Origin of the sequence: Granulicella sp. S190, from assembly GCF_009766095.1 — a bacterium.
Lineage (GTDB): Bacteria > Acidobacteriota > Terriglobia > Terriglobales > Acidobacteriaceae > Edaphobacter.
Genome location: NZ_LMUD01000016.1, coordinates 192,029 through 237,418, shown reverse-complemented (window position 1 = coordinate 237,418; position 45,390 = coordinate 192,029). Strand labels below are relative to the sequence as shown.

Here is a 45,390-nt window from a genome sequence, read left to right as displayed (position 1 = left end):
CCTCGCTCCCGAATGCGACAGCTACCTGGGCCTGGACTTTTCAGAGCAGGTCGTCGCGCAGCTTAGCGCGCTGGCGGCAAAGAAAGCGGAGCTCGCACGAGTACAACTTCGTCAAGGTTTCGCTCACGAACTACAGTTCCGTCCGGATAACAGTGCGGATCTGGTCATCCTGAACTCCGTCGTCCAGTACTTCCCGGATGTTGCCTATCTCGTAAGCGTCCTGAAAGAGGCGGCCCGTATCGTCAGGCCCGGCGGCCACATCTTCCTGGGAGATTTACGCAGCAAGCCTCTGCTCGAAGCCTTTCATCTATCCGTCGAGCTGCACCGGGCAACAGAGTCGATGAGCCTCTCTGAGCTCCGCGAAAAAATCTCGCTGGCCATGCAGCACGAAAAAGAATTGTTGCTCGATGCAGCCTTGTTCGAGCAACTGGATCTCGGTCGCGTGGAGCTCTGGCTGAAGGAAGGTTCGTATGACAACGAGCTGAGCCGCTTCCGGTATGACGTTACCATCCTCGTAGATCAGAAGGAAACACTGGCCTCTCCTAACCATCATGTCGTCTGGGATGCCGAAGGCTCCTGGCGTCATACCTTGCTGGAAATTCTGGAAACTCGACCGGGCTCATCCGTCGCCGTAACCCGCATTCGCGATCGGAGAACTGCACACGCCGTGACCGCGGTCGAACGGTTGCATCAAGTCGACTCCGGTCTGGAAAGCACAGCGGACCTTTGGGCCGCGAGCCAACAGGAAGGGGAAGATACTGACACCGTCGTAGCCCTGGCGCAGAAGGCAGGTGCCACCTTCCAATGGAGAGGCTTCGGCCCGGATGGTCTCTATCAAGCGATCTTTAATCCTAAGTGGATTCCCTCTGCGCCTCTCCCGGTACCTACACCGACTTCCCTGGCCCGTTTCGCTAATAATCCTGCACTCGGGTCGCGTGACTCAGGATTGGCCTCCGAGCTTCTGGATCACCTGCAGAGCATGCTGCCGAAGTACATGCTGCCCGCCATGATCCTGCCTCTACCTGTGTGGCCGCTCACAGCCAATGGAAAGATAGACCGTCGGGCCCTCCCGCTGCCTGGCAAGGCAGGCGGCCCTTCTTCCTCAGCCGCTGGGCCGCGCAATCTGGATGAAAGTCTCCTTTGCAGGCTGTTTGCAGAAGTCCTCTCCCTTCCCCGTGTCGGCATTGATGACAACTTTTTCGAGTTGGGCGGTCATTCGCTCCTGGTCATGCAACTATGCGCGCGCGTGAGAAAAACCTTCGGCATCAAGCTGACGATCCGCACGGTCTTCGAAGCTCCCACCGTGGCAGAGCTGATTCATCACCTTTCCACGGAACGCCCCGCAACCACCGGCTTTGAGCAGGTACTTCCGTTGCGATCGCAAGGCAGCCTGCCGCCTCTCTTCTGTCTACCTCCAGGAGGAGGCCTCAGTTGGCCCTATGCGGGACTCATGTTCGAGCTCGACCCTGAGCGTCCCATCTACGGCCTGCAGACGCCCGGCATTGTGGACGATATCCCGTTATCCAACAGCATCGAGCAACTCGCCCAGGGATTCCTCGCCTCTATTCGCGAGATTCAGCCGCATGGCCCATATCACTTACTGGGTTGGTCGCTCGGCGGACAGCTCGCACACTGTATAGCCACCATGCTCCGTGAGGAAGGAGAGTGTGTCGATATGCTGGCTATCCTGGACAGCTTCCCCTTTACAAAAACGTCCGACATGACTCTGCCCAGCGACGAAGAAGTTCTGGAACGCCTCGTCGAACAGAACGGCATCGACGACACAACTCTTCCACGTCCGTTGACCATGTCCATAGTCTATGAAGCCATGCGCGGTTCAGGACACGTCATCACGGCGCTAGAGGTGGATCAGGCTGAGCGCATGTTAAAGCTGATGAAACATCACGGCATATTGTGCAGCCGTTTTCGGCCATCACCATTCGATGGCGACCTGTTGCTGTTCGTCGCGGCAGAGGGCCGTGGCGACGGTCCGCCATTCCCCGAAGAGTGGGAACCTTATATCACCGGACATATTGAAAGCCATCCCATCCAATGCCGCCACGAATGCATGGACCAACCGATCCCACTCCGCACGATCGGCCGCATCCTGGAACGGCGTCTACAATCACTGAAAGGATCAGCAACATGCGTGGCAGCAGTTATGTAATTGGCATCTCCGCTTTCTTTCACGATTCCTCCTGTTGTCTTCTGCGCGACGGCGTACTCGTGGCTGCCGCCTCCGAAGAACGCTTCACTCGCATCAAGCATGACGGCTCGCTACCGGTGAATGCCTTCCGCTATTGCCTACGCGAAGGAGACATCAACATCAACGATCTTTCCTGCATCGGATACTACGAGGAGCCGGTGAAGAAGCTGGGCCGTCAGTTATGGATGGGCCTTCCCGGCATCCCCGCATCGCGGTTACACGACACCTCCTGGTTCGATGTTCACCGTCCTGAGCGCGAGATCATCAACCAACTTGGGATCGAGTGCCCGCTCCACTTTTTCGGACACCACGCGTCTCACGCAGCCAGTGCCTTTTTCTTCTCAGGCTTTCCCGAAGCTGCCATCATGACGGTAGACGGAGTAGGAGAATGGAGCACCACGGCTTACTGGAAGGGGGGCGGCAGCACGATGTCACTCCTGGAAGAAGTCGATTTTCCCGACTCTCTCGGCCTGCTCTATAGCGCTGTCACGGGTTATCTCGGCTTCGAAGTCAACGAAGGCGAGTACAAAGTTATGGGACTCGCGCCCTACGGACAGCCTCGTTACATGGACAAAATCAGCAGCCTCATCGCCAACGGAAAAGACGGTTCCTTCCAGCTGGATATGAAGTACTTCGACTTCCTGCGTGGCGATCGCATGCATTCCGATGCAATGGACGAACTGTTCGGCCAACCGGCGCGTCTCCGCGACTCGGAAATCGATTCATTCCACTATGACGTTGCGGCCAGCTTGCAAAAGACCCTGGAAGAAATTCTGCTGCAGAAGGTCCAATATCTCTTCGAGCGCTCCCCCTCCGAGAACCTTTGCATGGCAGGTGGAGTGGCGCTGAACTGCGTCGCAAACTCGCGTCTGCTGAAGGAAGGTCCCTTCCAACGTCTCTTCGTCCAACCCGCATCCAGCGACGCGGGCGGAGCTCTCGGAGCCGCGGCGCTCGCCCACATCGCCAATGGTGGAACGATGCCTGTCCAATCCCTTCCCCACGTCTATCTCGGACGCTCTTCGCCGGTTGCGGAAATCCACAACGCACTGAGCGAATCAGCAATACCCTATCTCAACTTCGAAGGAAAAACCACCGAGTTGATCGAGGCCGTCGTTGACCGGCTCGCCGCCGGAAAAGTCATCGGATGGTTTCAGGGACGCGATGAATTCGGTCCTCGCGCTCTTGGCTCGCGATCGATTCTCGCCGATCCACGCCCCGAGCACATGCGCGATCACGTAAACGCCTTGGTGAAGCTGCGCGAAGGATTCCGTCCCTTCGCACCGGCGGTTCCCGAGTCCAGCGCTGCCGATCATTTCGACATCGATCATCCCTCACGCTTCATGTTGGAGACCTGCCAGGTAACCTCCTCACTCAGCATGCCAGCCATCACACACGTCGATGGTTCAGCTCGCGTCCAGACGGTCGACCCGCAAATATCCCCGCGCTTCCACGCACTGCTGGAAGCATTCGGTCGCCGGACAGGTTGCCCGGTTCTGCTCAACACCTCCTTTAATGTTCGCGGAGAGCCCATCGTCAGTACATTCATGGAGGCCCTGCGCTGCCTTATCCGCACTGAAATTGATTCCCTCGTACTAGAAGATTTTCTGTTGGATCGAGAAAGTATTCCCACAGACTGGTTCTGTATCCGGGAAGTCACCGCGCCTTCGGTGCGCGGTGTAGGCGAATATGCTTACACGTTTTTTTAATGCGGAGATCTGGAATGGATTCGAAACAGAAAGCAGCTCAACTGGCAACACTACTCGCCAAGGGTGAAGGCAAGCAGATCCTTAGTCTCATGTTCGACCTGAAGTTGCTCGATGTCGATACGACCCAGGCGATACACACTCTACCCGAGAGCCAGCCCACCATCGGCATCTGGGAGGCACAACAACGTCCCGATGGAGTTCACTTCGTGCGCTCGCAAAAACTCCGGCACGAGTGGTCTGGATGGGCAGATATCGAAGAGTTCCATCCGAAGTCCGGCAAACGGCGCGTAGTTGTCATCGGGGAATCGGTCGCTCACGGATGGTTCTTGGCCCCAGCCTTCACCCCCTGCAAGGTGCTCGCGCAGATGCTTGGAGAAGATACGGAAGTCCTCGACCTGAGCCGCATCAACATGGCTCTCCCGCAGGCGATGCAGCTCAACTCGCTGGCGCTCGAGCATCTCGCCCCGGACGTCATCGTTCATTTCTCCGGAAACAATTGGGGACCGCTCGGCCTGATTCAGAGCCTCAGCCGTGAGGACTACGTAGAGTTCACCCTCGAAAAGCTGGTAGAGAGTCGCAAAGCCGAGCTCTCCACCCTCATTCGTACGCTTCTTGAAAACATCGCCGCCACCGCAAAGGCAAAAAACGTTCCCCTGCTGTTCGTCATCCCGGAGTTCAACTTCGGCGAATGGAAAGACACCTGGTACGGACCATGGCTCGGCGCGGGAAAGACCAGCCAATGGTATGAAAAACGCACCGCCGCGGAAGCTGCATTCGAAGCTGGCGACCTGCATCGATGCATCGGTCTCGCGAACGATATGCTCGTGTTGGATGGCGGGGCCCTGGGCGGGGCCGCCTATGATCTCCTTGCACGATGCAGCAGAGCGAAGAGCAACCTTCGCGAAGCCAGAGAGCTCTTCGAGAGATCATGGGATGCCATCTTCCTTAACAGCTCCATCCCTCTCGCCCGCTGCCTGCCATCGAACCGGGAAGCCATCGCTTCCGTAGCGGCGGCCTCAGGTTGCCAATGCATCGATCTGCGTGACGTCTTCGATCAAGCAGAAAGCCAATCTCCCTTATTTGCGGACTACTGCCATCTGAGCGTGGAAGGCATTCGCCTCGCCATGTCCGCCGTAGCAAAAACGCTTGCGAAGCCAGGTCGCGATTGCACTCCCGTGAGTGCTCCTCCACACGCGGTCGAAATCGCCAACAGCTTTGGATTAGCCCTGCAAAACTCCGCCCTGCCGGACGAGATTCTTGCGCGACACCTGAGAGTTCTGGCCGACGATTCCCCGGAATGGATCCCTTTATTTCTGGAGCTCGCAGCAGCCTCCGGCCCGCTTTGGATGAATCGGAAGCTACGCTGCCTCTTCGAACAGGAAAAAGCATTCAGCTATCTGCGCAACTTTGCCTACGGCAGCGACTGGAACATCGCCTTATCGCAAAACCTGATTGGCGTAGCCAAACAAATTCTCGGTCCAGACAACCAGGAGGCTACCGGAACAGCCACGATGCTTCTGCATCGCAATCATGAGCCACGCGACCAGCCGCTGGATCTACTTTCCTCGCGCTACAGCTTCCTCTCGCTTCAGGAGCGCGAGTTTCTCTGGACAATGCCGGAGCCCGTGCGGAACCTGTTACTTCCCTCCAGCAACTTCTATCGCTCCTACAAGCCGGAATCTCCCTTCGCCTTTGCCGGCAGCAAGCCGCTGTGTCTTTCCCTTACCTACAGAACGCCGCACACTGCACCGGGAGATACGTGGGTTGAAGTCTCCATCAACCAAGACAAGCAAGCCTGTCTCCCGCCCTCAACGTCCTGGCGCACATGCACTATTTCCATACCGGCAGATGTCCTGAATGTTGGACAAAATTGGTTACGGATCGGCTGGCCCAAACTCACTGCGGAAGAAGACACGGTCCTTAAACTCAGAGCCGACCGCATGCAGTGCGGGCTTACCCCTGAGCTTTACCCTGTATTCGGCGAAATTCACTCCCTGACGGTCCGTGTATCGAATTCATGAATATTGCCTTTCTGATGTATCCAGAACGAGGGGGAGTCTACCCGACGTTCCACCTGGCGAAAGAGCTGATTCGCCGGGGCCACCGAGTCATCTACTTCGGCCTTCGCGAGTTTGAAAAAGAAGTGCGGGCACAGGGACTCTCTTACATCACCGTCATGACGGAAGAAGTCCCTATCATCGATCCCACGGAAACCGTCGCCATAGGATCCTCACAGGCAAAAGAAGAATTGCGCCAGTACTACTCGAGCACCGCCTTCCGGGAATCGCTTCGTATGTTGAGCGATGGAGGTCTGCTGAAGTGTTTGCGTCAGGACTCCATCGATTTGGTGATGCTCGATGCGCTCCTGAATCGCGCCTGGGCACCCAAACTCCGCAAAGATGGCTTTCAGGTCGTTCAGATTCAGACTTCTCTGATTGGTACGAACAAATCGATTCCCCCTATCACCAGCGGATACATCCCCAGCGGCCACTCCGCGAATTCGTTCCTCCGCACCCGGACAGCATGGCTCGGGACGCAGCTCCATCACTTCCTCATGGATAACCCTCTCAGCCGGGCTCTTGGTCGGGCAGCACTAAAGCGTGCTGTACCCGTCGAAGCAAGAATGTTGATCGACACCGCAGACCTGACGGGAGACCGGGATGCAAAGTACATCGGCCTGAAAAGGCATCTGCGGGGACGCGGCTATTTCTTCCGTTTACCCGAAATCATCCTCTGCCCAGCGGTATTCGATTACCCGGCCGCGGGCGAAAAGTGGATCCACGCCGGTCCATGCGTCGATCTCCATCGCAACGAAGATTCCTTCCCCCTCGATCCTCTTTCCAGGGGACGCAAGGTGGTCTACGTCTCTCTGGGCACTCACGTCTTTTACTACTCGGCAGCAGAGACCTTCCTCGGAACCGCGCTGGCAGCGGCATCAGCCAATCCGGATTTGTTTTTCGTCATTGCCGTAGGAAAAGGTCGCAAGCTCGAAGCCTTTCGCGCCAAACTGCCTGCTCCCGTACCCGATAACGTCCTGCTGACAGATTTCGTCCCGCAAATCGGCATGTTGTGTCAGAGCTCTGTCATGGTCACCAATGGTGGGCTGGGAACGATCAAGGAATGCATTCTCAACCGGGTCCCCATGCTGGTGGTACCGTGCGCCTTCGATCAGGAGGGAAACGCAGCCCGCGTCGTCTTTCATGGGCTCGGCCTGCGTCATCGAATTTCGTCCGTATCCGCGTCAGAGCTTAGCGACGGGATTCGCCAATGCCTTACCCGCGAAGATTTCAAGTCGAATCTGGCAAAGATGGCCGAGCGATTTGAAGATCCCTCCGAACTCAATCATGCGCTGGAGTGGATTGAAGCCGGGCGCTACGAAGCCTTGTGAACTACCGGCTTCTTCTGCTCCTTGCCGGAGAAGGCAGCCAATGGCTTGGCCATTTGTGTCACCAGATAAATGTTCGCCACATAGCGATTAACGAAATTTCTGCGGAAGGGCTCAACCTTCCAGAAGCGATTCAGAGAACACACATAGTCCGTGCCGGTCGTAGTCACTTCATGCCACCAGCCAATGGGGAGAAACAACGCTTGGCTGGGGCCGAGAATCACCTCTTGCCGCGCCTTCAGTGCGGAAGCCATCCGCGGATACATCTTCAGGTCCGGTTGATTAAGATAGACTTTGCTGAAACCCGGAGAAAGCCCACCATCAAAAAAACCAAACGGATACACATTGTGCGCCTCGGAAGGTGGTACAAGCGTAATATGTTTCGTGCCCCGCAGGTTCATGAGCAGGCCATCCGCGAGATCGAAATGGAGAGGCTCCGTATGCCCTGGAGCGCCCAACCACATACTGTAGTTTGAAACCCCATTTGGCTTCAGACCGGTTCTCGTCTCTAGATTAGAAAGCTGGCTTTGAATCGCAGTCACAACCGGTGTGGAGCTCACATCGCAATTGGCGACGTAGATTCTCTCGCGCGCGGCAGTCCCATCCCTCAGAAGTTTGACGAACTCAGGAAATGGCAAAGTACGGGTTTCACAGTAGCGCTTCCACTGTGTCTTGGGCAGATGGAATCGCTCTGCCCCGTAGTACCTTGCCCCTACCGGATACTCCCCTAGCTTGTCCTCTAGCCAGGGAAGCGTCCATTCTTCGTCAAAAACCTTGTCGATCAAAACCGGTCTTCCCGGGATGACGAAGTTTTTATGAAAGAACTCAGAGTTCAGGTGGGAGATGCTGATAGTTGGAACGGAATCATCAGACGAATTCACTACACCTGATGCCTGCGCGACAGAGGACATGCGGTGCCTGCCTTTCACAACTCAGATGATTCGGCAACCGCTAACTGCGCATCCCCTGATCCGCGGCCATGGCGTCCCGAAGGCTCTTGGGCCGCATGTCAGTCCAATTCTCTTCGATCCACGCCAGGCATTCCTTGCGTTTGCCCTTAGGGCCGGTTACACGCCACCCCTCCGGAACCTCGCGAAACCCAGGCCAAAGTGAATACTGCTCCTCATGATTGACGAGTATTAAAAACTCACCGTTGTCGTCTTCAAATGGATTTGTCATAGCTAGCCCTAATTTACATTGGATTTAGTAACACTGCTCGCCGAGGTTCGAAGATTTTCTTCCTGGATCTGATCCTCTACCGTCTCTGCAATCTCTGCTTTAATTTCGCGAATCTTCTGTCCCATCACCATTCCCCCACGCACGGCATACTTCAGCGCCGTTTGCGGATTGCTGCCGACGAAATATCCCCCCACAGCACCGAGAGCCAATATCAAAAATGTCATGTCCCACTCCTGCTATGTATAAATTACTGGATAAAAATAAATGTCATAAGGCATCTTGTGCAAAGCCGCCGAAAGGCCACGAACTATTCCGACCTGGAACCTGTCTGCACCCGCCACAGGGATGCATATAACCCATTGAGCTCAACCAACTCCTCGTGGGTTCCCTGCTCGCGTACTGTTTTGTTGTCCAACACATAAATGACATCCGCGTTACGGACCGTCGATAACCTGTGCGCAATGATAATCATGCTGCGGTCGGCACCCAGACGCTCGATAGAACGGAGAATCCCCGCTTCCGTCTCGTTATCCACGGAAGCTGTCGCCTCGTCGAGAATTAAAATCGGCGCGTCTTTGATCACTGCTCGAGCGATCGAAATTCGCTGCCGCTGGCCCGCGGAAAGCCGCTGTCCGCGCTCCCCTGTGACCGTATCGTAGCCATTTGGCAACTGAGTGATGAATACGTGTGCCTCGGCAGCTCGCGCAGCCTCTTCGACTTCTTCCCTGGATGCACCCGGACGCCCGTACGCAATGTTGTCATGAACCGTGCCGTCGAACAGGTAGATGTCCTGGCTCACAAACCCGATATTGCTCCTGAGATTTTGAATCTGGAGATCTCTGGTCGACTGACCGTCAATGGAAATGCTTCCGGAGTTCAGATCGTAAAAGCGGAGCAGCAATTTGACCAGGCTGGATTTACCGGCGCCCGTAGCGCCGACGATTCCTACCGTCCGGCCTGCTGGAACCCGAAGGCTCAGCGCCCGCAAGGTCTCCAGTTCAGGCTGATATCCGAAAAAGACATCCTTGTACGTGATCTCCCCATGAAGCTTGTCGCGAGAGAGAAGCGCCTTCCCATCGAGGATCGTCGGCTTCGTCTCCAGCAGATTCAAAACGGATTCAGCAGATATTGAGGCATTCTGATACATGTCGAACAAAGCGTCGATCTGCGACACTCCCGAAAACAGAATAGGAATCATCTGGGCCAGCGTCATCAAACTTCCCATCGAGAGATTCCCGCGCAGCACCGATGCAGCGCCTACGGTTAAAGAGAGGTTGCCCACTCCCATAAACAGGCCCATCTGGACGCTGGTATAAACCGATCCCGCCAGTGTGGCCCTCTCGTAGCTGGTCCGAACCCCTTCGCCCATTTCGCGAACCCGGCGCGCCTCCCGCTCCTCCGCAGTGAAGCTCTTGATGGTGGCGATGCCCGCCAGATTATTGTTGAGCAACGCGCTCAACTCCCCTGACTTCATAGCCGCCTCACCATAAAGAGGAGCGATCTTCTTCTGGACATAACGGTTGATCAAGAGGAAGAGAAGCAGGGGGATGCATACCGGCAAAGCCAGAAGCGGAGCCGCAAAGAGAACGCTCCCAAGAACCACGACACTGGAGGTCGCCGCTTCAATCGCCGGCCCGGGTGCTTGCTCAAGAAACCTCCCGACGCTGGACGCATCTCCCGATAGCGCGTGCATCAGGCCACCGGTGCTCCGGTTATCAAAGAAAACCATGTCCAGTTGCTGAACATGCTCGAACGCGCGGGAACGAATCCTTGCCTCCGCCCTCGCCGCCAACCTCGTCCAGAGTTTCTTTTGAATGTGCTTGAGAAAAGCCCAAGCACAGCTCGATACAATCGTTGCGAATCCGAGAAGCCAGATCTGAGTTCCTGGCCCTCTGATTCCAACCCGCGATAACAAGGGATAACCTCGCCTGCGAGTAACGATATTAAGGATGAATGACAATCCCCAGCCCGGAAAGAAGAACAGGATCGCGCATCCCGCAGTCACCACCACGGCCTTCGTCGTTAGTTCGCGATCCGCCGCGTCCGTACGTACCAGAAGCCGGAGAATTGGATTCGAAAGCAGAGATTGTGCGGGCTCGGACGGAAGGACCTTCCCTTTGCTCAGGTCAGCGTGCGCCAACTGTAGAAGCGTCTCAACCTGCCCCACGAAAATCTTGGGGTCATAGAAGACCAATATCCCGCCGGTCAGCGGATTCGCTTCAACGCTAAGAATTCCGGAATTACCCGAGACGATGGCCTGAATTTCCTGAGCCATGCGAGGGTGACGGTAGATTTGATCAAACTTCCAACGCTCTCGCCCCGTGATCGAAGACACTAAGCGTAGCTTAGGAAGTTGCGGCTTCCTCGCGTTCATTGTTGGATGAGTATAGCACTCTCTTTTGCAATTAAAATGCTTAGAGGTACGTTCACCGAACAGAAGCTCATCGTCTGCAAAGCGATTGTTTTAAGCACCTGGACAAACCATAAGACTGTCTCTAAAAGCCGACGGCGCTAGTTGTATCAGCCGGAGGTTTTGGTAGATATTGAGCCTCAGAGTAGCCGAAGGTTCCGGTGTCGCGGGCGAAGTGTTATTTGCTCGATGAGGTGGAAGACAGGAGTGCCGCTCAACGCGGAGAACGACAGTTCAATCGATCAACAACCGGCGCGCCCAACACCAGTCAGCCTCGCCGCGATGATCTGGATAAGCTTCTTTCTTTCCGCATTCACGAAGAAATGCCCACCTTCAAATTCGCGGAAGAAGAAGCCTGCCTCTGTCTGCTCCTGCCAGCCCCTTACGTCATCGAGTGTCACATCTGCATCGCTCACTCCACCAAAGGCAGTAATAGGACAAGCAAGCCGCGTCTCCGGAGCAAGCGAATACGTTTCATGAAGAGTGATATCCGCCTTCAGGATCGGCGTAAGCAACTCCATGAGTTCCGTATTCTCCTGGATCTCCGGCGGAATGCCTCCCATTCGATTCAGTTCCACCAGAAACTCCGCATCGGGGAGATCACGAATCGGCCGCGTTCTCGCCATGACCTGAGGCGCAGCCCGACCAGCAACAAAAAGGTGTATAGGCAGTCTTTGCCTGCGACGCCGCAACTCACGGCACACCTCAAAAGCGATCAATGCGCCCAAACTATGCCCAAAGAAAGCAACCGGCATAGTGGCGAATTGTTCCAACTCATCGCAGAGTGCTTCGCATATAGGCGCTAATGTCTTGAGAGGCTCTTCCAAAAACCGATTGGCCCGCCCAGGCAATTGAATCGCAAACGTGTCAAGAAACGATGGAACGTCCGCAGTCCACTCCTGGTAGCTGCTCGCGCTGCCTCCTGCACAGGGAAACAAACACAAGCGAACAGTAGCCCCCGGATTCGACGACCTCATCTGTTTGATCCACGACCCGGGTTTAACAATCGGCATAATCAAGCTGTGATGTCTCATTACTATATAGCAGCACGCAGTGTGGGGAAATCAAGGGCGGACAAGTAGCTCTGAGCGAGGTTTCCTTCGTTCATGATCACAGCAATGCCTGGCGTCTAAAGCGACAACAGCTCGAGCTGGCGCGCTTCCCTTTTGGGCCGACGATGTTGTTGGGCCACGAATTGGCAGCTTCTCGCTGCTGGAAGTGTCGGGGTATATATCGATATAACCTGGCCGACCCTCAGAAAACTTATGAACAACTGTCCACCCAATTATGAATAGTGACGTTAATTGTTCCGCAGCTCAAATAGAAAGGCGCAGCTGTGCACTGGATCGTAAGCGTTTGGCTATCGGCCTCATAATCCCATGCGATAGTGATGCCATCCTTCGACGCACTCCCTTGATGGCCATCTATCGCGATCCCCTGGTCGGCGACCTTCTCTTGCAGGCACGTGAACTTTTCAGGACTGAACTCGGTAAACACCTGGGCTGCACATTCACTCATTTCCGATCACCTCCACAGATTTCGAATAAGCTCAACACGGTTCTCAGAATCGAATACTGCTGACCTATCGATGATGACGTGTGTGCAGAGCTCCGGCTCAAGGGAAACTGCTTCGTTCGCCAGTTGCATCATCATCGCAAGGCACTCAGGGCTGAGTTATTTTCCGCTAGAAGAAATCCTACAATAGCATCCCGTTGTTCGCTATGACCCCTCCAGAGTGTCGAAAGGATCATCGGATTTGCACCGCGAAAAGCTGAGCACGAAAACTATTTTTGAGGGAGTAGCTTGAGTGGATAGGGACTTACGATTGACTATTTCCTCACACAATTGATGAGCGTGGAGAGCGAGATCCATGGCTCTCCACTACTTCTATTTTTCGACCATCACGATTCGGTGCGGTCGATGGACGGGCTCTATGATGGACAGCACGACACGAACGCAGGAGGTGTAGTTGGAACGGTAGTCGCTAGAAAGTACGCACGCTCCACATCTTTGAGAACTACCGCGGACCGCCCATCCATTGTCAGGGGAGGGATCTCAAGATGGCGCAGTAAGCATGGCATAGTTGTGTGGAGTATGTTCGTTTGTTAGTTTGACCTGCATGCCGCAGAATGTTCCCGAAGAGCTCAGCAGAATCATAGAGACGCTTTACCGGTCCGAATCGGGCAGGATTCTTGCTACGTTGGCGCGCCTGCTCGGAGATCTTGAAATCGCCGAAGAGGCCATGCACGAGGCCTTTGCGGCTGCGCTGAGCGTGTGGCCGACGAGTGGAGTTCCCGATAACCCGCGACCGTGGTTGATTTCAACAGCTCGATTCAAAGCCATTGATACTCTGCGTCGAAGGGCGCGATTCGATGCGTCTCAAGACGAGCTTGTGCGATATCTCGAAGCGCGAGGGAGTTCGGTGGAAGGGTCCGAGGAAGAAGACACCATTGAGGATGATCGGCTGCGCCTGATCTTTACCTGCTGTCATCCGTCTCTACCGCTGGAGGCGCGCGTTGCGCTCACCTTGCGTGAGGTGTGCCGGCTGGCGACCGAGGAGATTGCGAAGGCCTTCCTCACCACTCCGTCTACGCTGGCGCAGCGCATTGTGCGTGCAAAGGCAAAGATTCGAGACTCATCGATTCGGTACGAGGTGCCGTCTCCGCAGCAGTTGCCAGAGCGACTGGATGCGGTACTTCAGGTGATCTATCTCGTCTTTAACGAGGGCTACTCTGCTGCGGCGGGGGCGAAGGTGACGCGGGCCGAGCTAACCGGCGAGGCGATCCGGCTGGGTCGGTTGGTGAGCGAACTCCTTCCAGAGCCGGAGGTTCTTGGGCTGCTCTCCCTGATGTTGCTACAGGAATCCCGTCGTGTCGCGAGAACATCGCAGACCGGAGAGCTGATATTGCTGGAGAATCAAGTCCGTTCCCTCTGGAATCAGGAGCAGATCGCGGAGGGAGTGGCATTGCTGGAGAAAGCCCTGAAGTCCCACCGCTTCGGCTCCTACACATTGCAGGCTGCGATTGCGGCCGTTCATGCGGAGGCGGAATCCGTCGCGATGACTGACTGGCGGCAGATTGTTGCGCTCTATGATCGATTGCTGCAAATTCAGCCTTCGCCGGTTGTACGTCTCAATCGTGCCGTGGCCATTGCCATGCGCGATGGCCCTGAAGCCGGTCTGGCGCATATCGACGCGGTGTTGGCACATGGCGAACTGGCAAATTACTACCTGGCGCATTCCGCCCGTGCAGAGATGTACCGCAGGCTCGGCAGGACAACTGAGGCCCGGTCCTCTTATGGGAAAGCTCTGGAGCTGACCCAACAGGAACCAGAGCGGCGATTCCTGCAAGAGCGGATTCGGCAGTTGAAATAAAAAACGCAGAAGACGCAAAATTTCTTGAACGCTTTGTCGAATTCCAGTCTGGCCATTCGACTATGTAGTGAAGACGAGGAACCGGCCCGCCCGAAGATCAAACCAGGATAAAAGGAGAGATCATGCCGCAATATTTGCTTGCGAATTAACTTCCCGACAACTACGGCCGTCCACAGGGCGAAGCGATCCAACGACGCTCAATCTGAGTTCACCGATTAGCCAACAAATAGCTAAACCAAAAACAAGCCACCCCACCATCGTTCAACCCAAAGGAGATATCGCAATGCGATTTATGGTCATCGTCAAAGCATCCCCAGAGTCAGAAAAAGAAGGCCACCGCCCCGATCCGCAGCTCCTCGCCGACATGGGCAAGTACAACGAAGAGCTCATCAAGGCTGGCGTCGTGCTCGCCATGGATGGCCTCCATCCCAGCTCCAAAGGCGCACGCGTCAAATTCTCCGGCGATTCTATTACCGTTGTCGACGGCCCCTTCACTGAGGCCAAGGAGCTCGTCGCCGGCTTCTGGCTCTGGCAGGTCAAGTCCCTCGAAGAGGCCATCGAGTGGATCAAGCGTGCCCCTTTTGGCAACCGGTCCGGCAAAGGCGAAGTCGAAATCCGACAAGTCTTTGAGATGGAAGACTTCGCACCCATCCTGTCCAAAGAGGAGATTCAGTACAAAGTAGCGAAGCGGGCTGAGCTGCCGAATCAGACCTTCAAGAAATAGCCGCTCTTGCATCCACGGATGCAAGGCAGGTCAGACCGGGCTGCTCCAACGTTACAGGATAAAGGAGAAATCATGCCGCAGTATCTGGTTGCGATTCACCACCCCGACGGCTACGACGAGTCGCTCGAGGATGAAGCGATGCACCGCGATATCGACGTGCTCAACGACGAGATGGAGGCTGCCGGTGTCAGGGTTTTCGTTGGCGGTCTCTCCCCCGCGAGCAGCGCTAGGTCGCTGCGGGCACAGCCCGATGGCAAGGTGCTCATCACCGACGGGCCGTACCTGGAGACCAAGGAGCATATAGGCGGTTTCTGGGTACTGGAAGCTGCCAATCTGAATGATGCACTCGCGTGGGCGCGCAAGGCTGCCATCGCCTGTCGCGCGCCGGTCGAGGTGCGCGCGGTTTGGAGGCCCGACTGAGGCAAGTGGCTGAAGATATTTCCGATAACGTTGGGCAGTGGGAAACGATTGTTTGCCGATGGCAGGGTCCCGGCGGCGTTCAAGGTGACGGAAAGCGCAGTTACCTCGAAAAGCGTCATTTTCGTGAATTACGAGCGCGCAAACGCAATCCCAGCCGGAAGTCTGTAAACTTCCTGCCGCTGGCCGGGGCTTTTAATCTTGCAGGCATTACCAACACAATATGGAGGAACCATCAAATACATCTGTCTGGGATACTACGATAAAGGCAAATTCGATGGTATGACTGAGGACCAGCGAAACGCCATGTTCGACCTATGCTTTGAGTACGACGACCATCTTCGCGCCAACGGGCACTGGGCAGGTGGAGAAGCGCTTCAGCCTTCGGAAACCGCCCTGACCCTGCATTGGAAAAACGGCAAAGTGGCAACTACCGACGGTCCCTATGCGGAAACCAAGGAACAACTCGGCGGCATTCTCGTCCTTGAGGCGCGGGATATGAATCATGCTGTACAGCTCATCGCGCAGCATCCGGCGCTGACGTATGGCAACAGCTTCGAGATTCGGCCTGCGGGGGACATGAGCGAAATCATCAAGCAGAGCGAGCAGCGACGGCGAAAAGTCACTGCGCGATGATGGCGGGCACGAAGGGAAGAAGGAACAGTGTCACCGCCGGGGCTGGCGTGGCGGCAAGCATGTTTTCCGCTGGCGTGACCCTGGCTTGTGTGCAAACAGACGAAACCGCTTGAACGGAGGTTTGATATGTCGTTCTTTCACGATTTGAAAATTGCCGTGCGTTCTCTGGCGCGAGTTCCTGCGCTGTGGATTACCGTCGCCCTCACGCTGGCATTGGGTATTGGAGCCAACGCCGCAATCTTCAGCGTAGTGCGTGCCGTGCTGCTGCGTCCGCTCGCAAATCGCGATGAAGATCGGTTGCTTTACCTGCGCCAGAGCGCCCAGGGCATCGGCGAAGAAAACGCTGCGTTTTCGGTCCCCGAGATTCAGGACATCGGCAGCGGCCTGAAGTCAATTAAGGAACTGGGCACATTTTCAGAGATCGATTTTACCGTCGTGGGTCTAGGCACGCCGCGCGAGATCCCAGCGGGCGTGGTGGATGGAAACTACTTCGAGGTGATGGGTCTACACCCGGTGCTTGGTCGCCTGCTGACTCCCGCCGATGACGGACAGAACGCCGCCGGAGCTGTGGTGCTGACCTACCACTTCTGGAGAACATCGCTGCACTCCGATCCCAGCGTGATTGGAAAGTCTGTGCGGCTGGAAAGCTGCTGCGGCGCGCGCCCCGCGACAGTGGTTGGCGTTCTGGAACCATCCGTTCCCTATCCGGTCGCAACGGAGATCATCGCCAATATTGTTACCAGCCCGCATCACCTCTCTGCCACCATGGTGACTGGGCGCGAGCATCGCATGACGGAGGTCTTCGGGCGGCTGGCTCCCGGCGCGAGTATCGACAGTGCGCGAGCGGAGCTGCGCAGCATACACGGCGCCATGGTGGCTGCGCACCCGGAAGTGTACAAACCTGGAGACCATTACAAGATCGACGTAACGCGCATACACGCGCAGATCAACTCGCGCGCCAACACGATCTTGTGGATACTATTCGCGGCTTCGGCGCTGCTCTTCGTGATTGCGAGTTCGAACGTCGCCAATCTGGTGCTGGCGAGAACGGTGCGCCGCGAACCGGAGCTGGCAATACGTTCAGCGCTCGGCGCAAGCGCTTCGGTGCTGCGTCGTTCTCTGCTCGCTGAAAGCCTGATCCTATGCGGGAGCGGGGCCGTCGCGGCAGTGGCGCTCGCGATCCCGATGGTGGCCGTGCTGGGTCGTTATGCATCGCGCTTCTCCGTGCGCGCCGAAGAACTCACGCTCGACTTCAGCCTCGTATGGTTTGGGATCGGGCTCGCGTTGATCGCGGCTGTCTTCCTCGCATTCATTCCACGGCTTCCCTCGGCGGACTCGCCGCAAGGCGGCCTTACCGGCCGTGGAGCACGTGTGGCCGGTGGGAGTAGCCGGCGTCTCCGCATCTTTGCTGTTACGCAGATCGCAGCCTCATTTCTGCTGCTCGCCGGAGCCTGTGTTCTGATGAAGACTCTGTTTGTGCTGGAGCAGATGCGACCGCCGTTCGATTCGGCCAATGTTCTTGCATTGAATCTTCCGAAGATGTCGTATGGGCGGACACCCCAGCAGGTGGACGAGTTCTATCGCGAGGTGCAACGTCGGATCGGAGCGCTGCCAGGAGTGGAGCACGTGTCTTCGGGCTTTACCGCTCCCTGGCGTGATGATCGGGGACTGAACATCAGCTTTCAATTTGCCGCGCAAGGCGCCCGACGGGTCGACGGCCAAGACTTCCGCGGAAAGTTCCGGGTGGTATCGCCGGGATACTTCGACACGTTCGGTGTGCCAATTCAGGAGGGCCGCGACTTCAACGAGGGCGACGATGATGGTTCCGAGCGTGTGGTCATCATCACTCAGAGCCTGGCAAAGATGCTTTACCCAGGGCAGGGCGCGGTGAACCATACCCTGCAGTGGACGGACGGGGTGATGAAATTTGTCGGCATCAGCACCGAACCAAGGCGAATCATTGCCGTCGTACCCGACTTCGACGATGAAAATATCATCCCGTCACCGGCCATGACGATCTATGAGCCGAGCGAACAAGAGCAAGGATGGAACGGCCGCCTGTTCGTGCGCGCACATCAGGATGCTTACGCGCTCGTCCCCGCCATCACACAAACCATTCGCGGGATATCGGCAGATCAACCCGTGGAGAAGGCCAGCACCCTCGGCGACGTTCGCGCTGAGGTGCTGTCGCCCGACCGGCTCAACGCGATTGTGTTTGGCGGATTCGCCGCCGTGGCGCTCCTGATCTCTGTGGTAGGCGTGGCAGGCGTCCTCGCCTTTTCTGTCAGCGGGCGTACGCGGGAGTTTGGAATCCGCATGGCCCTCGGCGCTCTACCTCGCAACATTCTCTCCACCGTTCTCGTAGAGGGTGTGGTCATGGCCAGCATTGGAGTGGGCTCGGGCGTCCTGGTGGGCCTTACTCTGGCACGAGCAATCGCCAAGTATGTAACGGATATCCATCAGCCGGGCCCGTTCGCGTTTGTCGGTTCCGCTGTGGTCATTCTGATTGCGGCCGTAATTGCTTCAGCGGTGCCCGCGGCACGTGCCGCAAGAGTGAACGCAGTGGAAGCGCTACGTTTCGAGTAACCCGCTTAATGCGACAGCTTAGTTAGGAAGTCTGATCGCGAACCGTTGGAGAAGTTTCAAACTTCGATTTGCGAGAAGAAATAGGCGCCTGTCATAAGAAATATTGCCGCCAGAGTACATAACAGAATGCTGTCCAGAAAGTAGTTGAAGTGCCAGACACCTACCAGTGCTCCCCGCAGACCATCCACGCCGTAAGAGAGCGGATCGATGTGCGTGATCATACTGAGGACCCTGGACAGATTGCTCAATGGATAAAGAGCGCCGGACAGAAAGAACATGGGCATCACGGAGGAAGTTTGAAGCGAGGTTAAGACCCTCCATGCTTTGAATCATCGAACCTAGCGTCATTCCAAGCGCCGCGAAAGGGATGGCGATCATGGTGACAAAGCTGAATGCAGATACCAGGTTGACCCAGTGCTGCGGCCGGAACCCCGCGATAAGACATACCAGAAGAATCAATGCTCCTTGGATCATGCCTATCGTTGCGCCACCGAGAGTACGACCTATCATGAGATAGATTCGAGGTACCGGCGCAACCAGGGTCTCCTTGAGGAATCCAAATTGGCGATCCCATAATACGGCGATCCCGGAAAACATCGAGCTAAGAAGCACGGTCATACCCACAATACCTGGCGCCAGGAACTGCAGATAACTTCCTTCGCCGGCCTTTTCGAAGACAGGGCCGAAGCCGAGACCGAAAGCTAATAAGTAAAATGTCGGTTGTGCCAGCGAGAAGATAATCTGTACGCGCGATCGCACGTAGCGTTTGACTTCGCGCAGCCATAGAATGTAAATCACGTTCATCGGCTACTCCCTATCATCCGTGCAATTTCTCGAACCTGCTCTGTGGAGCTTGCGCTTCCATCGCGAACGGATGTCCCGGTAAGCGCCAGAAATGCATCTTCCAATGAATCGGTGTCCGTCCTTCCTTTCAAAGAGGATGCCGTGCCTTGTGCTATCAACTCTCCGTGATCCATGATCGCAATCCTGTGCGCAACCCGCTCGGCCTCGTCCATGTAATGTGTGGTCAGGAAGATCGTGGTGTTCTCCGTCTCATTCAAATACTTCACGTGGGCCCAAAGCTGGCTTCGGCTCTGCGGATCGAGACCCAGTGTGGGTTCGTCGAGAAAGAAGATCTTCGGCATGTGGAGCAATCCACGGGCAATCTCGAGTCGACGCTTCATACCGCCGGAGAACTGCTTAACAAAATCCTTACGCCTCTCCCACAGTTCGAAGAGGCGGAGTAGCTTCTCGATTCGCTCGGCTCGAAGTTTCTTTGTCATGCCATAGAGAACCCCATGCAACTCCATGTTTTCGTATGCAGTTTGCTGTTCGTCGAGGCTGGGATCCTGAAACACGACTCCGAACTTCTTTCTCGCCGCCATCTGCCGGAGGACGGTATCTATTCCATCCAACTGGATCGTGCCGCTGGTCGGACGAAGCATCGTCGTCAACATTTTGATGGTGGTCGTCTTGCCTGCGCCATTCGGTCCCAGAAAGGCAAATATCTCCCCCTGCTCCACATCGAATGAAATTCCTTTCACTGCGGTGAGTGACTTGAAAGTCTTCGTAAGATTGCGTACCCGAATCATGAGCCCTCCTCAGGCAAAGTCTGTCTCTAGTGCGTTTCGGAGAATGTCGATAGACAAAGGACTACGGAACGCTGCTGCGTATAACCAAAGTGGTGACTTCGCCGTCCTGGGATTGGACTCATCCAGCTGATGGCTCGAAAACAAGATGAGCTACGCTAATCTCCTACTCCACCGAAATAAGTTGCTCTCGGAGCAGGGACATAAACTCATGCTTTAGAGCTTCAGCCTGCTTAGAGCTGAGACACTTCTCGTCGCTTACAAGATAGAAGCGCATTTCGCCGTTCAACGCATAAGCGACCAGTCCGAGCAATCTGATGTTGAAGGAATGCACGTAGATGCGCAGATCCTTAACCCGAAACGGGGCATCGCTATCGCTGACCACAACATTGCCCAGATTAGAGAGCGCGAAACGGTTCCAGCTGCCGTTGATCTTGAGCCTGTCTCCCAGACGTACCATCGACTGAATCTGCGCGGCAGGTAATGGCCGAAGCATCTCAAAGAAGTGGTATCGGCCGGGTATATTGACCATCTCCCTCTCGATATCTCTGCGGATTTGTTCGTGCATCTCGCGAGTCCGTGCCCAGAAACCCAACGTCCGTTCCTGTCCCGAAGGTATTTTGAGGCTACCGCCCCCGAAGAAGATCATGTCGCTTTTTAAGGCGGTGAGGCGCCCTCGTCGTGCGTCCATTGGGCTTTCGATCAAAGCAGGCGCTTTTTGTTCCCCCAATACTTTCAACAGAGCACGGTCGAGTGCCACTACCAGCGCCGCATGGATCGAGACTCCTTCCGCCTTGCACCGCTGCTTTAGCGTATCCGACAATGCTCGGTCTGTGGCCCATTCCAGGCAGCCTTCTCTGTTCTCAGGGGCGCGACGCGAATGTGGAATGAGGCGCGTGAGTCCATTCACAAGCATCGCCTTCAAACTGCGCTTCCACGGCTGCGGAGGCCGGTAATCGCCGATCATGTCTTGTTTGTGATCGGCCGGTACGGAATCAACTCCTCATCGTTGTGAAGAGCGCCCAGTACCTCTTTGACAACGGTAAGCATGCTCATGCCATCGCAAATACGGTGCGAGGTCACCAGCAGAAGGTCGCTCTCCCGCTCCGATTGCAGCAACACCGCACGAAGTTGCGGTTGATCAAATGGGAATACGGTTGTCAGCTCAAACTGGCTCTCACGCCGGAAGTCATCCTCCTCTATCCGTGGAAGGATTCGCAGCGGAACCTCTGGCGCACAATCCTCTTCGTAGTACAGGCCATCTCGCTCCTCACGGATGAGTGTGCGCAATGCAGGATGCTTTCGTTGCACTCGTCCAAGCGCCAGCCTGACCCGCTCGGTATCGACGTTGCCCTCCAGTCGTAGACACCCACAGAGGATCTCTTCGCAGATCTACCGGCTGGGTCACTTCATGTGACATCCAGGCCTGGATTGCAGCTCGCGGATCGGCTTCCCCACTCATGTCAACATATGGGAAGTCGCCCGGGTAGTCTGGCCGCAGAAGTTGCTGGGGCTTGCCATCCTGCTCGACCACACACACTCGCAGCTGTTCCGCCTCTGCCACCACTTGTTGAAGTGCCAATCGGAAGAGCTCCGGCTTGATGGGGCCACAGATCTCGACCGCCTCGGCGATGTTCAATATGGCGCCCGACGTTATCTTCTGTGTGATCCAGAGACCGCGCTGTGCAACGGTTAGTGGAAAAGAACTATTCCCGTACTCGTTCATTGCTCGTTCTCCTCAAAAGGATTCTCAGATTTCCACTTCACATCTCCGGTATCTACGCAGCGCGTTGCCGTCTAACGTGGCGTCTCTTGAGTCAGCTGAATGTCCGCTTACCGATGGACGAATGTCGAAGAGACACACCTCGGGTAAGTCGTTCGTCGTGCACGGAACAGGCGGCAGAAAGACAAATCCGCTACTTGTCGCGATAGCGACGGCCAATGGATTTCTAATATTCGAGCCAACAAGAGTGGGGCTAGTTAATGGCGAGGCTGCAAATTAAGGAACGTTCTACACACCATGAAAAGAACACTTATCGCTTGGGGTCATAACATCACCTTGTTGTTCTAGCTAACAAAACGTTCTAGCTAACAAAACCCGCGGGAGAAGTTCATGAGGAAATGAGGTGATGCAACTTCAGTAATGCCGCGCTAATCTCTGTGTACTCGAACGCACGCACTCTTTGCGAGTAAATTAGCAAACACGTTTTTCTTTGTCAAGGGAGCGGTGCTCTCGGCTATTGACGACCGGAAGCAGCGAGGCCGCCATGCGGTTCGCGCAGGTTCGACGGAGGTCATGGGCTCCGAAGTGCTCGATCCCGATTTGCTTCGATGACTGTTCAACCACAGACCAGATCGCCCAATCGTTCATGCTGTCGCGATTGATCGTCCCGGAATTCGAGACCGACCGTAATAGCCGCCCGTCCTCGACGCCAGTGAAGAATCCAATTCGCTACATCAGGCTCGCCGCTGCGTAGCGCTATCCTTCTCCAGAGGCACTGCACGCTCATGAAGAGTCAGAAACCCGCCATCCCCACTCAGCCAGATCAAGAAACAGATCGAGCCACGCTCGACCTCTCGATTGAGAAGATCACAGGCCTGAACTCGCGCTTCGCCCACGACACCGTAGCCGTCGAAGAGCCTCTCGAGATTCAGCTCGCCCACGGCCCCTCTCATGCGAGATCGCTAAAGTCCATCTCCGTCACCATGCGCACCCCCGGCCACGACTTCGACCTGGCCGCCGGCTTCCTCATGACCGAAGGCGTCGTCAGCGACCCCAACGACATCGACCGGATCGCCTACGCCGCAGGCAGCATCGGAGAGATCCCGCGAGACTCTGCCCTGTCACAATCCGCGCTCCCCTATCAGCCCGGAAAAAATATAGTACGTGTTGATCTCGCGCCCCACGTCGTCGTCAGTCTCGCTAATCTGGAGCGCAACTTCTACACCACCTCGAGCTGCGGCATCTGCGGGAAGGCCTCTTTGCTGGCACTCCAGACCGTCTGTCCTCCGCGCCGAAAAAATACCTTTCGCATCGACTCGACAATTCTCTATCAGCTACCACATCGCCTGCGCGAAGCCCAACATCTCTTCAGCCTCACAGGCGGAATTCACGGCGCGGCGCTCTTCCACGCCACAGGAAACCTCCTGGCCGTCCGCGAAGACGTTGGCCGCCACAATGCCGTCGACAAGCTTCTCGGAGCACAGTTTCTCGCCGACCTCACTCCCCTCCGCGACACGCTGCTTCTGCTCTCAGGCCGCGCCAGCTTTGAGCTCCTGCAGAAAGCGCTTATGGGCGGAGTCTCTCTGGTCGCCTCCGTCGGAGCACCCTCCAGCCTCGCTGTACAGGTCGCGAAAGACTTCGACATCACCCTCATCGGCTTCCTGCGCGACAATCACTTCAACATCTACCACGGCGCAGAACACATCCTGAGAGCTGCAAGCACGTAGTCCCGGCAAATAAAAAATGGGCCGCCGCAAAGCTCCGCGACGGCCCGGCAAAACTTAGCCTTTACATGCCGCTCTGGTTCCCCGCATCATCATGAACCACGCGATAGCTGGCTCCTCCCTGCGACCACACCAGCAACAGCAGATCCTTCCCTGCTGTGTTCGCATGGGCGGCACTCACAAACTGCTCCGCCGAAGTCACCGGATGACGGTCCACTTCAAGGATCACATCCCCCGGAGCAAGGCTCGCATCATCTGCCGGGCTTCCCGGGCGAACGCTGCGAATCGCAACCCCCTGCACCTCCGAAGGAATATGTAACTGCTGCCGTACATCAGGTGTCAACTCAGCGACTGCCAGCCCGAGCTTCCCCTTCTGCGGGCTGGCATCATCGCCTCCGCTCGCTACCTCGCTGTCCTTGTGGTACTCCCCGACCTTCACGTTCAACGTCTGCGCAGAGCCATTGCGAATAATCCCCAAAGCAATCGAAGTCCCCGGAGTATCCTCGCTCACCGCAACCTGCAGCGCCCCTCCGTTGATCACCTTCTGCCCATTCAGCTCATCGATCACGTCGCCATTTTTCAGCCCGGAACGCGCCGCAGGAGAGTCAGGCGTAACCTGCGTCACAATCGCGCCTGTCGCCTCTTTCAGATTGAAGAAGCTCGCATTCTCGGGTGTCACATCGTTCATGCTGATGCCGAGATAGCCGTGATGCACGGCACCGGTCTTGATCAACTGCTCCGCCGTCGTCCGCACAATCTGCGAAGGAATCGCAAATCCCGCGCCCGCAAACGAGCCGCCGTTCGAGATGATGAATGTATTGATGCCCACCAGCTCACCACGCGCATTCACCAGCGGACCACCCGAGTTGCCTGGATTGATCGCAGCATCGGTCTGAATATATCCCCCCGGCTTCCGCGCATCATCGCGATAAGGATTCTGCCGATCCACCGCGCTCACAATTCCGCGCGTCACCGAAAACTGAAAGTATCCGAACGGACTGCCGAACGCCAGCACCGTCTGTCCTGGCTTCAGCTTTGTCGAATCGCCCCACGCGATGCTCGGCAGATCATGCGCATCCACCTTGATCACCGCTAGGTCAGTCAGTGGATCACGTCCCACCAGCTTCGCCTTCAGCACGCGACGATCATGCAGGGTCACGCGCATCTCCACCGCGCCATCCACCACGTGGTTGTTCGTCACGATGTAACCATCAGGCGAGATGATGATGCCACTGCCGATCCCATGCTCCAGCTGCGGCTGCTGCGGACGCTGCTGCTGCATCATCCCCGGAGGAAGCTGTCCGAAGAACTGCTGCAGTCCCGGCGGCAATCCCTGCCCCTGCTGCCCTTGCCCCTGGCTATCTTCCTCCTCGCCAGCTTGTTGCTCGGCTGACCCACGTGAAGTCACCGCGACGTTCACCACAGCAGGCGTAACCCGCGCCGCAACCGCCTCCACCGCATTATCCAAAGCCACCAAAGACGAAACGCTGTTGTCATCCATCGGCGCAGGCGAAGAGATAGGCGACGAGATCATCGCCGCATGCACGCCATTGTGATGAACAAACATTCCAGTCGCCAGCACTACAGCCGCGGCAACGCCTGCAGGAACGGCAATCCGCCCCGCCTTACCTACTAATTTATTAGTTTCAAACGACATGATCGATCCTCAGCAACGGTTGATACAGCTTGTTTAAAGTTGAATGACCAGCCAGCCGCCCTCGGTAGGCACGGCTGCATACGAAGAAGAAAATCCACGCTCACTCGAAACCGTGAGCACCATCCTTGGCGTCGCTGACTCCTCAAACGAGGTCAGCACCACCCACCTCTGCATCGGTTGCGCCTGTTGCATCGCCGCACGACTCTGCTTCGTGCGCATCAGCGTAGCTCCCTGCACCGAACGATGTCTCTTAGCTGCACTCGTCTTCACAGACCGGCTAACCAGATCATCTGTTCTCGAGGGCATGGACGCCTTCAACAAAGTCTCATGCGGAATCCCTGCAGTGCCATCGACAGAAGAAGGATTAAACGCAACCGCCTGATACTCTGCACTCGTCGTAGCGAAACTCTGCGCCTCGACACGCGAAGGAGGCGCACCGCCAGAGAACGAAATCATCTGTGGGCAACGCGCCAACTCCGTCGCTCCGCCCACCAGCCCGAGCACCAGCACACCCATCACCACCCGAGCCTGCCCTCGACCCATACCTTCGCTGCGGCGCAAAATGCTATGCACCCGCCGCGCGAGCTCCGATCGCCTCTCCCATGCACCCAGCGAAAGCGCAGCCACTCTCCGCCCAAGCCGCTGCTCTGCCAGGCTCGTCAGGCAGATCGCGTAGGCCTTCGGAGCCTTCGTCAAGCGAAGCACCGCATCGTCACACGCCAGCTCCCGCTCAAAACACAGCCGTCGCTCGATCCATAGCAGCGCAGGATTCAACGGCACCAGCACCAGGCTGATCTTCTGCAACAGATTCATCCAGTCATCGCCACGACGCAGATGCCCCATCTCATGCAGAACAATCTGTTCCAACTCCACCGCAGAGAGCGTCTCCAACATCTCCTGCGGAATCAAAATCCGTGGCGAAAAAAATCCAATCACGCTGGGCCGGTCCACATCCGCTGACGTGCAAATCGTGACCTCACGCCAGCCTGCCGCAGCCAACGCAATCTCGCAACCTGCATGCGCATCAATCGGCGTCGCGCGCCTCCAGATCCCATGCAGTTCGACCGCGCTCCTCGCCAGCCTCACCCCGCGCACTATCGACGCCATCAGCCACAGCGCCGCAACCGCAAAGCTCCATCGCACATCCACCAGCACCAGGGCGCGATGCCCAGGGGCCCCACTCGCAGGAATCCCGTATCCATGCCACAGCGGCATGAACGCCAACACTGCAAACACCACCGTCCACACCGCAAACCGAATCGCCGCCGTCGTCTTCGGAACCAGCCGCAGACACACCCCCACCGCAGCCGCCAGCACCAGTCCCTGCCACAAACCCGACACCACCGCTCCCGCCGCTACTCGCGACAGTCCTTCAACGCCATGCAGCAGGCTCAGATCCATCACAGTTCATCTCCTGCTCGGTCGTCTTCGGCTGCTGCAATCGCCTCTTTCAATCGCTGCAACTCCTCTGCCGTCACCTCATCGTCGCCCAGCAACGAGAGCAATAGCCTCTCCCGTGAGTTGCCGAAAAACCGTTGCATCATATGTCGAATCTCGGACCGGCTTGCCTCCTGCTCGGCAACGCAAGGGCTATAAAGAAATGCCCTGCCCTCCTGCCGATGCTCGACATAGCCCTTCTGCTCCAGAATCCTGATCGTCGTCAGCACAGAGTTATAAGCCAGTGCAGAACCCTCCGGCATCGCCGCCACCAGCTCGCCCACTGCTGACTCGCCGCGCACCCACAGTATCTTCATCAGCCGTAACTCAGCCTCTGTCAACGTGATGGACTTCTTTGGCGGCATATCCTCTCAATGTCCCGGCCTCCTTAGAATCAGAAGCCAGAAAACTACTATCGAAGAGACGATCAACTAATCGATTAGTTAGCGTGAAATCCGGAAAATAACTTCTTGCCCTCACCCTCGAACCGGCATGACCTTCTAAAAACCAAGCCCCCTATTTATCTCCGCCTACCTGTCAAATTCTATGTAGGACATGTCTTCCCTCCGTAGTATCTTCGTTGCCATGGCTGCGGAAGAAGCGAACGATCTGCGCAGAGCGCTCGACCAGAACGAAATCATTCCATACTTTCAACCTCTGGTTGAACTGCGCACCGGCCTGCTCAGTGGTTTCGAGGTTCTCGCCCGCTGGCAGCATCCCCTCCGCGGTCTCATCCCTCCCAACGAGTTCATCCCCTTAGCCGAAGAGACCGGACTCAACGGCCAGCTCACCGGCAACCTCCTTCGCGCCGTCTTCGCCGCTGCAAAAAACATCCCCTGCCACCTCACCCTCTCAGTCAACATCTCCCTCACCCAGCTCACTGACTTCTCCCTTCCAAAACACATCCGCGTCGCCGCCGAGCAGGCCTGCTTTCCCCTAAGCCGTCTCATCCTCGAGATCACCGAAAGTGCCCTCGTCAGCAACACGGAGCATGCCTACCGCATCGCCACCGAGCTCAAAGAGCAAGGCTCCCGCCTCGCCCTCGACGACTTCGGCACCGGCTACTCCAGCCTCCGTCACCTCCAGTCGCTCCCCTTCGACGAGCTCAAAATCGACGCCAGCTTCGTCCGCTCCATGAGCCACACCCGCGAGAGCCGCAAAATCGCCGCCGCCATCGTCGGTCTGGGCAACAGTCTCAGCCTCACCACGGTCGCAGAGGGCGTCGAAAACCAATCCATAGCCGACATGCTCCTCTGGCTCGGCTGCGATCTCGGTCAAGGCTGGCTCTACGGCCGCGCCGTCCCGCCAGAGCAACTCCCCGAGGTTCTCGCCACCAGGCTCGATCCGTCGCCCCAGCCGCCGTCGGAGCCCCGATCGCCTGCTGCCAGCTCCACCCTCCCACTGCGTCTCGAAGCGCTCCCCACCCAACGCCTCGCTCAACTCAACGCCATATATGACGGTGTCCCCGTCGGCCTCTGCTTCGTCGACTGCAACCTCCGCTACGTCAGCGTCAACAAGCGCCTCGCCGAGATGCACCACATTCCCGTCGCCGCTCACCTCGGCCGCTACATCTCTGAGGTCATGCCCGCGGTCTTCCCGCTCTGCCAGCCTTACCTCTTGCGCGCCCTCAAAGGCATTGCCAGCACCGACCTCGAAATCTGCTATCCAGACCCCAATCCTCTCAACGACAAACGCACTCATCTCATCTCCTTCCACCCTGCATGCGACGAGGTCGACGAGGTCATCGGTATCTCGGTCTCCGTCGTCGATATCACCCGTCGCAAGCAGGCTGAGCAAGCCCTCATCGAGAGCGAGGACCACTTCCGTCACACCGTCGAGCTCAACCCTCAGGTCCCTTGGACAGCCGACCACCACGGCACCATCCTCGACGTCAGCGCGCGATGTGAAGAGATCACAGGAATCTCAAAGCACGAGATGATCCATGGAGGCTGGCCGAAGATCGTTCATCCCGACGATCTCCCCGCCGCAATCCATAGGTGGACCCGTTCCGTTCGAACCGGAAGGTTCTATGACTCGGAGTACCGCATCCTGCGCCGGGATGGCGTCTGGCGCTGGATGAGATCACGCGCCACCCCACGCATCGACGCGCAAGGAAAGGTCATTCGCTGGTATGGCAACGTCGAGGATATCGACGACCGTAAGCGGGCAGAGGAGGCCCTCCGCCGCAGCGAAGCTCGCCTCCAGGCCGTCTTCGATGCTGTCCCCGTCGGCTTGGTCATCATAGAAGCTCCCAACGGCAACGTCGTCATGAGCAACCCCCGGGCCGAGTACATCCTCCGCAGCGTCATCGTTCCCTCCTCGCTCATCGATGACTACTGCCGCCCGCCGGACTCCTATGCTCATGGCAACCCAGCCTACGGAGAGAGTGGGTATCCACTCGCCGACGCCATCCTCAGTGGGCAGAGCACCGGACCCAGGGAGCACCTCTGCCATCACAGCGATGGAACCAGCACGTGGATCAGCATCACCGCCGTCCCGGTCTTCGATGACGACGGCAAGGTCTCTGGAGGCATCGTCACCATTCAGGACATCGACGAAGAAAAGCGCAAGATGCAAACCCTCTCCGATCTCAACTCGGTCCTCAACATGAAACTTCAGACCCATCGATAGAACTGGCCTCGATCGCTCCCCATCCCCTCCGGCAACCTGCTAGCGTAGTAGCCAATGGCCCACGCCCACACCGTAGCGAGCGTCCGCTACACCTTCAACACCCTTAGCGATCTCCTCGCCAAAGCCACCCCGGCCCGCTCCGGCGACGAGCTCGCAGGCATCGCCGCCTCCAGCGCCCAGCAACGTGTCGCAGCGCAAAGCGCCCTCGCCGATCTCCCGCTCGCCCACTTCCACAACGAAGCCATTGTCCCCTACGAAACAGACGAGGTCACGCGCCTCATCGTCGACACCAGCCGCGCTCCCGCAGCCATCGCAGCCTCCGCCCCCATCGCCAGCCTCACCGTAGGAGAGCTGCGCGACCATCTCCTCTCGGACGATGCCACGCCAGCCAGCCTCGCCGCCTTGGCCCCCGGCCTCACCCCGGAGATGGTCGCCGCTGTCTCCAAGCTCATGCGCCTTCAGGACCTCATCCTCGTCGCACGCAAAATCAGCGTCGTCACAAAGTTCCGCACCACCGTAGGCCTTCCCGGCCGCCTCTCCACCCGCCTCCAACCCAACCACCCCACGGACGACCCCGCAGGCATCGCCGCCTCTATCCTCGACGGTCTCCTCCTTGGCTCCGGCGACGCCGTTATCGGCATCAATCCCGCCTCAGACAACGTAGCCTCTCTCACCACGCTCCTTCATCTCGTCGATCACATCCGCCGCCGCTACGAGATCCCCACCCAGTCCTGCGTCCTCGCTCATCTCACCACGCAGATGCAGGCCATGCAACAAGGCGCCCCGCTCGACCTCCTCTTCCAATCCATCGGCGGCACCGAAGCCACTAACACCAGCTTCGGCATCAACCTCGCTCTTATCGAAGAAGCCCACCAACAAGCCCGCAGCCTCAACCGCACACCAGAAAACCCATCGCCAAACATCATGTACTTTGAAACCGGCCAGGGCAGCAGCCTAAGCGCCAACGCCCATCATGGAACCGGAGGTCAAGGTGTAGACCAGCAAACCCTCGAAGCCCGAGCCTACGCCGTAGCGCGTCATTTCAACCCCATGCTCGTCAACACCGTCGTCGGCTTCATCGGCCCTGAATATCTCTACGACGGCAAGCAGATCCTCCGCGCAGGCCTCGAAGATCACCTCTGCGGCAAGCTCCTCGGTCTCCCCATGGGCTGCGATATCTGCTACACCAACCACGCCGAAGCCGACCAGGACGATATGGACGCGCTTCTCACCATGTTAGGCACCGCCGGCGTCAACTACATCATGGGCGTCCCCGGCGCAGACGACATCATGCTCAACTACCAGAGCACCTCCTTCCACGACGCCCTCTACCTGCGCCGCCTCCTCAACCTCCGCCCCGCCCCGGAGTTTGAAGCCTGGCTCAACACCAACGCTCCCCACTGCCTTACCCTACCCGCCATGCTCCCTAACCGTCCCTAACTTCCGCTCGAACCAACTGCAGTTGCGGTTGCTGTTGCCGTTGCTTGCCCTCTTGTTTGTCATTCCGCAGCGAAGCGGAGGAATCTGCTGTTGCCCTTGCTGTTGTTTGTTTTAATCCCACCCGCTACAAAGAATCGTCATCTCGACCGAAGCTGTTCACAGCCTCATCGTGAATAGCGCAGTGGAGAGACCCCCGCATTTCGCCGCCACCGCAAAAAAATCCCAAAGCAAATCGCAACCTCGCCACCAGTCCTGAGATAACCTCAGCACTTCTTCCCACTCTTCCGCGTCTCCAGCGCCAGATCCTCCGCAACATTGGGATCGTACCCCTCCAACTCCGCCATCAACCCCTCATCGCTCAAATCCAGCTTCTTCGAGTTCTCCCAGTCATGCCGTACGGTCGCGCACAGTCGCTCGATAATATGCTCATCCCTCACCTCGATCGCCAGTTCCCTCCTACTGTCGAAGCTCCCCGGAGCAAGATTGATCGATCCAATAATGGCGCGCTCGTCATCGGCTAGCAGCAGCTTCGCATGCAGCTTGATGTGCTTTAGCTTGTGAATCTTCACCCCGATGTCTTCAAGCACCCTCAACCCGCTAACACCCTCAATCAGTTTGTCCTTCTTCAGCTTGTGCGGAGGCCGCGCCATCAGATGAATCTTCACCCCACGCTGATTCGCCCTCACCAGGTGCTCGATGATCGTCGGATCCTGGTACCGCTCATTCTGCAGCCACAGCGAATGCTTCGCCTCATCGATCAGCTGCCCCAGCCGCTGCCGCCCATTGCCGATACACCAGATCAGGTGCGAGTGCTCTCCCGCGTCGAAGTGCTCCCTCTTCCAATCCGCATCGAAGCACGCCATCACCTCCTCGACCTCATGCTTATGCGTCGTCACGATCGCATAGTCCCGAGTCTCCGTAAGGTTCTTCGTCTCCCAGTTCAGCGACTCGACAAACGCCATCCTGTCATCGATCACCATCGACTTCTCATGCGTCAGGTCGAAGCAGGGATTGCTGTCCAGAACCTCAACCCCCGCCTCTGTCAATGTAATCCGGGACTCGTCATTCTCCTTCTCGCCATCCCGTCTCTCCGGGTTCAGCATCACCCGCACCTTCACCCCGCGCTGATGCGCCGCCACCACCGCCTGCAGCAGGCTCGGATCAGAAAACACAAACATCTTCACCCGGATCGAATCCTTCGCCCCATGGATGGCGTTCAGAATCGGTTGAGCAGAATCATCAGGCAAAACAATAATCGACCGCGACATAATCTCTTCCTTCAACCAGAATTTCCGCACCCGTGCTGTACCTCACGCCATTACCTTATCCAACCCGGCATCGAACTGCGTCCTGTGCAGAGCCGCATAGATTCCATTCAACGTCATCAACTCGTCATGCGTTCCATTCTCCGCCACCACGCCCCCGTTGATCACAAGAATCTTGTTCGCATCCCGAATCGTACTCAATCGATGCGCAATCGCGATCACCGTCCGCCCCTCCATCAACTTCTCCAGCGCATCGATCACCAGCTTCTCCGACTCGCTATCGAGCGCTGCCGTAGGCTCATCCAGCAGCAGAATCGGACTGTTCCGCACCATCACCCGCGCAATCCCGATCCTCTGCCTCTGCCCGCCGGACAGCGTCGATCCCCGCTCCCCCACCATCGTCTCGTATCCCAGCGGCATCTTCATAATGAACTCATCCGCATTCGCCAGCTTCGCCGCCGCCACCACCTCTTCCTTCGTAGCCTCCGGCCGTCCAAACGCAATATTCTCCAGGATCGTCCCGCGAAACAGCACTGTATCCTGCAGCACGTACCCGATCTTATCGCGCAACGACTTCAACTTGTAGCCGCGCACATCTTCGCCATCGATCTTCACCACACCCGACTGAACATCGTAGAACCGCGGAATCAGACTCACCACCGTCGACTTCCCACTCCCCGTCGGCCCCACGATCCCCACAAACTGGCCCGCCCCAATCTTGAAGCTCACATCCGTCAAAATCGGAGACGCCGAATCGTACCCAAACGCCGCATGCTCAAACTCGATCTCCCCCGCAACTGTCTCCGGCGCAAGCCCATCTGCCCTCTCCGGAATAATCGTATCCGTCTCTAGAATCTCGCGAACCCGCTCCGCTCCCACCGCCGCCTGCGCCACTGCATTGGTCGTCGTCGCCAGATCCTTCACCGGCTTGAAGAACTTCGCAAGGTAAGCGAGATACACCGTTAGCTCGCCCACCGTCATCGTCTTCGCCAGAATCAGCGCAGCCCCGCGCCACAGCACCACCGCGGTACACAGCGCCACCGTAATCGTCACCACCGGCGACAGCAGCGCCTTAACGCTTCTCGCCTTCAACGCCGCGCTTACCGTCGCCTGGCTCACCAACTCCAACTGCGCCTGCTCCGTCTCCTCCTGTCCAAACGCCATCACCGCCTGAATCGACTCCAACCCCTGTTGCACCACGGCGACAATCTCGCTCTGCTCCCGGCGCACCTCACGTGTCGCCTTCTTCACCGCCTTCTTGAACCGCGAAACAAACAGCAGCAGAAACGGCGTCACCCCCACCGCAATCAGCGTAAAGTCCCAGTTCAGCCAGAACATCAGCCCCAGCATGCAGACGATCGTCAGCAAATCCACCACGATATTCAGCGTCGAAGACGAAGCAAACCCCTCGATCGTCTGAATATCGGAAGTAATCGTACTCAGAATCGTTCCCGTCGCATGCGTGTTGTAGTACCCCAGCGAAAGCCGCTGCAGATGCTCGTACATCTTCATGCGCAGATCATGCGCCACCCACTGCCCCACACTCTCCGTGTAGTAGTTGTCGATATACGAAGCCACCGCGCCTAGCAGCGAAATCACCACAAACGCCAGCGCAGCCAACCCCGCCACGTGCAGCCTTGACTCATGCAGCCTCGCCCCGTTCTCGAGCAATGGCCCAATCAAACGATGCAGCCACGGCGCCATCTTGTGGTCGCCCACCACATTATCCAGGATCACCTTCAGCGGCCACGGCGTCGCCAGGCTCATCACCGTCTCGACAAGCATCGCCAGAAAAATACCTACCAGCGTGCCGCGATAAGGACGAATTAGACTTCCAATAAATCGCAACATGAGAAGTTTCCGTTCAAAGCCAACATCAACGCGAGTACTAAACTAGAAATACCCATTCCACTACTGTGCGGCCACTCCTGAAGTCGTCATCCTGACCTTGAACTTGTCGAGGCGGAAGAATCCGCTTTTGTCATTCTTGTTGTCATCCCCGAAGTGGATCTGCCGTTGCTCTTGCCGTTGCTCTTGCCGTTGCTCTTGCCGTTGCTCTTGCCGTTGCTCTTGCCGTTGCTCTTGCTGTTGCTGTTGCCTGTCCTTTTGTTGTCATCCCGTAGGGATCTGCGGTTGCTTTGCGGTTGCCGCACCCACTGCGGCAACCGTTCTTGTTCTTGTTGTCATCCACTACTAGTACAGTTGCCGTACAACATCACAAGCCCCTCCAAGCAGAACCAGTAGAAATCAAGCGCATCTCCTCAACAAGCCCTGTTTCATCAAGCCTCATGTAGACCATCATCCTACCCGAACCTCCAAACCGACCAGCGCACGCCATCTTTACGTACACTGGCATTCATCGTTACTCAAATCCCCGGCAACTCACGACCACAATGCCCAACCGCGAACCCGAAGAAACCGAGACAATCCGCCCCGAGATACAGGCCACAATCCCCGTTCCCTCTCTGCGCACCTACACCCCTGCTCGGGTCTCCCTCCGCCGCACCGGCGTAAGCCTTTGCACCTCGGAGATCCTCGACTTCCAGCTAGCCCACGCCCAGGCACGCGACGCCGTCCACGCCGCACTCGACACAAACCTCCTCGCCCATCGTCTGCGTACCGAAATCCCCACCCTCACCGTGCCGATCCTCACTCTCGCCAGCGCCGCACCCGACCGCGCCACCTACCTCCGCCGCCCCGACCTCGGCCGCACCCTATCCCCCGCCGCTCTCCTGCAACCATCCCCATGCGAGATCGTCATCGTCATCGCCGACGGCCTCTCTGCCACCGCCATCGAGCACCATGCCGTCCCTCTCCTCAGCGCACTCCTCCCCCAACTCCCCGCAGCGCTTGGCCCCCTCTGCATCGTCACCCAGGCCCGCGTAGCTATCGCCGATCAGATAGGCTCCCTCCTCCGCGCCCGCCTCTCTCTCATCCTCATCGGCGAGCGCCCCGGTCTCAGCTCCCCCGACTCGCTTGGCGCCTACATCACCTGGAACCCAAGCCCAGGACGTACCGACGCCGACCGCAACTGCATCTCCAACATCCGCAGCGCAGGTCTCGACTACGTCACCGCCGCCACCCGCATCGCCTTCTACTGCCGCGAAGCACTCCGCCTCCAGCTCACCGGCACCGCGCTCAAAGAGACTACTCAGCCTCTCCTGAACACGTAAGCGCAACAAAAAAGGTGGCCCACGCTCATAACGCAGGCCACCTCATCGACTCACGAACTACTGCAAACCCTAGAACAGGAACCGCAACGCCATCTGTATCTGCCGAGGGCTCCCGATAGTGTGCTGCACAGTACCCAGCCCACTCGGACAGTTATAGAAGCTACCCGTACCAGGATTACTGGTGCCGCACCCCGTAGGTAGAACCGGTGTTCCCGCCTCCGGGAAACCGTTATAGTTTACATTCTGAGCCACCTCGTTACCAGGTATGTCGAAGCTGCTCGTATTCGTCAGGTTATAAACATCGAACGTGTAGGTAAGACTGTACCGCTCGGTGAACTTCGTCGTCTTCATCAGCGAGGCATCCGCTCGCTTCTGGAAGGCCTGCCGGAAGATGTTCCGCTGACCGGTCGTAAAGTCGGTCTCATAAGGATCCGAAGTTGGAACCCCACCACTCAGCCCACCCGCCTGCAGCAACGGGATCGTAAAGCACGATGCCTTCAATGCATTCAGATTCGGATCGCCGTTCGGATTGAACGCGCCCGAGTGACCCGTATACGCATTCTTCGCCGTACAGCCCGGAGCAAGAGGAACAATGGGATTTGTAATTCCGTTGCTCACCCCGTAATAGATGCTGCCCACTGCACCGCTGAAGTCGATCACGCTATACGGTTGTCCACTCTGCAGAATCGTAAGACCCACCAGCGACCAGCCATTCGTAAAGTAGCTCTCGACGTTATGGCTATGAACAAAATCAGGCAGACGATAGACGTAGGTAAAGTTGATCACGTGCGTCCGGTCGAAGTCAGCCGAAGCATACCCGTCGCGCAGGTTCAGCGGATTGTTGCCGTTATAGAACAAGCCAAGTCCGCTCTGTTCATCCAGCGCATGCGAGTACGTATACGACGCAGCCAACTGCACCCCATGACTCATCCGCTTTTCGATGTGCGCCGTCAGTGCGTTGTACGCATCCACACCGGCTGCCTTGTAATCGATCGACTCCGCAGCGTATCCGACATAAGGTACGCGATGATCGATGTTGCCGCCCTCGTAGTCGAAGTCGTAGCCCGTTCCATCCGGCAGCGTAGCGCCCCCGACGTTATATCCGTACGAATACTTTTCACCGTGAATCGCAGCCGAAGGTGATGCGATTCCCGGCTGGTTGAACGGAACCGGAATCACTTGATGTCTGCCCAGGTTGCCCACATAGCCGATCTCGATTGCAATATCGTTACGTGGCTGCCACTGAATATCCAGCGTGTAGTTGAAGGTATACGGCAGCTTGTTTCCACGGTCATACACGCCAAGCGAAATCGGCTGCCCACCGTCGTTGATGCTGGCGATATTCGGCAGGTAGTTGCTCAGGTCGGACGACTTCGGGTTGCTGGGAGCAGCACTCTTTACATCCGTATAGGGATTGGCAAGATTTCCAGTAGCAGCCGTCGGAGCGCTGATAGGCGGTGCCGTCCCACCACCGCCGCCGCAGGTAGGAATGTAGTAGCTGTAAAGGCTCTGCACCGGGCAGCTCTGCGCCGTCACAAACGGCAGCTGTTGATTGGCCCCAAATGGTCCGCCGGTCACCGTACCGATCGCGTATCCGGGCGAGAAGTAGCTGAAGAGCTCCCCGCGGTCGTAGTACATTCCGAAGCCCGAACGCACTACCACCTTGCTCTTGAAGAACTCAGGCTGCCACGCCGCTCCCAGTCGTGGTCCAATCCCCCACTGCCGACCGGTAAGTGTCGTTGGGCTCACACCGCTGGTCCCGTTCTTGTTGTTGCCCGCGATGATGAAACCGGGATTGACGATCGTATCCGACGTCGCATTGTAGTTATAAAGGTTCGGATCGAAGTTGAAGATGCGTCCGTTCTTCTCCGTCAGCGCGCCATCCCAGTCGTAACGCACCCCCGCCGTCAGCGAGAGTGTCGGCGTGATCTGAAACTTATCCTGAACATAGCTGCCCACTTGGTTCGCGCGGTAGTAGCGGCTCGCATCGCCCTGCAGGAACGAGCTGACATAAAACGAAGTCGAAGAGCTGCCCGGCGTCACATAACCCTGCGCATAAGCGCTCAAATCGTCTGTCGCGACGGTACCCGTGCCCGTACGCTTGTCGATCGTATTCAGCTGCGTATAGCTGTAGTTGGTACCGAACGTGATCGTGTGCTTGCCCAGCGTCCAGATAGCGTTCCCCGCGGGCTGCCAGCGATTCTGGAACGCCCCGGTATTCGGAGCCTGCCCCTCCGCGTTAGGCCCGATATTCAAAATGCCGGAGCTAACCAGCCCGTACTGGCCTGCGGCGCTGCCAAGCACATTCACAATCGACACGCCAGGAAAATAATTCGATCCAAACTCATTGATCGAAACCGTCCCCTGCGAGCCGCCAGGAATCGCGTCCGGCCCGAACGGCTGCTCATTATTCACGTACGTCTTCTCGCGCAAAAAACCTAAGCTCTCCGTCGTGCTTAGGTTCGACTTCACCAGGTACGTATTGATGATGGAGAACACCTGCGCGCCCGAGTCCAGATGTTCGGTAAATCCTGGGACGCTCGAGTAAGCGTAGGGAGCAATCGTCGGATCGTGCTGGTAAAAATACTTCAGCGACAGCGTGTCTTTATTCGAGATGTTGTAGTCGAGATTCGCCACCGCCATATCGGCCTTGAACCGGCCAGTGCCAGGAAGGAACGCGTTGTAAGGGTGCGCAGCAGACAGAGCCGACGACCCGGCATCATTCGGAACCAGCCACTTGCCCGGCTCGCCCGGCAGCGACGGCGAGTTGAACAAAGCCAGCGCCGTCCGGTCAATATTGCCACCGGTAAGACTCGTACCAAACGGCCCGTTGATCAGGGCTGCGAAACCCGCAGCATCGCGATTATTATCGGACAGCCCAACCGGCACGTTGAGAAAGTTATCGCCGATCTCCTGGTCCGATACCTGCAAATGCTGGTACGACACAAAGCCAAACAGCTTGTTCTTGATAATCGGACCGCCGAACGTACCCCCCGCAATATAGCGATGCAACTCAGGATTCTCATCCTTCGGATCATTCGCAAGCAGCGGATTATTCTTGAAGAAGAACGGCGCTGCATTAATCCAGTTCGTTCCGCGGCGCCCATACGCTGTCCCGTGATAAGCATTCGTTCCCGACGCTGTACTCACATCGATGTGTGCCCCTGAAGTAGACCCCTGCTGAGCGTCATACATCGAGGCGTTCACTCGTACCTCTTGAATCGTCTCCGGCGCAGGCGTAGGAATCGCGTTCCCGATCGACAGATACACCGAGGCCACCGTCTGAATCACCCCCGCTCCCCCCTGGGTCGTCGAAGCGCCCGTGCTGTTGACCACCCGCTGTGACCCAACCTGGCTCGTACTCTTGCCGTTGAACAGGCTGCTCGCATCCACACCGTTGATCGTGAAGCTGTTGCTGGTGTCACGCTGTCCGTTCGCCCAAATCGGCAGATTCCCCAGTCCCGACTGCGCTCCGGTGCCGCCCGGCAGCTCCGCGTTCACACCCGGCGACAGAATCGCCAACCCCGTAAAGCTCCCCGTCGGCTGCGGAATCGACTCGATCTGTGCCTTGTCCAGCACATATCCATTCGTCGTATCCACCGCGTTCATCAACGGGCTCGCATCCACGCTCACCACCGTATTCACCGCACCCACGTTCAACTGCGCATTCACCGTCCCCGTGCGATCGCCCTGCACCGGTATCGCATTCATCTTCTGCGTCTGAAAACCTTCCTTCGTAAACGAAAGCGTATACGTCCCGATCGGCAGATTGTTGAAGTCATAAAACCCGTTGCCACCCGCAGTCTGCGTCCGCGTCAACCCCGTCTGGTCCCCCACCACCGTCACCACGGTGCCGGGCAAAATCCCGCCCTGGCCATCGGTCACCACACCCGTCAGGCCACCGAGCGTCTGCTGCCCGAACGCGGGACACACCAGAAGAAAAGCCGCCATCTGGCAAACAAAGACGAGGAAGGAAAGTCGGAAACGCTTGGTCATGATCTCTGGCTCCTGAAGTGCTGCAACGTGAACCCAAAACGAGGCTTTCTCTCTGAACTGGTCGATCAGAAAAGACACAAATGCAGCGATGCAACACGGCAGAACCGCGGTGACGATGCCCTGGCACTGTGAACTCAAGCTTCGGAACAGGTGAAATTCAGTTTGCTGTGTGAACTTGGAATGAAAATCAGCATATCTGAAACTGTCAAAATTGCGAAGAAAATTCGGAGCCGGATAGCGCGCACGACGCGGCCCCAATCCCATCCCGGAACCACACCGTCAAACAAGAAAAACCGCCTGCGACATCATCGCAAGCGGCTCATCTCTTTCGTTTTTATCGCAGCGCGCCGCTCTACTTCGCCGCACCCTTCTCCAACCCGCGATACTTCAGCATCGGCTCGACATTCGGCGCACTGCCCAGCCACGCCTCATACATCTTCGCCAGATCCTCCGTGTTCCCGCGCGACAGCACCATCTTCCGGAACCGGTCGCCATTCGCTCGCGTCAAACCGCCATGATCCTGGAACCACTGGAACGCATCATCATCCAGCATCTCGCTCCACAGATACGCGTAATATCCCGCCGCATATCCACCACCCCAGATGTGCGAAAAGTAGCTCGACCGGTACCGTGGTGGAACATAGCTCAGCGTGAATCCCTTCTTCGCCAGCGCGGCCTTCTCAAACGCATCCGGCTCCTGCAGTCCCTCGCTCACCGGCAGCGAGTGCCACTGCATATCCAGCTCCGCCGCGGCCACCAGCTCCGTCAGCAGATAGCCCTGGTTGAAGTCCGCGGCCTTCTTGATCTTTGTCGCCAACTCCTCTGGCATCGCCGCGCCCGTCTTGTAGTGCTTCGCATAGTGCGCAAACACCGCCGGATACGTTGCCCAATGCTCATTGAACTGCGACGGAAACTCCACAAAGTCCCGCGCCACCGACGTCCCCGACAAGCTCGGATACTCACTATCCGCCAGCATCCCATGCAGCGCATGGCCAAACTCGTGGAACATCGTAATCACGTCGCTGAAGCTGATCAGAGCCGGCTCGCCCGCCGCTGGCTTCGGCAGATTCGCAACGTTATAGATAACCGGCAGCGTTCCCATCAGCTTCGACTGGTCGACGAAGTTGCTCATCCACGCGCCGCCGCTCTTGTTATCGCGCTTATAGTAGTCGCAATAAAACAGCGCCAACGGCTTGCCATCCGCGTCGAAGACCTCGAACACCCGCACATCAGGATTCCAGACAGGAATATCCTTCCGCTCCTTAAAACTCAAACCGTACAACTGGCCCGCGGCATAGAACACGCCATTCTCCAGCACGTTATTCAGCTCGAAGTAAGGCCGCTCCTGGGCTTCATCGATATCGAACTTCGCCTTCCTCACCTGCTCGGAATAAAACTCCCAATCCCACGGCTCAACTGAAAACCCGCCCTTCTGGGAATCAATCACATCCTGAATATCCTTCGCCTCATCCGCCGCATTAGCCACAGCAGGAGCGACCAGCGCATCCATAAACTTCAGCGCATTCTCAGGAGTCTTTGCCATCTGGTCTTCCAGCTTCCAACCCGCATAGCTGTCATGCCCCAGCAGCTTACCCTTCTCCGCGCGCAATTGCGCCAACCTTGCAATCGTCGCCCGGGTATCGTTCGCATCGCCAAGCTCAGTCCGCATCCACGACTTTTCAAACACAGCCTGCCGCGTCGCCCTCACACTCAAAGACGAAAGCACCGGCTGCTGCGTCGTATTCTGCAGCGGCAGCACATACCCATCCATCTTTCGGTCCTTGGCCGCCTGCTCCGCACCGCTCAGATCCGCCGCCGTCAAACCCGCCAGCGCAGCTTTATCGGTCGTCACATACGCCCCATCCTTCGTCGCCGCCAGCACCTTGCTGCGGAACCCGTTCGAAAGCGTCGACTCCTCTGAGTTGAGCTTCTTCAGCTTCTCTTTATCCGCATCCGAGAGGTTCGCCCCTGCATGCACAAAATCCCTGTACCTCACCTCTACCAGCCGCAGACCCTCCGGGCTCAGCTTCAGCGACGCGCGCGCCTCATACACTGCGGCCACACGACGAAACAGCTTCTCATTCAGATAGATCGCATCCCGGTGCGCCGCCAGCTTGGGAGCCAGATCCTCCTGCACTCTCTCCAACTCAGGATTCGTATTCGCTCCCGTAACTCCGCTGAACGCCGCCATCGCCCGCTGAAACAGCGCCCCGGTCTTCTCCATCGCCACAACCGTATTCTCAAACGTAGGAGCAGCGGAGTTATTTGCAATCGCCTCAATCTCCTTCAACTCCTCAGCCATTCCGGCCTCGATCGCCGGCTCATAGTCGCCGTCCTTGATCTTGTCGAAGGGGGGAGCCTCAAAAGGCAGCGTACTCTTCGCATAAAACGGATTCGCCGGCCCAAACGCCGCACTCTTCCCCTGCACCGCAGCACCCAGCGCACTACTCACACTCACCCCGCAAACGCTACCAGTACCATCACTAAACTCGCACGCCGTACCGAAGCCAGCGCAGTCACAAAACGCTCAGTCTCTTTCAATGGGATCTCCCAATCCCAAATTGTAAAAGATTCCCCAACTACCGCGCATTTGCCGTCGCTCATGCCTTTTGTTGTCATCCCCCCAAGGGGATCTGCACTTGAACTTGCCGGTTGCGGTTGCAGTTGCATGCCCTTTTGTTGTCATTCCGCAGCGAAGCGGAGGAATCTGCGGTTGAACTTCCAACATCTTCCCTGTAGCAAACCACCACCACCCCACCACAACCCACCACCCAAAAACCACACCGTCGACACACCAAAAATCATTACCCATACAATCCCACCATGCCCAATCAGACCCCACCCGCCGAGCAAGACCCCCGCGTCTACTTCGCCGCCGAACGAACCTTCCTCGCATGGATCCGCACCGGCCTCGGCCTCATGGGCATCGGCTTCGCCGTCAGCCGCTTCGGTCTCTTCCTCCGCCAGATCACCCTCACCCAATCCCACCCTTCAACTCCCACCACTGGCCTCTCCCTCTGGTCAGGAGTTTCACTGGTCGCCCTCGGGGTGGTGGTCAACCTCGGCGCAGTCTACCGTCACTTCCAACTCATTCAGGAACTCACCTCCGGCACCTGGCGTCCCGGCCGGGTATCCCGCGACGCCGTCATTCTCGGCCTGCTCCTTGCCGCCGCCGGAGTAGCCATGGCGATCTACCTTCTGCTTGTTCGTTGATCAAAGTCTGCTAATCAAAAAAACAACATGCACTTGACAAAACAAGCACCCAGAAACATCAAAGAATTAGAACCAGAAAGGCCAGTCCCTGTAATTGCTAAGCTAAGCTTCCTCTTTTCAATATTTTGCAACTAAGTCATTTAGATGGAATATTTTACAGCGATAAACCACCGCCAAGCTAAACGAAATAAAAGACTTACACGCAAAATACCCTCAAGGGGAGGGGGGAGGTACAAACATCATGCCCATTGCCAAACTCACCATCGAACTCGAAATTGCCCATGCCCAATCCCTCAAAGATCGCCGTCAGGTCGTCCGCTCCATGAAGGATAAGCTTCGCCACAGCTTCAACTTAGCTATAGCCGAGCTCGATGAAGGCCTCGTCTGGAACCGCGCCACTCTAGGCATCGCAGCCATCTCCTCGTCAAACAGCTATCTCACCGGCCAACTCCACCTGATCGACCAGGCTGCTCACCGCATTGCAGCCGCACTGAGCGCAGAAATCACCGACTCGTATGCCGAAATCCTGACCGAATAGACACCATATCGTCGCAATCCACAGGAAATCCGTCACAAACCGTCGTTCGTCGCTAGGTAGATCGCCCCAACTTTGATATCCTCAACCGTTCCACCCAGTCAAAACCCTATGCCCGAGCAGCGCGCCAGAACCTACCACCGCAACCGTGTAGCCAACACCTTCTCCGAAGAGATTGGAGCCATGCTCGAAGGGGAACTCTCCGACCCGCGCATCGCCCCCAGCTATGTCACCGAGGTAGTCCTCGCTCCCGGCGGCAAATCCGCCCGCATCTTCGTAGCCGTCCATGGGAACGAGGAGGAGGAGACCTCCACTCTCGAAGGACTCACCACAGCCCGCGCCTACATCCGCTCTCAGCTCCGGGACCGCATGGGGGTACGCCACGTCCCCGAGCTCACCTTCGCCATCGACCGCTCCGAGAAGATGACCGGACGCATGGACGAGCTTCTCGCCCGCACCCGCAAGCGGGAGCAGAAGCGCGCCGCAGCAGCCCAACCTGCTTCGGAGGCAGCGGCCAAGTCATGACCCCACAAGCCCAGCTCCTTGAGGTCAAACCTCACGTAGCGCAGATTGACGATCTCCTTGCGGCCTTCAGGGCCCATCCTCGCTTCCTCCTTGCCTCTCACACCCGGCCGGACGGCGACGCCATCGGCTCGGTCCTGGCTCTTGCCGAAGTACTCGATCAGCTTGGTTGTCAGGCGGACATCGTCTTCGCCGACCCCATCCCCTCGACCTATAGCACTCTTCCTAACATCAGCCGCATCCACCACACCCCCTCCGCCAACGACGTAGACCCCACTCAAACCACCCCCGCCATCCTCCTCGAGTGCGACGGTATCGCCCGCACCGGCCTCCTCGGACTGGAGGGGCGTACCCTCATCAACATTGACCACCACGCCAGCGGCCGCCCCTTCGGCTCCGTCAACTGGATCGACGAGCACGCCTGTGCCGTTGCCGCCATGGTCTATCACATCGCAGTCGCCGCGAATGTCGAGATTACTCCCTCCATGGCTACCTGCCTGTACGCTGGCATCCTGTCCGACACTGGCACTTTTACCTACTCCAGCACAACCGCCGATACCTTCGCCATGGTCCACCATCTTGCTGCTTGCGGAGCCAGCCCCAGCAAGATAGCTCGCGACATCTACCTCTCCAATCCTGCCAGTAAGATTCGCCTGCTGGGTATCGCCCTCTCCAACTTGCAGTGCGACGACAACCTCGCCTGGACCTGGGTCACCAGCAAAGACATGGACCGCATCGGTGCCATCCCTGAGGACTGCGAGGGGGTAGTCAACTACCTCATCAGTATCGCTGGCGTCGAATCGGCTGTCTTCCTCCGCGAGGTCGCCAATGCTGACCAGTTTCGTCTCAGCATCCGTAGCAAAGGCAAAACTGACGTCGCCCAGATCGCCGAACACTTCGGCGGAGGCGGTCATCGCAACGCCAGTGGATGTACCGTCGATGGCCCCCTTCCAATCGCTTTAGAGAGAATCCTCACCCAGCTCCGGACGGGACTCTGATAGCCTTGTCTTTTTCCTCATAGAAAATGAACGATATTCAACATCCCGCCCTCGCCGGCGCTAGGAATGGCAGCGCAACTGTGATATGGCTCCAGCGGTATCTGAAGCTGCCCTCTGCCGTAACAGTTCGTGAATTTGTCATCCTCTTTGTAGTTACCATCTTTCTTTTACTCTACGGTCTCGTTCCTGTCTTTGGCGGCGATCAACTCGGGCTCGTCGGCGCAGATGAGCCACGCTACGCTCAGATCGCCCGCGAGATGCTCACCGCGCACTCTGAAGCGTGCCATCAGGTCGATGCCAAGATGGTCCCCCGCAGCCTTCACCTGGAAGATATTCGCAACTCCTTCCACTGCATCGTCGGCGGCACGGTTACCCCCATCCTCTACGGCAAGCCCTGGCTCGAAAAGCCCGCCCTCTACTACTGGCGAGCCATGAGCTTCTTCAAGGAGTTCGGCGTATCTGACTGGACCGCCCGTCTCCCGTCTTCCTCCGGTGCCTTAGCCCTCGTCGTCTTGATCTTTTTACACATGCGACGCTTCCGCCCTGGCGGACACCTCGATGCCGCCCTCATCACAGCATCATGCGTCGCCATCGTCAGCTTCGCTCGCGGCGCTTCCACCGATATGCAGCTTGCCGCTCCTTTCTGCATCGGCATGCTCGGCTGGTATGCGTGGTATGAGACAGGCAGAAAGTTCTGGCTCTTTGATCTCTACTTCTTCGGTGCAGCCGCCACCCTCGCGAAGGGCCCCGTTGCTCCATTTCTTGCCCTGGCAATCATCCTTCTTTTTGCTGGTTTACGCCGTGAGTGGTCCGTTCTCCGACGTACTATCTGGATCCCCGGCATCATCCTTTACCTCGTCATGGT

At 57.4% G+C, this 45,390-nt stretch carries 35 protein-coding genes and 1 pseudogene; 18 read left to right on the top strand and 18 right to left on the bottom strand.

Features of this window, described 5'->3' with window-relative positions; genetic code table 11:
* The 4 genes from GSQ94_RS10420 to GSQ94_RS10405 form a co-directional block, all read left to right on the top strand.
* On the top strand, nt 1-2,167 hold a 2,167-nt coding region (locus GSQ94_RS10420; protein ID WP_158943747.1), incomplete at its 5' end, for a thioesterase domain-containing protein.
* On the top strand, nt 2,146-3,912 hold the full coding sequence (locus tag GSQ94_RS10415; protein WP_158943746.1) for a carbamoyltransferase N-terminal domain-containing protein: 1,767 nt from the start codon (nt 2,146-2,148) through the stop codon (nt 3,910-3,912). The genes GSQ94_RS10420 and GSQ94_RS10415, both read left to right, overlap by 22 nt.
* A gap of 14 nt (nt 3,913-3,926) precedes the next feature.
* Nucleotides 3,927-5,933, top strand: a complete 2,007-nt coding sequence (locus GSQ94_RS10410; protein ID WP_158943744.1) for a hypothetical protein — start codon at nt 3,927-3,929, stop codon at nt 5,931-5,933.
* A complete protein-coding gene (locus tag GSQ94_RS10405; protein WP_158943742.1) occupies nt 5,930-7,300 on the top strand; it encodes a nucleotide disphospho-sugar-binding domain-containing protein in 1,371 nt (456 codons plus the stop codon). The genes GSQ94_RS10410 and GSQ94_RS10405 overlap by 4 nt, the downstream gene beginning before the upstream one ends.
* On the opposite strand, the gene GSQ94_RS10400 is transcribed toward GSQ94_RS10405, so the two are convergent.
* The 5 genes from GSQ94_RS10400 to GSQ94_RS10380 all read right to left on the bottom strand — a co-directional run bounded on the left by GSQ94_RS10400 (nt 7,285) and on the right by GSQ94_RS10380 (nt 11,863).
* Nucleotides 7,285-8,208, bottom strand: coding sequence for a cupin-like domain-containing protein (locus GSQ94_RS10400; protein WP_158943740.1), 924 nt, complete (start codon nt 8,206-8,208; stop codon nt 7,285-7,287). The genes GSQ94_RS10405 and GSQ94_RS10400 overlap by 16 nt on opposite strands.
* A 40-nt stretch (nt 8,209-8,248) precedes the next feature.
* Entirely contained in the window at nt 8,249-8,476 is a 228-nt protein-coding gene (locus tag GSQ94_RS10395) for an MbtH family protein (RefSeq protein ID WP_158943738.1), read from the bottom strand.
* An 8-nt stretch (nt 8,477-8,484) separates the two neighbouring features.
* Entirely contained in the window at nt 8,485-8,700 is a 216-nt protein-coding gene (locus GSQ94_RS10390) for a hypothetical protein (protein ID WP_158943736.1), read from the bottom strand.
* Between the two features lie 83 nt (nt 8,701-8,783).
* Nucleotides 8,784-10,751, bottom strand: a complete 1,968-nt coding sequence (locus GSQ94_RS10385) for an ABC transporter ATP-binding protein (RefSeq protein ID WP_158943734.1) — start codon at nt 10,749-10,751, stop codon at nt 8,784-8,786.
* A gap of 377 nt (nt 10,752-11,128) precedes the next feature.
* Complete coding sequence (locus tag GSQ94_RS10380; protein ID WP_158943732.1) at nt 11,129-11,863, bottom strand: thioesterase II family protein; 735 nt, start codon at nt 11,861-11,863, stop codon at nt 11,129-11,131.
* Between the two features lie 1,142 nt (nt 11,864-13,005).
* On the opposite strand from GSQ94_RS10380, the gene GSQ94_RS10375 reads away from it, so the two are divergent.
* The 5 genes from GSQ94_RS10375 (at nt 13,006) to GSQ94_RS10355 (ending at nt 18,622) form a co-directional block, all read left to right on the top strand.
* Nucleotides 13,006-14,259 carry an RNA polymerase sigma factor gene (locus GSQ94_RS10375; protein WP_158943730.1) on the top strand — a complete coding sequence of 418 codons (1,254 nt, stop codon included), beginning with the start codon at nt 13,006-13,008 and terminating at the stop codon, nt 14,257-14,259.
* Nucleotides 14,260-14,542: 283 nt separating this feature from the next.
* A complete protein-coding gene (locus GSQ94_RS10370; protein ID WP_158943728.1) occupies nt 14,543-14,983 on the top strand; it encodes a YciI family protein in 441 nt (146 codons plus the stop codon).
* A gap of 72 nt (nt 14,984-15,055) precedes the next feature.
* The gene (locus GSQ94_RS10365) at nt 15,056-15,403 is read left to right on the top strand and encodes a YciI family protein (protein WP_158943726.1); all 348 of its coding nucleotides are present in this window, start codon (nt 15,056-15,058) and stop codon (nt 15,401-15,403) included.
* Nucleotides 15,404-15,601: 198 nt separating this feature from the next.
* The gene (locus GSQ94_RS10360) at nt 15,602-16,036 is read left to right on the top strand and encodes a YciI family protein (protein WP_254063786.1); all 435 of its coding nucleotides are present in this window, start codon (nt 15,602-15,604) and stop codon (nt 16,034-16,036) included.
* Nucleotides 16,037-16,162: 126 nt separating this feature from the next.
* On the top strand, nt 16,163-18,622 hold the full coding sequence (locus GSQ94_RS10355) for an ADOP family duplicated permease (RefSeq protein ID WP_158943724.1): 2,460 nt from the start codon (nt 16,163-16,165) through the stop codon (nt 18,620-18,622).
* A gap of 56 nt (nt 18,623-18,678) precedes the next feature.
* On the opposite strand, the gene GSQ94_RS21390 is transcribed toward GSQ94_RS10355, so the two are convergent.
* The 6 genes and pseudogenes from GSQ94_RS21390 to GSQ94_RS10330 all read right to left on the bottom strand — a co-directional run bounded on the left by GSQ94_RS21390 (nt 18,679) and on the right by GSQ94_RS10330 (nt 21,937).
* Entirely contained in the window at nt 18,679-18,900 is a 222-nt protein-coding gene (locus tag GSQ94_RS21390; protein WP_254063809.1) for an ABC transporter permease, read from the bottom strand.
* Between the two features lie 91 nt (nt 18,901-18,991).
* Nucleotides 18,992-19,426 (bottom strand): annotated as a pseudogene (locus tag GSQ94_RS21385) (ABC transporter permease); the annotation flags it as partial.
* Complete coding sequence (locus GSQ94_RS10345) at nt 19,423-20,214, bottom strand: ABC transporter ATP-binding protein (RefSeq protein ID WP_158943722.1); 792 nt, start codon at nt 20,212-20,214, stop codon at nt 19,423-19,425. The gene GSQ94_RS10345 and the pseudogene GSQ94_RS21385, both read right to left, overlap by 4 nt.
* Nucleotides 20,215-20,377: 163 nt before the next feature.
* Nucleotides 20,378-21,136, bottom strand: a complete 759-nt coding sequence (locus GSQ94_RS10340) for a hypothetical protein (protein ID WP_158943720.1) — start codon at nt 21,134-21,136, stop codon at nt 20,378-20,380.
* 38 nt (nt 21,137-21,174) lie between these two features.
* The gene (locus GSQ94_RS10335; RefSeq protein WP_254063785.1) at nt 21,175-21,522 is read right to left on the bottom strand and encodes a hypothetical protein; all 348 of its coding nucleotides are present in this window, start codon (nt 21,520-21,522) and stop codon (nt 21,175-21,177) included.
* Entirely contained in the window at nt 21,482-21,937 is a 456-nt protein-coding gene (locus GSQ94_RS10330) for a condensation domain-containing protein (protein ID WP_158943718.1), read from the bottom strand. Before GSQ94_RS10330 ends, GSQ94_RS10335 begins: the two co-directional genes overlap by 41 nt.
* A gap of 782 nt (nt 21,938-22,719) precedes the next feature.
* Here GSQ94_RS10330 and fdhD point away from each other — a divergent pair.
* On the top strand, nt 22,720-23,661 hold the full coding sequence (fdhD, locus tag GSQ94_RS10325; RefSeq protein ID WP_158943716.1) for a formate dehydrogenase accessory sulfurtransferase FdhD: 942 nt from the start codon (nt 22,720-22,722) through the stop codon (nt 23,659-23,661).
* A gap of 61 nt (nt 23,662-23,722) precedes the next feature.
* Here fdhD and GSQ94_RS10320 read toward each other — a convergent pair whose 3' ends face one another.
* Genes GSQ94_RS10320 through GSQ94_RS10310 form a run of 3 tightly spaced genes read right to left on the bottom strand, consistent with a single transcriptional unit; the run spans nt 23,723 to nt 27,117 of the window.
* Nucleotides 23,723-25,315 carry a Do family serine endopeptidase gene (locus tag GSQ94_RS10320; RefSeq protein WP_174240914.1) on the bottom strand — a complete coding sequence of 531 codons (1,593 nt, stop codon included), beginning with the start codon at nt 25,313-25,315 and terminating at the stop codon, nt 23,723-23,725.
* Between the two features lie 33 nt (nt 25,316-25,348).
* Nucleotides 25,349-26,716 (bottom strand): M56 family metallopeptidase, encoded by a 1,368-nt coding sequence (locus GSQ94_RS10315; RefSeq protein ID WP_158943714.1) that lies wholly within the window; start codon nt 26,714-26,716, stop codon nt 25,349-25,351.
* Nucleotides 26,716-27,117, bottom strand: a complete 402-nt coding sequence (locus GSQ94_RS10310) for a BlaI/MecI/CopY family transcriptional regulator (RefSeq protein WP_158943712.1) — start codon at nt 27,115-27,117, stop codon at nt 26,716-26,718. The genes GSQ94_RS10315 and GSQ94_RS10310 overlap by 1 nt, the downstream gene beginning before the upstream one ends.
* A 190-nt stretch (nt 27,118-27,307) precedes the next feature.
* Here GSQ94_RS10310 and GSQ94_RS10305 point away from each other — a divergent pair, with 190 nt between their 5' ends.
* Complete coding sequence (locus GSQ94_RS10305; RefSeq protein ID WP_158943711.1) at nt 27,308-29,383, top strand: EAL domain-containing protein; 2,076 nt, start codon at nt 27,308-27,310, stop codon at nt 29,381-29,383.
* 54 nt (nt 29,384-29,437) lie between these two features.
* On the top strand, nt 29,438-30,823 hold the full coding sequence (locus tag GSQ94_RS10300; protein ID WP_158943709.1) for an ethanolamine ammonia-lyase subunit EutB: 1,386 nt from the start codon (nt 29,438-29,440) through the stop codon (nt 30,821-30,823).
* A gap of 263 nt (nt 30,824-31,086) precedes the next feature.
* Here GSQ94_RS10300 and GSQ94_RS10295 read toward each other — a convergent pair whose 3' ends face one another.
* Together GSQ94_RS10295 and GSQ94_RS10290 are read right to left on the bottom strand one after the other, a co-directional pair.
* Nucleotides 31,087-32,091 carry a phospholipase D-like domain-containing protein gene (locus tag GSQ94_RS10295; protein WP_158943707.1) on the bottom strand — a complete coding sequence of 335 codons (1,005 nt, stop codon included), beginning with the start codon at nt 32,089-32,091 and terminating at the stop codon, nt 31,087-31,089.
* Nucleotides 32,092-32,133: 42 nt separating this feature from the next.
* On the bottom strand, nt 32,134-33,939 hold the full coding sequence (locus tag GSQ94_RS10290; RefSeq protein WP_158943705.1) for an ABC transporter ATP-binding protein: 1,806 nt from the start codon (nt 33,937-33,939) through the stop codon (nt 32,134-32,136).
* Between the two features lie 542 nt (nt 33,940-34,481).
* Here GSQ94_RS10290 and eutC point away from each other — a divergent pair.
* Nucleotides 34,482-35,261: an ethanolamine ammonia-lyase subunit EutC gene (eutC, locus tag GSQ94_RS10285; RefSeq protein WP_158943703.1), complete on the top strand. Its 780-nt coding sequence runs from the start codon at nt 34,482-34,484 to the stop codon at nt 35,259-35,261.
* A gap of 69 nt (nt 35,262-35,330) precedes the next feature.
* Here the strand turns inward: eutC and GSQ94_RS10280 are convergent, their stop codons facing one another.
* Together GSQ94_RS10280 and dcp are read right to left on the bottom strand one after the other, a co-directional pair.
* Complete coding sequence (locus GSQ94_RS10280; protein WP_158943701.1) at nt 35,331-39,257, bottom strand: TonB-dependent receptor; 3,927 nt, start codon at nt 39,255-39,257, stop codon at nt 35,331-35,333.
* 352 nt (nt 39,258-39,609) lie between these two features.
* Nucleotides 39,610-41,715 carry a peptidyl-dipeptidase Dcp gene (gene dcp, locus GSQ94_RS10275; RefSeq protein ID WP_158943699.1) on the bottom strand — a complete coding sequence of 702 codons (2,106 nt, stop codon included), beginning with the start codon at nt 41,713-41,715 and terminating at the stop codon, nt 39,610-39,612.
* 365 nt (nt 41,716-42,080) lie between these two features.
* Here dcp and GSQ94_RS10270 point away from each other — a divergent pair, with 365 nt between their 5' ends.
* The 5 genes from GSQ94_RS10270 to GSQ94_RS21380 all read left to right on the top strand — a co-directional run.
* A complete protein-coding gene (locus GSQ94_RS10270) occupies nt 42,081-42,470 on the top strand; it encodes a YidH family protein (protein WP_158943697.1) in 390 nt (129 codons plus the stop codon).
* Between the two features lie 241 nt (nt 42,471-42,711).
* Nucleotides 42,712-43,008: a DUF503 domain-containing protein gene (locus GSQ94_RS10265; RefSeq protein WP_158943695.1), complete on the top strand. Its 297-nt coding sequence runs from the start codon at nt 42,712-42,714 to the stop codon at nt 43,006-43,008.
* Nucleotides 43,009-43,116: 108 nt separating this feature from the next.
* On the top strand, nt 43,117-43,530 hold the full coding sequence (gene rbfA, locus GSQ94_RS10260; protein ID WP_158943693.1) for a 30S ribosome-binding factor RbfA: 414 nt from the start codon (nt 43,117-43,119) through the stop codon (nt 43,528-43,530).
* A complete protein-coding gene (locus tag GSQ94_RS10255) occupies nt 43,527-44,525 on the top strand; it encodes a bifunctional oligoribonuclease/PAP phosphatase NrnA (protein ID WP_158943691.1) in 999 nt (332 codons plus the stop codon). Before rbfA ends, GSQ94_RS10255 begins: the two co-directional genes overlap by 4 nt.
* 26 nt (nt 44,526-44,551) lie before the next feature.
* Nucleotides 44,552-45,390 (top strand): glycosyltransferase family 39 protein (locus GSQ94_RS21380; protein WP_254063784.1); only part of this gene is annotated, 839 nt, incomplete at its 3' end.

Coding starts and splice junctions, on each gene's coding strand:
- GSQ94_RS10410 (WP_158943744.1), top strand. CDS start 3,927: ATGGATTCGAAACAGAAAGCAGCTCAACTGGCAACACTACTCGCCAAG.
- GSQ94_RS10370 (WP_158943728.1), top strand. CDS start 14,543: ATGCGATTTATGGTCATCGTCAAAGCATCCCCAGAGTCAGAAAAAGAA.
- eutC (WP_158943703.1), top strand. CDS start 34,482: ATGCCCAACCGCGAACCCGAAGAAACCGAGACAATCCGCCCCGAGATA.
- GSQ94_RS10345 (WP_158943722.1), bottom strand. CDS start 20,214: ATGATTCGGGTACGCAATCTTACGAAGACTTTCAAGTCACTCACCGCA.
- GSQ94_RS10270 (WP_158943697.1), top strand. CDS start 42,081: ATGCCCAATCAGACCCCACCCGCCGAGCAAGACCCCCGCGTCTACTTC.
- GSQ94_RS10305 (WP_158943711.1), top strand. CDS start 27,308: ATGTCTTCCCTCCGTAGTATCTTCGTTGCCATGGCTGCGGAAGAAGCG.
- GSQ94_RS10330 (WP_158943718.1), bottom strand. CDS start 21,937: ATGAACGAGTACGGGAATAGTTCTTTTCCACTAACCGTTGCACAGCGC.
- GSQ94_RS21390 (WP_254063809.1), bottom strand. CDS start 18,900: ATGTTCTTTCTGTCCGGCGCTCTTTATCCATTGAGCAATCTGTCCAGG.
- GSQ94_RS10280 (WP_158943701.1), bottom strand. CDS start 39,257: ATGACCAAGCGTTTCCGACTTTCCTTCCTCGTCTTTGTTTGCCAGATG.
- GSQ94_RS10415 (WP_158943746.1), top strand. CDS start 2,146: ATGCGTGGCAGCAGTTATGTAATTGGCATCTCCGCTTTCTTTCACGAT.
- fdhD (WP_158943716.1), top strand. CDS start 22,720: ATGAAGAGTCAGAAACCCGCCATCCCCACTCAGCCAGATCAAGAAACA.
- GSQ94_RS10380 (WP_158943732.1), bottom strand. CDS start 11,863: ATGAGGTCGTCGAATCCGGGGGCTACTGTTCGCTTGTGTTTGTTTCCC.
- GSQ94_RS10320 (WP_174240914.1), bottom strand. CDS start 25,315: ATGTCGTTTGAAACTAATAAATTAGTAGGTAAGGCGGGGCGGATTGCC.
- GSQ94_RS10385 (WP_158943734.1), bottom strand. CDS start 10,751: ATGGCTCAGGAAATTCAGGCCATCGTCTCGGGTAATTCCGGAATTCTT.
- GSQ94_RS10405 (WP_158943742.1), top strand. CDS start 5,930: ATGAATATTGCCTTTCTGATGTATCCAGAACGAGGGGGAGTCTACCCG.
- GSQ94_RS10400 (WP_158943740.1), bottom strand. CDS start 8,208: ATGTCCTCTGTCGCGCAGGCATCAGGTGTAGTGAATTCGTCTGATGAT.
- GSQ94_RS10290 (WP_158943705.1), bottom strand. CDS start 33,939: ATGTTGCGATTTATTGGAAGTCTAATTCGTCCTTATCGCGGCACGCTG.
- GSQ94_RS10300 (WP_158943709.1), top strand. CDS start 29,438: ATGGCCCACGCCCACACCGTAGCGAGCGTCCGCTACACCTTCAACACC.
- GSQ94_RS10390 (WP_158943736.1), bottom strand. CDS start 8,700: ATGACATTTTTGATATTGGCTCTCGGTGCTGTGGGGGGATATTTCGTC.
- rbfA (WP_158943693.1), top strand. CDS start 43,117: ATGCCCGAGCAGCGCGCCAGAACCTACCACCGCAACCGTGTAGCCAAC.
- GSQ94_RS10315 (WP_158943714.1), bottom strand. CDS start 26,716: ATGGATCTGAGCCTGCTGCATGGCGTTGAAGGACTGTCGCGAGTAGCG.
- GSQ94_RS10355 (WP_158943724.1), top strand. CDS start 16,163: ATGTCGTTCTTTCACGATTTGAAAATTGCCGTGCGTTCTCTGGCGCGA.
- GSQ94_RS10295 (WP_158943707.1), bottom strand. CDS start 32,091: ATGTCGCGGTCGATTATTGTTTTGCCTGATGATTCTGCTCAACCGATT.
- GSQ94_RS10265 (WP_158943695.1), top strand. CDS start 42,712: ATGCCCATTGCCAAACTCACCATCGAACTCGAAATTGCCCATGCCCAA.
- GSQ94_RS10310 (WP_158943712.1), bottom strand. CDS start 27,117: ATGCCGCCAAAGAAGTCCATCACGTTGACAGAGGCTGAGTTACGGCTG.
- GSQ94_RS10255 (WP_158943691.1), top strand. CDS start 43,527: ATGACCCCACAAGCCCAGCTCCTTGAGGTCAAACCTCACGTAGCGCAG.
- GSQ94_RS10395 (WP_158943738.1), bottom strand. CDS start 8,476: ATGACAAATCCATTTGAAGACGACAACGGTGAGTTTTTAATACTCGTC.
- GSQ94_RS10375 (WP_158943730.1), top strand. CDS start 13,006: ATGCCGCAGAATGTTCCCGAAGAGCTCAGCAGAATCATAGAGACGCTT.
- GSQ94_RS10365 (WP_158943726.1), top strand. CDS start 15,056: ATGCCGCAGTATCTGGTTGCGATTCACCACCCCGACGGCTACGACGAG.